The organism is Lysobacter sp. 1R34A (genome assembly GCF_051217035.1).
GTDB lineage: Bacteria > Pseudomonadota > Gammaproteobacteria > Xanthomonadales > Xanthomonadaceae > Lysobacter.
In genome coordinates, this window is record NZ_JBPKJP010000003.1 from 1 (window position 1) to 57,671 (window position 57,671).

42 protein-coding genes are annotated in these 57,671 nt (G+C 65.9%); 20 read left to right on the forward strand and 22 right to left on the reverse strand.

The genetic code is table 11. The features are described 5' to 3' along the window. On the forward strand, positions 1-2,648 hold a 2,648-nt coding region (locus tag ACSAMQ_RS01900), incomplete at its 5' end, for a S8 family serine peptidase (protein ID WP_435394019.1). A 134-nt stretch (positions 2,649-2,782) separates the two neighbouring features. Here the strand turns inward: ACSAMQ_RS01900 and ACSAMQ_RS01905 are convergent. The 3 genes from ACSAMQ_RS01905 to ACSAMQ_RS01915 form a co-directional block, all read right to left on the reverse strand. Further along, the gene (locus ACSAMQ_RS01905; RefSeq protein WP_435394020.1) at positions 2,783-3,940 is read right to left on the reverse strand and encodes an isovaleryl-CoA dehydrogenase; all 1,158 of its coding nucleotides are present in this window, start codon (positions 3,938-3,940) and stop codon (positions 2,783-2,785) included. A 1-nt stretch (position 3,941) separates the two neighbouring features. Then, positions 3,942-4,718 carry a carbonic anhydrase gene (locus ACSAMQ_RS01910; RefSeq protein ID WP_435394021.1) on the reverse strand — a complete coding sequence of 259 codons (777 nt, stop codon included), beginning with the start codon at positions 4,716-4,718 and terminating at the stop codon, positions 3,942-3,944. Between the two features lie 154 nt (positions 4,719-4,872). Continuing rightward, positions 4,873-5,976: a Glu/Leu/Phe/Val dehydrogenase dimerization domain-containing protein gene (locus ACSAMQ_RS01915; protein ID WP_031373366.1), complete on the reverse strand. Its 1,104-nt coding sequence runs from the start codon at positions 5,974-5,976 to the stop codon at positions 4,873-4,875. 758 nt (positions 5,977-6,734) lie between these two features. On the opposite strand from ACSAMQ_RS01915, the gene ACSAMQ_RS01920 reads away from it, so the two are divergent. The 10 genes from ACSAMQ_RS01920 to ACSAMQ_RS01965 all read left to right on the forward strand — a co-directional run bounded on the left by ACSAMQ_RS01920 (position 6,735) and on the right by ACSAMQ_RS01965 (position 20,286). Beyond that, on the forward strand, positions 6,735-10,247 hold the full coding sequence (locus ACSAMQ_RS01920) for a methylmalonyl-CoA mutase family protein (protein ID WP_435394022.1): 3,513 nt from the start codon (positions 6,735-6,737) through the stop codon (positions 10,245-10,247). A 453-nt stretch (positions 10,248-10,700) separates the two neighbouring features. Further along, the gene (locus ACSAMQ_RS01925; RefSeq protein WP_435394023.1) at positions 10,701-12,473 is read left to right on the forward strand and encodes a proprotein convertase P-domain-containing protein; all 1,773 of its coding nucleotides are present in this window, start codon (positions 10,701-10,703) and stop codon (positions 12,471-12,473) included. A 167-nt stretch (positions 12,474-12,640) separates the two neighbouring features. Beyond that, positions 12,641-13,198: a DUF3228 family protein gene (locus tag ACSAMQ_RS01930; protein ID WP_435394024.1), complete on the forward strand. Its 558-nt coding sequence runs from the start codon at positions 12,641-12,643 to the stop codon at positions 13,196-13,198. 81 nt (positions 13,199-13,279) lie between these two features. Further along, positions 13,280-13,672, forward strand: a complete 393-nt coding sequence (locus ACSAMQ_RS01935; RefSeq protein ID WP_435394025.1) for a GFA family protein — start codon at positions 13,280-13,282, stop codon at positions 13,670-13,672. Positions 13,673-13,884: 212 nt separating this feature from the next. Beyond that, on the forward strand, positions 13,885-14,241 hold the full coding sequence (locus tag ACSAMQ_RS01940) for a hypothetical protein (protein WP_435394026.1): 357 nt from the start codon (positions 13,885-13,887) through the stop codon (positions 14,239-14,241). Next, entirely contained in the window at positions 14,238-15,050 is an 813-nt protein-coding gene (locus ACSAMQ_RS01945) for a zeta toxin family protein (RefSeq protein ID WP_435394027.1), read from the forward strand. The genes ACSAMQ_RS01940 and ACSAMQ_RS01945 overlap by 4 nt, the downstream gene beginning before the upstream one ends. Positions 15,051-15,071: 21 nt before the next feature. Then, the gene (locus ACSAMQ_RS01950; RefSeq protein ID WP_435394028.1) at positions 15,072-15,422 is read left to right on the forward strand and encodes an XVIPCD domain-containing protein; all 351 of its coding nucleotides are present in this window, start codon (positions 15,072-15,074) and stop codon (positions 15,420-15,422) included. A gap of 509 nt (positions 15,423-15,931) precedes the next feature. Further along, positions 15,932-18,979, forward strand: a complete 3,048-nt coding sequence (locus ACSAMQ_RS01955) for a metallophosphoesterase family protein (RefSeq protein ID WP_435394029.1) — start codon at positions 15,932-15,934, stop codon at positions 18,977-18,979. A 246-nt stretch (positions 18,980-19,225) separates the two neighbouring features. Further along, complete coding sequence (locus tag ACSAMQ_RS01960) at positions 19,226-19,870, forward strand: NAD(P)H-binding protein (protein ID WP_435394030.1); 645 nt, start codon at positions 19,226-19,228, stop codon at positions 19,868-19,870. Positions 19,871-20,043: 173 nt separating this feature from the next. After that, positions 20,044-20,286, forward strand: a complete 243-nt coding sequence (locus tag ACSAMQ_RS01965) for an XAC0095 family protein (protein WP_435394143.1) — start codon at positions 20,044-20,046, stop codon at positions 20,284-20,286. 129 nt (positions 20,287-20,415) lie between these two features. On the opposite strand, the gene ACSAMQ_RS01970 is transcribed toward ACSAMQ_RS01965, so the two are convergent. The 4 genes from ACSAMQ_RS01970 to ACSAMQ_RS01985 form a co-directional block, all read right to left on the reverse strand. After that, on the reverse strand, positions 20,416-21,789 hold the full coding sequence (locus ACSAMQ_RS01970; protein ID WP_435394031.1) for an XVIPCD domain-containing protein: 1,374 nt from the start codon (positions 21,787-21,789) through the stop codon (positions 20,416-20,418). An 8-nt stretch (positions 21,790-21,797) separates the two neighbouring features. After that, a complete protein-coding gene (locus ACSAMQ_RS01975; protein ID WP_435394032.1) occupies positions 21,798-22,475 on the reverse strand; it encodes a hypothetical protein in 678 nt (225 codons plus the stop codon). A gap of 113 nt (positions 22,476-22,588) precedes the next feature. Continuing rightward, positions 22,589-23,272 carry a hypothetical protein gene (locus ACSAMQ_RS01980; RefSeq protein WP_435394033.1) on the reverse strand — a complete coding sequence of 228 codons (684 nt, stop codon included), beginning with the start codon at positions 23,270-23,272 and terminating at the stop codon, positions 22,589-22,591. A gap of 233 nt (positions 23,273-23,505) precedes the next feature. Further along, a complete protein-coding gene (locus ACSAMQ_RS01985; RefSeq protein ID WP_435394034.1) occupies positions 23,506-23,925 on the reverse strand; it encodes a nuclear transport factor 2 family protein in 420 nt (139 codons plus the stop codon). Positions 23,926-24,590: 665 nt separating this feature from the next. On the opposite strand from ACSAMQ_RS01985, the gene ACSAMQ_RS01990 reads away from it, so the two are divergent. Next, a complete protein-coding gene (locus ACSAMQ_RS01990; protein WP_435394035.1) occupies positions 24,591-27,173 on the forward strand; it encodes a reprolysin-like metallopeptidase in 2,583 nt (860 codons plus the stop codon). A gap of 150 nt (positions 27,174-27,323) precedes the next feature. On the opposite strand, the gene ACSAMQ_RS01995 is transcribed toward ACSAMQ_RS01990, so the two are convergent. From ACSAMQ_RS01995 to ACSAMQ_RS02025, 7 genes are all read right to left on the reverse strand, one after another. Continuing rightward, the gene (locus tag ACSAMQ_RS01995; protein WP_435394036.1) at positions 27,324-27,935 is read right to left on the reverse strand and encodes a hypothetical protein; all 612 of its coding nucleotides are present in this window, start codon (positions 27,933-27,935) and stop codon (positions 27,324-27,326) included. Positions 27,936-28,194: 259 nt separating this feature from the next. Further along, complete coding sequence (locus ACSAMQ_RS02000) at positions 28,195-29,409, reverse strand: S1 family peptidase (RefSeq protein ID WP_435394037.1); 1,215 nt, start codon at positions 29,407-29,409, stop codon at positions 28,195-28,197. Positions 29,410-30,240: 831 nt separating this feature from the next. Next, positions 30,241-31,767 (reverse strand): S8 family serine peptidase, encoded by a 1,527-nt coding sequence (locus tag ACSAMQ_RS02005; RefSeq protein WP_435394038.1) that lies wholly within the window; start codon positions 31,765-31,767, stop codon positions 30,241-30,243. Positions 31,768-32,937: 1,170 nt separating this feature from the next. Next, positions 32,938-33,330, reverse strand: coding sequence for an STAS domain-containing protein (locus ACSAMQ_RS02010; RefSeq protein ID WP_435394039.1), 393 nt, complete (start codon positions 33,328-33,330; stop codon positions 32,938-32,940). Positions 33,331-33,358: 28 nt separating this feature from the next. Continuing rightward, entirely contained in the window at positions 33,359-35,791 is a 2,433-nt protein-coding gene (locus ACSAMQ_RS02015; RefSeq protein WP_435394040.1) for a SpoIIE family protein phosphatase, read from the reverse strand. 134 nt (positions 35,792-35,925) lie between these two features. Next, the gene (locus ACSAMQ_RS02020) at positions 35,926-37,662 is read right to left on the reverse strand and encodes a hypothetical protein (RefSeq protein ID WP_435394041.1); all 1,737 of its coding nucleotides are present in this window, start codon (positions 37,660-37,662) and stop codon (positions 35,926-35,928) included. Between the two features lie 269 nt (positions 37,663-37,931). Next, the gene (locus ACSAMQ_RS02025; protein ID WP_435394042.1) at positions 37,932-38,204 is read right to left on the reverse strand and encodes a hypothetical protein; all 273 of its coding nucleotides are present in this window, start codon (positions 38,202-38,204) and stop codon (positions 37,932-37,934) included. A gap of 137 nt (positions 38,205-38,341) precedes the next feature. On the opposite strand from ACSAMQ_RS02025, the gene ACSAMQ_RS02030 reads away from it, so the two are divergent. Continuing rightward, entirely contained in the window at positions 38,342-38,593 is a 252-nt protein-coding gene (locus ACSAMQ_RS02030) for a hypothetical protein (protein WP_435394043.1), read from the forward strand. A gap of 33 nt (positions 38,594-38,626) precedes the next feature. Here the strand turns inward: ACSAMQ_RS02030 and ACSAMQ_RS02035 are convergent, their stop codons facing one another. Continuing rightward, positions 38,627-39,523, reverse strand: coding sequence for a class I SAM-dependent methyltransferase (locus ACSAMQ_RS02035; protein ID WP_435394044.1), 897 nt, complete (start codon positions 39,521-39,523; stop codon positions 38,627-38,629). Positions 39,524-39,766: 243 nt separating this feature from the next. Here ACSAMQ_RS02035 and ACSAMQ_RS02040 point away from each other — a divergent pair, with 243 nt between their 5' ends. Continuing rightward, entirely contained in the window at positions 39,767-41,839 is a 2,073-nt protein-coding gene (locus ACSAMQ_RS02040) for a M13 family metallopeptidase (RefSeq protein WP_435394045.1), read from the forward strand. Between the two features lie 248 nt (positions 41,840-42,087). Next, positions 42,088-42,510: a YqaA family protein gene (locus tag ACSAMQ_RS02045; protein ID WP_435394046.1), complete on the forward strand. Its 423-nt coding sequence runs from the start codon at positions 42,088-42,090 to the stop codon at positions 42,508-42,510. A gap of 64 nt (positions 42,511-42,574) precedes the next feature. On the opposite strand, the gene ACSAMQ_RS02050 is transcribed toward ACSAMQ_RS02045, so the two are convergent. After that, the gene (locus tag ACSAMQ_RS02050) at positions 42,575-42,805 is read right to left on the reverse strand and encodes a DUF4287 domain-containing protein (protein WP_435394047.1); all 231 of its coding nucleotides are present in this window, start codon (positions 42,803-42,805) and stop codon (positions 42,575-42,577) included. Positions 42,806-43,004: 199 nt separating this feature from the next. Between ACSAMQ_RS02050 and ACSAMQ_RS02055 the strand changes: the two genes are divergently transcribed. From ACSAMQ_RS02055 to ACSAMQ_RS02065, 3 genes are all read left to right on the forward strand, one after another. Beyond that, positions 43,005-43,925, forward strand: a complete 921-nt coding sequence (locus ACSAMQ_RS02055; protein ID WP_435394048.1) for a M14 family metallopeptidase — start codon at positions 43,005-43,007, stop codon at positions 43,923-43,925. Positions 43,926-44,154: 229 nt separating this feature from the next. After that, on the forward strand, positions 44,155-44,541 hold the full coding sequence (locus ACSAMQ_RS02060) for a YciI family protein (protein ID WP_435394049.1): 387 nt from the start codon (positions 44,155-44,157) through the stop codon (positions 44,539-44,541). Positions 44,542-44,943: 402 nt separating this feature from the next. Further along, positions 44,944-45,627 carry a class I SAM-dependent methyltransferase gene (locus ACSAMQ_RS02065; RefSeq protein WP_435394050.1) on the forward strand — a complete coding sequence of 228 codons (684 nt, stop codon included), beginning with the start codon at positions 44,944-44,946 and terminating at the stop codon, positions 45,625-45,627. Between the two features lie 41 nt (positions 45,628-45,668). Here the strand turns inward: ACSAMQ_RS02065 and phaZ7 are convergent, their stop codons facing one another. The 5 genes from phaZ7 to ACSAMQ_RS02090 all read right to left on the reverse strand — a co-directional run bounded on the left by phaZ7 (position 45,669) and on the right by ACSAMQ_RS02090 (position 52,450). Continuing rightward, positions 45,669-46,844, reverse strand: a complete 1,176-nt coding sequence (gene phaZ7 / locus ACSAMQ_RS02070; protein WP_435394051.1) for an extracellular native short-chain-length polyhydroxyalkanoate depolymerase PhaZ7 — start codon at positions 46,842-46,844, stop codon at positions 45,669-45,671. A 402-nt stretch (positions 46,845-47,246) separates the two neighbouring features. Beyond that, positions 47,247-48,875: a proprotein convertase P-domain-containing protein gene (locus ACSAMQ_RS02075; RefSeq protein WP_435394052.1), complete on the reverse strand. Its 1,629-nt coding sequence runs from the start codon at positions 48,873-48,875 to the stop codon at positions 47,247-47,249. Between the two features lie 394 nt (positions 48,876-49,269). After that, the gene (locus ACSAMQ_RS02080; RefSeq protein WP_435394053.1) at positions 49,270-49,683 is read right to left on the reverse strand and encodes a hypothetical protein; all 414 of its coding nucleotides are present in this window, start codon (positions 49,681-49,683) and stop codon (positions 49,270-49,272) included. A gap of 52 nt (positions 49,684-49,735) precedes the next feature. Continuing rightward, entirely contained in the window at positions 49,736-51,187 is a 1,452-nt protein-coding gene (locus ACSAMQ_RS02085; protein ID WP_435394054.1) for a DUF2235 domain-containing protein, read from the reverse strand. A gap of 153 nt (positions 51,188-51,340) precedes the next feature. Continuing rightward, a complete protein-coding gene (locus tag ACSAMQ_RS02090; RefSeq protein WP_435394055.1) occupies positions 51,341-52,450 on the reverse strand; it encodes an alpha/beta fold hydrolase in 1,110 nt (369 codons plus the stop codon). A gap of 353 nt (positions 52,451-52,803) precedes the next feature. On the opposite strand from ACSAMQ_RS02090, the gene ACSAMQ_RS02095 reads away from it, so the two are divergent. Both ACSAMQ_RS02095 and ACSAMQ_RS02100 read left to right on the forward strand, forming a co-directional pair. Further along, entirely contained in the window at positions 52,804-53,232 is a 429-nt protein-coding gene (locus tag ACSAMQ_RS02095) for a VOC family protein (protein WP_435394056.1), read from the forward strand. Positions 53,233-53,800: 568 nt separating this feature from the next. Next, positions 53,801-54,964, forward strand: a complete 1,164-nt coding sequence (locus tag ACSAMQ_RS02100) for a M23 family metallopeptidase (protein ID WP_435394057.1) — start codon at positions 53,801-53,803, stop codon at positions 54,962-54,964. A 101-nt stretch (positions 54,965-55,065) separates the two neighbouring features. On the opposite strand, the gene ACSAMQ_RS02105 is transcribed toward ACSAMQ_RS02100, so the two are convergent. Continuing rightward, positions 55,066-57,495, reverse strand: a complete 2,430-nt coding sequence (locus ACSAMQ_RS02105) for a S8 family peptidase (protein ID WP_435394058.1) — start codon at positions 57,493-57,495, stop codon at positions 55,066-55,068. Positions 57,496-57,671: the final 176 nt, after the last annotated feature.

Here is a 57,671-nt window from a genome sequence, read left to right on the forward strand (position 1 = left end):
CGAACCCGGCCCAGCCCGCGATCGACGCGCATCTGGCGCTGACCAACGCCCGCGCGGCGCATGCGCTCGGCTTGAGCGGGCAGGGCGTGCGCATCGGCGTGGTGGACAGCGGCGTGCGCCGCACCCATCCCGCGCTGGCCGGTCGGGTCGGCCCGCACTTGATCTATACCGACCCGCGCACCAACAACCACGCCATCGACGATGTGCTCGGGCACGGCACCTATGTCGCCCAACTCGCCGCCGGCACCGCGGTGGGCAGTTGGCCCGGCGGCATCGCCCCGGGCGCGAGCATCGTCTCGGCGCGCATCCTCTCGGACGTGCGTCCGAACGACGACGGCTCCGGCCAGGGCAACGAAGCGCGCGACGCCGGCGGCCTCGACATCGTCTCGCGCGACCTCATGAACGCCGGCGTGCGCATCATGAACAACTCCTGGGGCGGCCTGTACTGGACCGGCGACAACGTCACCGTCAGTTTCATCAACGCCTACAAGCCCTTCATCGACAACGGCGGCCTGGTCGTGTTCGCGACCGGCAACGAAGCCAAGCCGCAGCCGTCCGACAACGCCTCGCTGCCGAGCCAGGGCGCCGGCGCCAACGTGCTCGAACGCGGCTGGATCGCCGCGGCCGCGCTCGACAGCAACAACCCGACCCAGCTGGCGAGTTATTCCAACGCCTGCGGCATCGCCATGAACTACTGCCTGGTCGCGCCGGGCAACGTCATCGCGACCGGCGTCAACGACCCGGTCGGCAGCCCGACCTACTGGTTCGTCCAGGGCACTTCGTTCGCCGCGCCGCAGGTATCCGGCGCCGCGGCGCTGGTGTGGCAGGCGTTCCCTTACTTCAACAACGACCTGGTGCGGCAGACCCTGCTCGGCAATGCCAGGGACCTCGGCGCGCCCGGCGTCGATGCGGTGTTCGGCCAGGGCCTGCTCGATGTCGGCGCCTCGGTGCGCGGCCCGCGCCGGCTCGACTGGGGCGACGTGCGGGTGTCGTTCGACGGCACCTCGACTTGGTCCAATCCGCTCAGCGGCAGCGGCGGACTGATCAAGGAAGGCAGCGGCACCTTGCGCCTGGACAGCGCCGCCGCGCACAGCTACACCGGCACCACCGACGTCGCCGGCGGCGTGCTGCGGCTCGCGGACAACGCCTCGACCGTGTCGCCGACGACGGTGCGCTCGGGCGCCAGCTTGATCGGCGGCAACGGCGCGCGCATCGGCAACCGGGTCGACAACCAGGGCGCTTTGCGCGTGGAAGGCGCCAGCCTGCGCGTCGACAGCTACCAGCAGTCCGCGGCCGGGCAGTTGCAGTTCTTCATCGGCTCCAGGCTCGAAGTCGCCGGTAACGCGAACCTGGCCGGCAACGCGCACGTGCTCGGGCAGTTGCCGGGTTACACGCGCTCCAGCCGCGAGGTCTTCGTCAACGCCGGCAGCCTCAGCGGCGCCTTCGCCTCGTTGACGACCGCGTCCAACGTGTTCCTGGTCGCGGTGCCCGGCTACAGCAGCACCCAGGCCTGGCTCGACATCGTCTCGCTGAACATCACCGCCGCCGCGCAAGCGATGGGCGTGCAGGGCGCCGCGGCCGCGGCGGCCGAACGGGTCGACGGCGCCTTCGGCGAACTCGACCGCAACACCGTCGTCGAAGGCGGCCCCGGCGCGCAGGGCGCCTTCAGCGCCGCGGCCGGCGCCTTGCAGCAGTCGGCCACGCCGGAGATCGCCAAGCGCTCGCTCGCCAGCCTGTCCGGCGAGCTGCACAGCGCCGACGCCGCCTTCGCGATGATGGCGATCGAAGGCAACCGCCGCGCGCTGGAGTCGCGCCTGGACGCGCAGTACCTGGACCCGCGCGACGGCGCCTGGGCCGACCGCATCGACGCCCAGCGCGCCACCGCCGGCCGCTTCGACCTCGACGCGAACGGCTGGATCGTCGGCCACGACCGCCGCCAAGGGGAGCTGCGCTACGGCGCCGCGCTCAGCGAGACCGACGGTTATGCGCGCCACGAGCTGCGTCGCGACCGCGAGCGCAACCGCCAGATCGAGGGCCAGTTCTATGCGGCCTGGAACCGCGGCGGGCACTACCTGCTCGGGCGCGCCGCGCTCGGGCGCATGGACCGCCATCTCGAACGCGAGGTCATGCTCGGTGCCGCCGACTTCGGCGTCGGTACGAGTTACGCCAATCGCTATTTGCAGCTCGACGCGCAACTCGGGCACCGCTTCGAGAGTGCGAACGGCATGATCACGCCGTATGTGGGCGTGCAATCGGTGCGCCTGGACCGCAGCGGCTTCGACGAACCCGGCGCCGCCGGCTTCGGCCTCAGCGCCGGCGGCTCGACCTTGAGCGCAACGCAGGCGCTGGTGGGCGCGCGGATGCAGCGCGAATGGCGGATCGGTTCGGCCCTGCTGACCCTGGACGGCCGCGCCGAATGGCAGCGCACTTTGGCGCAGTCGGGCGATTTCATCGACGCCCGCTTCACCGCAATGGACGTGTGGTCGCCGATCGCCAGCGATCCCCTGGCCCGCGACGTCGGCGTGTTCGGCCTGGGCCTGAGCACCCGCTTCGGCCGCGGCAGCGTCCTGCGCTTCGACTTCGACCAACGCCGCGAGCGCGGCGAGGATTATCTGCGCGCGTTCGCGACTTGGTCGGTGCCGTTCTGAGGGATGAGCCGCCCGGGCCATCGTGAGCAGCAGCAACTAACGCCATCGATGGTGGTGGCTCCAGCCACAGGCCTCCCAAACAAAAACGCCGTCGCAAGCGCGACGGCGTTTTGTTTCATCGATCCGGCGAAAGCTCAGCTCTTGCCGTCGAACAACTCGCGGCCGATCAGCATGCGGCGGATCTCGTTGGTGCCGGCGCCGATCGCGTACAGCTTGGCGTCGCGCAGGATACGGCCGGTCGGGTACTCGTTGATGTAGCCGTTGCCGCCGAGGGTCTGGATCGCTTCCAGCGCCACCTGCACCGCGGCGTCGGAAGCGTGCAGCAGGCACGAGGCGGCGTCGACGCGGCTCTTGTAGCCGGCATCGAAGTCGCGGCCCACCTGATAGGCGAAGGCGCGGCTCGACTGCAGCGCGGTGTACATGTCGGCGATCTTGCCCTGCATCAGGCCGAAGGTGCCGATCGCCACGTCGAACTGCTTGCGCTCGCGCACGTAGGGCAGGGCGATGTCGAGCGCGGCCTGCATCAGGCCCAGCGGGCCGCCGGTCAGGACCAGGCGCTCGGTGTTGAGGCCGCTCATCAGCACCTTCACGCCGTGATGCACTTCGCCGAGCACGTTCTCGACCGGAATCTCGCAGTCCTCGAACACCAGCTCGCAGGTGTTGGAGCCGCGCATGCCCAGCTTGTCGAGCTTCTGCGCGGTGCTGAACCCCTTCATGCCCTTCTCGACGATGAAGGCGGTCATGCACTTGCTGCCGGCGTCCTTGCCCGCGGTGCGCATGTACACCACCAGCACGTCGGCCTCGGGGCCGTTGGTGATCCACATCTTGTTGCCGTTGGCGACCCAGACGTCGCCCTTCAACTCGGCGCGGCAGCTCATCGAGCCGACCACGTCCGAGCCGGCGCCGGGCTCGCTCATCGCCAGCGCGCCCTTCCACTCGCCGCTGCACAGCTTGGGCAGGTACTTGGAACGCTGCGCCTCGTTGCCGTTGGCGTAGAGGTTGGACACGCACAGGTTGGAGTGCGCGCCGTAGGACAGGCCCACCGAGCCGGAGGCGCGGGAGATTTCCTCCATCGCCACCAGATGCGCCAGATAGCCCATCTCGCTGCCGCCGTATTCGCCCGGCACGGTCATGCCCAGGAGGCCCATCTCGCCTAGTTTCGGCCACAGGTCCTGCGGGAAGGCGTTGTCATGATCGATCTGCTCCGCGCGCGGCGCGATCTCGGCTTCGGCGAAACGGCGCACGGCATCGCGCAGCGCGTCGATCTCTTCACCCAGGGGAAAACTGCGCATATCAGCCCTCGTAACGAATCAGCGGCCGCCCGTTGAGCGGTTGGATGTTGCGGTTGTTGCGGCGGTAGTGGGACAGGAACGCCTGGATCTGCGCCTTGGACATCGTCACCGGCGCGGGCAGCACGTACCACTCCACATTTTCCGACAACGGCGGGGTCGTTAGCGAGCCCAGATAGTGATAGTAGGCATGCGATTTCGGTAACAGCGCCTCGATATCGATCTCGCGCTGCGCTTTCGCGCCGTCGCGGCGGCCCGGTTCGAGATCGTCGAGCACCTGCTGGGCGACCGGATTGGCCGCGCCTTCGACGTACATCACGCCGATCACGGCCAGGCGCCCGTCCTGGGCCTTGAATACGAAATGGCCTTCGAGCGGGAAGTGCTTGCCGTCGAGGGTGTGTTCGCTTTCGGCGTGGAAATGGAATTGGCTCAGGGCGAAGTGGCGGCCGCGGATGGTCGCCTCGGTGCGGTGGGTGTCCACCTGGACCGCGTGGCCGTTGTCGGCGACGGCGTCGATCGGACCGCGGGTATGGACGAATTCCAGCGCGCGCGGCTCGTTGTCGGCGGCGGCGACCGCCGAGGCGGTGACGATGTCGATCGGCGACTGCGCCTTGTCGTGCGCGGCCTGCCAGCGCTCCTGGTGTTCGTAATCCAGGGTTTCGCGGTGGGCGTGGCCGGGCGGGGCCGGGGCAGCGGCTTGCGCCGCCGCCTGCACGCCGGCGTGCATGGCGATGGCGGCGAAGCCCAGTGCGACCGCGGCGGCGAGTACCTGTTTACGCATGGCGTGCATCCCGTGGGTGGCAAGACAGTGGAGGAGACCGCGTTCGTAGCGTGACCCGGCGACGCGCTTGCGCGCATTCAGAAAAACGCAAGCGGGTGCGAAAACCGTGCGCCGGATACGACGACGGGGCCGATGGGCCCCGTCGTCGTGTGGCTCAGTGGCCGCTGCGGATGCGTCCGCGGAAGCTCGGCGTCGACCGGCCCATCGGCAGCTTGAGCTTGCCGATCGCGCTGATGCGCTCTTCGGCCAGGCGGTCGGCGGCGGTGTAGGTCGGGATGCTGTCGCGCTCGGCGATTTCGAAGATGCGGCCGAGGTTGTGGTAGATCGTGCGCATCATGCGCATGGCGCGCTCGCGGTTGTAGCCGTCGAGTTCCAGCGCCACGTTCATCACGCCGCCGGCGTTCACTGCGTAATCCGGCGCGTACAGGATGCCGCGCTTGGACACTTCGTCGCCGATGGCGTTGTTGGCCAGCTGGTTGTTGGCCGCGCCGCAGATGATCTTGGCCTTCAGGCGCGGCAAGGTCTGCTCGTTGACGGTGCCGCCCAGCGCGCACGGCGAGTATACGTCGGCCGGCACGTCGTAGATCTCGTCCAGGCCGACCGCTTCGGCGCCGTACTCGGACACGGCCTTGTCGACCAGGCCCTTGTTGATGTCGGTGACGAAGATCTTCGCGCCGCGCTCCTTGAGCAGCTTCACGAATTCCATGCCGACGTGGCCCAGGCCCTGTACGGCGTAGCTGTACTTGCCGACTTCCTCGTCGCCGAAGCGCTTGTTCAGCGCCGCCATCAGGCCCTGCAGGGTGCCGTAGGCGGTGAACGGCGAGGGATCGCCCGAACCGCCGTGGACCTGGTGCACGCCGGTGACGTACTCGGTTTCGCGGTACACGTATTCCATGTCGTTGACGTCGATGCCGACGTCTTCGGCGGTGATGTAGCGGCCGCCCAGCGAGTCGACGAACTTGCCGAACGCGCGGAACAGCGCCTCGGACTTGTCGGCGGCCGGGTCGCCGATGATCACGGCCTTGCCGCCGCCGATGTTGAGGCCGGCGACCGCGTTCTTGTAGGTCATGCCGCGGCTCAGGCGCAGCACGTCGTTCAGCGCGTCCTGCTCGGTCTTGTACGGCCACATACGCAGGCCACCCAGCGCCGGGCCGAGCACGGTGTTGTGGATCGCGATGATGGCCTTCAGGCCGGCGTCCTTGTTATGGCAGAACACGACCTGCTCATGGCCGAAGGTGTCGAGGGTTTCGAAAATCATCGGGTGCTCCGGACCGGCGCGGCATTGCGCGAAGCGCTAAGGACGCCTGGTGGTGGTAAGTCGTTGAATGGAAATGGATTCGCCTGTACGCCGCAGCCGCAGGGGCCCGCCGTAGGGGCCGTAGTCTAAAGCAATCGGGCAATACGGCTAGGTATTGCAGGGGTCGGGCAAATCGTGGCTGGAACGCCCCTGTGAAGGCTTATGAAGCCCCGTGAAAGCCTGCGCAGGCTGCGCGCGGCCCGGTCCGGGCCGCGGCTGAGCGCATGCTGCGCGCTTTGCCGCAGTTGCCGATTCGCCGCCGGCCGCTCGAACGCTGCGCTTTGCGAGGCATCGCGCCCAGCGCGCATGCCGCAGCGAAGCTCAAAAGTAGGAGCGAGCGGGGTAGGAGCGGCGCAAGCCGCGACCGCGCACCCGCACGATCGCCTCGCCGGCTTCCTGCAATCGAATCGCTTCGCGTCGTGACCAGCCATTGCCGGAGCGACAAAAGCCGCGACCGCACGAACACGCATCTGCAACCGCATTCCGCTTCGATCGGCCGCAACGACCGTGCCAGTCGTCGCGCTTGCGTCGCCGTCGGGCGCCGACGCGGTCGCGGCTTGCGCCGCTCCTACCCTAAAGCCTCGCCGGCAGGCGACGCGCAGGCCATGCCATGGCCCGGCGCGCCCGCAGCACCGTTCGCCCCCGCACGGCCGGCCGCCGGACCGGACCTGCCGCCCGGAGCTACAATACGCACAGCCCGTATGCGTATCGAGATGCCCATGAGCACGACCGCCGCCAACATTCCTGCCGCACAGCCCGACGCCACGCCGCTGCGTTTCGTCACCGCTGCCAGCCTGTTCGACGGCCACGACGCCGCGATCAACATCATGCGTCGCCTGATCCAGGGGCAGGGCGCCGAAGTCGTCCACCTCGGCCACAACCGCTCGGTCGAGGACGTGGTCCGCGCCGCGCTGCAGGAAGATGCCGACGGCATCGCCCTGTCCAGCTACCAGGGCGGTCATGTCGAGTACTTCAAGTACATGGTCGACATGCTCAGGGAACGCGGGGCCGGCCACATCCGCGTGTTCGGCGGCGGCGGCGGCACCATCACCCCGGAAGAGATCCGCGAACTGCAGGCCTACGGCGTCGAGCGCATCTACCACCCCAACGACGGCATGCACATGGGCCTGGTGGCGATGATCGAAGACGTCATCCGCCGCGCCAGCGAAGGCCGCATCGCCGACACCACGCCGGACAAGCCGGCCGCCATCGACGACGAGATCACCATCGGCAAGATGCTCTCGGCGATCGAAGAGGGCCTGCTCGACGAAGCCCAGCTCGCCCACCTGCGCAAGCAGTGGCAGCTCGCCGGCGGCAAGACCCCGGTGGTCGGCATCACCGGCACTGGCGGCGCCGGCAAGTCCTCGGTCACCGACGAACTGCTCAACCGCTTCCTGGCCAATTTCCCCGACATGCGCATGGCGGTGATCTCGGTCGACCCGACCCGCCGCCGCACCGGCGGCGCGCTGCTCGGCGACCGCATCCGCATGAACTCGCTGCGCAGCCCGCGCGTCTACATGCGCTCGATGGCCACCCGCCGCCAGCACTCGGCCACCAACACCGTGCTGAAGGACTGCATCGGTTTCCTGCGCGGCCTGGGCTACGACCTGGTGATCGTGGAGACCGCCGGCATCGGCCAGTCCGACTCGGAGATCGTCGACCTGGTCGACTTCCCGATGTACGTCATGACCAGCGACTTCGGCGCGCCGAGCCAGTTGGAGAAGATCGACATGCTCGACTTCGCCGAACTGGTGGTGCTGAACAAGTTCGACAAGCGCGGCGCCGAAGATGCGCTGCGCGACGTGCGCAAGCAGTGGAAGCGCAACCGCGTCGCCTTCCAGACCAAGGACGAAGACGTTCCGGTGTATCCGACCATCGCCAGCCAGTTCAACGACCCCGGCATCAGCTGGATGTTCGTCAACCTGTGCCGCCTGCTGCGCGAGAAGCTGTCGCTGCCGGCCGAGAAGTGGACGCCGGACGTCGACACCTCGCTCAAGGAGCCGCGCGCCACCGTGCTGATCCCCGGCAGCCGCGTGCGTTACCTGGCCGAGATCGCCGAGCAGGGCCGCAGCATCAACCGCCAAATCGAGACCCAGGCCGACGTCGCCGACCGCGCGCAGTCGTACTGGCAGTCCCTGCACGACCTCGACGACCCCGAGTTGCCGAAACAGCTCGACCTGTATGCCGCCGAAGCCTTGCTGTCGGCTCCCGGGGCAGGAGCGGCGCAAACCGCGGCCCGAGACGCGACCCAAGACGCGACGTCGCCGGCAAAGACCGTCGACCGCACCCTCATCACCCTGCGCCAGCGTTACAACGACGCCGTCCAGTCGCTGAGCTCCGAAGCCCTCAAGCTGCTGCGCGACTGGCCCGCGCGCCTGAAGTCGATCACCGACGAGGTCAACGAGTACAAGGTCCGCGACAAGGTCATCCGGGTCGAGAACTACCGCGACTCGCTGAGCCATCAAAAAATCCCGAAGATCGCCGCGCCGACCTACAAGAGCTGGGGCGAGCTGCTGACCTTCCTGCAGAAGGAAAACCTGCCGGGCTATTACCCCTACACCGGCGGCGTGTATCCCTACCGCCGCACCGGCGAAGACCCGATCCGCATGTTCGCCGGCGAAGGCACGCCCGAGCGCACCAACCGCCGCTTCCACTACCTCAGCGTCGGCCAGCCGGCCGCGCGCCTGTCGACCGCGTTCGACAGCGTCACCCTGTACGGCGAAGACCCGGCGGTGCGTCCGGACATTTTCGGCAAGATCGGCAACTCCGGCGTCAACATCGCGTCCCTGGACGATATGAAGAAGCTGTACTCCGGCTTCGACCTGTGCGCGCCGACCACCTCGGTGTCGATGACCATCAACGGCCCGGCGCCGATGTTGCTGGCGATGTTCATGAACACCGCCATCGACCAGCAGGTCGAGAAATACCTGCGCGAGGACGGCGCCCGCTGGGACGCCGCCCACGACAAGATCGAGGCCATGTTCGCCGATCGCAAGCGCCCGCAATACAGCGGCCTGCTGCCCGAGACCAACGACGGCCTCGGCCTGGGCCTGCTCGGCGTCACCGGCGACCAGGTCGTCGACGCCGAAACCTACGAAGCTATCAAGACCCGCACCCTCGCCACCGTGCGCGGCACCGTGCAGGCCGACATCCTCAAGGAAGACCAGGCCCAGAACACCTGCATCTTCAGCACCGAGTTCGCCCTGCGCATGATGGGCGACATCCAGCAGTACTTCGTCGACAAGAACGTCCGCAACTTCTACTCGGTGTCGATCAGCGGCTACCACATCGCCGAAGCCGGCGCGAACCCGATCAGCCAGCTCGCCTTCACCCTGAGCAACGGCTTCACCATCGTCGAGTACTACCTTGCGCGCGGAATGAAGATCGACGACTTCGCGCCCAACCTGTCGTTCTTCTTCAGCAACGGCATGGACCCGGAGTACACCGTCATCGGCCGCGTCGCCCGCCGCATCTGGGCGCGCGCCATGCGCGAGCGCTACGGCGCCGACCCGCGCAGCCAGATGATGAAGTACCACATTCAGACCAGCGGCCGTTCCCTGCACGCGCAGGAAATCCAGTTCAACGACATCCGCACCACCTTGCAGGCCCTGTACGCGCTGTTCGACAACTGCAACAGCCTGCACACCAACGCTTACGACGAAGCTATCACCACCCCGACCGAAGAAAGCGTGCGCCGCGCGGTCGCGATCCAGATGATCATCAACAAGGAACTGGGCCTCAATTTCAACGAAAACCCCTGGCAGGGCAGCTTCGCCGTCGACTACCTCACCGACATCGTCGAAGAGGCCGTGTACAAGGAGTTCGAGGCCATCAGCGAGCGCGGCGGCGTGCTCGGCGCCATGGACACCATGTACCAGCGCGGCAAGATCCAGGAAGAGAGCCTGTACTACGAGCACAAGAAGCACGACGGCAGCCTGCCGCTGGTCGGCGTCAACACCTTCCTGCCGAAGGTTCACGGCGGCGACATCGTCACCGAGATCGAACTGATCCGTTCGACCGAAAGCGAGAAGGGCCAGCAGATCGACAACGTGCTGTCGTACCAGCAGGGCCGCAACGCCTATGCCAGCGATGGCCTGCGCAGCCTGCAGGCCGCCGCGCGCGACCGCAAGAACGTGTTCGCCAGCCTGATGGAAGCGGTGAAGACCCACAGCCTGGGCCAGATCAGCCATGCCCTGTACGACGTGGGCGGCGAGTACCGTCGCAACATGTAAGCGCCATCGCGGCACCCGACCCAGAAGAAAGGCCCGCACCCGCGGGCCTTTCTGCTTTTCGGCTGCGCGCTCAGGGTAGGGCGGCGTCCTACTGGATTTCCTTCGGTCATAAGCCGCGACCGCGCCACGACGGCGACCCGCGCCGCCACGTGCGAACCCAGGAAACCCGACGTCCATCGCAGCGTCATCCGGCACCGCATTCCTGTTCGCGATCCCGAATAAACCAGCCCCGTCACAGTACTTGCCCGCAGCCTGCACAAACGCCCGAAGCAGCGTGTGCCGCCGCGCCGCGTGCCAGTATCCAGGACCGTGCCGTAGGCCCGTTTTCACATCCAAAAGCATGAGCGCCTGCTCATTAGGCCGATAGGCGTCCTGCCAAGATCGCCGCGCGTTACGGCACCGGCCCGCAACACGGGCGCGGTCACCTTCACCTTCATTCTCAGGAGTGGCCTCATGGCTGTCCCCCTGCGGCGGCTGCGCGCGATCGCCCAGCATGCCTGCGTTCTTGCTTTGCTCGCGTTGGCCGCGGCGACCGGCGCTCATGCGCAAACCAACGCCGCGCCCGCCGCCACCGGCATCGGCGATTTCAGCCTCGGCATCGACCCCGGCAACGTCGCCACCAGCCGCGAAAGCTCGGTCTTCGCCTACGTGGTCGTGACCAGCATCGACCGCTTCAGCCGGCCCGCCGCGCTGAGCGCCTCGGGCTTGCCGGCGGGCGTCACCGCCAGCTTCTCGCCCGCCACGATCAGCCCGCCGCCGAGCGGCCATGCGCGCTCCCGGCTGACCCTGGCGATCGGCGCCGGCGTGCCGGCCGGCACCTATCCCATCACCGTCACCGGCAAGTACGACACGCTCGTGCGCAGCACCACCGCGAACCTCACCGTCACCGCCGATGCCGGCTTCAAGCTCAGCATCGCCGGCACCCAGCACATCACCTATCTCGGCCGCAGCAGCCAGCTGCCGGTGACCGTCGCCGGCAACGCCTTCAACGAACCGGTGACCCTGGGCGTAAGCGGTTTGCCCGCCGGCGTCACCGCGACCTTCGGCATCAACCCGGTCAACCCGGGCGCCAAGGCGGCGGTGAACTCGACCCTGACCCTCAAGGCCTCCGCGCAAGCGGCGCAGGGCAAGTACCCGCTGACCATCACCGGCACCTCGGGCGCCATCACCCGCAGCCTGCCGCTGGACCTCTACGTCAACCCGGTGCCCGACTTCACCATGTGGACGGTCGGCCGCAGCCGCGCCCTGGTGGCGGTGACCCAGCAGGCCGGCATCAGCGGCTGGCTGGAGATCAACGCGCGGCCGCTGCACGGCTGGAACCAGCCCATCGCGTTCTCGATGGAAGGCCTGCCGCCCGGCGTCGTCGCGCGCTTCAGCCCCGAAGTCGTGAACCCCTACGGCCCCACCAGCATCGCCTTCACCGCATCCGCCGATGCGCCGGTGGGCACGTACGAGGCCAACATCGTCGGCACCGCCGCCTCGGCGACCCACCGTTTGCCGGTGCAGCTGACGGTGTTGCCGTATATCGACCCCAACCGCCTGGCCAACGACCTCACCCGGGTCGGCATGAACCTGAAGGCAGGCGAGTCGCTGGTGTTCAACCTCATGAAGCCCGAGGGCGCCGCGCCCGGCTTCTACCTCAACACCCAGTTCGGCCCCGGCACCGGCGCCGGCACCTTGTACGTGCGCGAAGGCGCGCCGCCGACCGATACCGAATATCACTGCCGCACCAGCGGCGTGTGGAGCACCTTCTGCCGGGTCGACCGCGACCCGCAGGCCGACTTCCCGGTCACTTACTTCCTGCGCCTGAAGGCGCGCACCGACATGACCGGCGCCAGCGTCATGGCGACCTATGGCGACCACTACGACGCCCGCCCGCATGCGGTGTTCGCCAACCCGGCCGATTACCTCATCAACGACAACAGCGTCGTCGAAAGCCCGCTGACCGTCGCCGGCGTGAACGGCAACGGCGGCACCGCGCGCCTGGTCTACCGTCTTAACCACCCGTACCGCACCGACCTCAAGCTGGAACTGATCGCGCCCGACGGCAAGGCCTACCTGTTGCGCGACCACAGCAACGGCCCGATCAACCCGAGCGTCGAACAGACCCTGGACCTCACCGACAAAGTCGCCAACGGCGTGTGGAAACTGCGCGTCACCGACGACGTCCCCGGCGGCTCGGGCACCTTGCTGCACTGGACCCTGGATTTCTTCCGCAGGGATTGAAGTCGCCAACTCGCCGATCCCACGCTCAGATCCCCTCTCCCGCCTGCGGGAGAGGGGCAGAGGGGAGAGCGCAGCAGATCGCCGCGCCAGCATGTCGAACGGCACGGCCGCACCACGCGGCCCGCCATCGCCATGCGCCGCGGCCCCGGGCGTTCGATAATGCGCCCATGACCATCATCCTCACCGACTTCGCCCGCGCCCGCCTGTTCCCGCGCGAGCCGCGCCGCAACACCATCCAGGACATCACCCCGGAGCAGTTCGAGCGCCACCTCGACGACACCCCGCCGCTGCAGGTGCTCGACGGCTACGCCCCGTTCTGCAAACTGCACGTGCACCGCAACTGGACCAGCACCCGTTGCCTCGCGGTGCCGATCACCGAGGCCAACCGCCACTTGCTGCGTTCGGACTACGACGCCCGCACCAAGGACGAACTGCCCGTGCTGGTGCGCTGGTTCGAGGGGCTCGACCCGCCGGTGGCCGAATACCTCATCGTCATCCTCTACAGCCGCGAACAACTGGCCAAGGAAGGCACCGTCACCGATGCCGACTGGGGCGTGGTCGGCTGCATGTACACCGCCGAACCGGTCGAAACCCCGATGGCCCCGATCACCATGATGCGCAACGCCCTGGGCGTGGAAGAGGGCGGTTCCGGCGTATCGCTCGACCGCGAGGCCTACCGCCGCAGCGTCGCGTTCTGGAGCACGCACGCCAACTGGCGCGGCTAAGGCGCTTCCCGCGGCCAGCGGTTGCAGCGCCGCAGCGTTCGTCGTAAACAAGGAGTCGGTCGACTTCGAACGAGGTGCACCATGGATCGATACACCGGCGGCTGCTGGTGCGGCAACGTCCGCATCGTGGCCACGGGCCGCCCCTACCGGGTCGGCCTGTGCCACTGCCTCGATTGCCGCAAACACCACGGCGCCCTGTTCCACGCCTCGGCGATCTTTCCCGAAGAAGCGGTGATCGTCGAAGGCGAAACCCGCGACTACAGAGGCCGCCATTTCTGCCCGAATTGCGGCTCGCCCGTGTTCGGCCGCAGCGGCGACGAGGTCGAACTGAACCTCGGCGCATTGGATGCCCCCGACCAGTTCCAGCCGACGTATGAGCTGTGGACCGTGCGCCGCGAATCCTGGTTGCCGCCGTTCCCGCTCGCGCGGCATTACGAACGCAATCGCGAGGGCCTGACCCGCTTCGAGGAATAAGTACGGAAGGCCGGTTGGCACATTAGTCGCGCACGACGAACGTCGCACACAGACTCGAATCGGCATAACCGCAACTCGTGGTTGCGCATAACCTGCATTTGACAAAAATAATCGAGAAATCTGCGGCGATCACCGCACGCGGGGCTTGCAACCCAACCCCGGAATAGGGGACTTTTATCCGGCCCAATGCCCACTCAGGAAGAGGACGCCGCATGTGGATCTTCAAGGCCAAGCTGACGCCCCCGGAAGTCCCGCTCAGGTTGCGCGAACTGCTCAAGGACTACCCGGGGCATGTCGAAAGCTTACAAACAGTTTTGAATGAATTCGCAAAGCCGACGCCCCGAGTGCAGCCGTTGGACGAGGCCATCTGGGCACTTCAGAACCGGCTCGACTGTTTCCTTCAAGAGGCCGTTCGACAGCTTGAAGCCGCGCGGGCCGACGGAAACCCCGTGCTGTTCGAGGCGGCCGAACGCACAAGATCGACGATGGGCCGCGCGCTATTGAGCTTCGACAGCGATCCTGACGGGCTTGGGCGTTACTTCAAGCTGCACAAGAAGGCATTCGAATGACGTCCCAAGAGCGCGTGTTGGACATAAGGGTCGGCGAGATGATTTTCTGGGATCGGATCGTTCCCGATAGCGGCATGGAGCAGGCCGCATCCCACTCCCAACCCAAGGCGATCTTCTTGGTGGGCCAGCCGGGCGCCGGGAAAAGCGCCCTGATAGGCATGGCGAAAGCAGACCTGGGTCATGATCCGATCGTGATCGACCCGGACAGGCTCCGCAGCTATTGGCCGGATGTGCGTGAACTGCGCAACGCGAGCCCATACAGCTGGCCTCTCGACACCGACCAGGATGTCGGTCTATGGGCCGCCGCCTTGCAAGAGGTGGCGGTCCGAGGCCGCAAAAACATCATCATCGATACCACGTTGAGCGACGCGGAAAGCCTGCTCGACCAGATACGGTTACTGCAGGTCGAGCGCTATGAAGTTCAAGTCCGAGTGGTGGCCGTGCATAGATTGGAGAGCGAACTCGCCGTCGATGCGCGCTTCCTGAGTGGCTTCCTCAGGGACGGTCGCGGTCTTTATCACCCAGAAGCCTTTCGTAGGCAGTGCTACGAGAACATGCCAAGCAACTTGGACCGTGTGCGCGGTCAAGCAGAAATCCCGATCCGCATCTTCAATTGCGATGGCCTGGAGATCTATGACGGCCGCATCAACCCAGCGCCGCCCGGAGCGGTGCTTGAGCAAGCCCGCGAGGCCCGGCTTGCCGATCCAAAAGTCACCAAGGCAGTGCATAGGGGGTTGAAAAAGCAATCGGCCCTGCATCGCGACCTTCCCGGGATACTCGCTCGCATGACCGAGCCGCCGATGCCATGAGGCGGGAGTTTTGATGTCGGATTGATTCCTTCCGAGGTTCTGTTCAAGTGGCTTGAAATGCTCAAGGGCTATCCCGAACACCTTGCGCGGCTGCAAGAGGCCGGGCGGACCCACCCCGACCACGCCCTGTACGAAAAAGTCCGCGGCGCCGTCGAGCAACTCGACCGCCACGTCGGCATGCCCTGGGACCAACAAAGCGAGCGCATGACCGCCAGCGCCCTGGCCCTGGCGGTGGAGAAAAAGTTCGACCCCAAGGAGGACATCCGCCTGGTCTTCAACCAACCCACCGCGAACCTGGCCCCGAGCGAGATGGTGCACGTCTACCGCGTCGGCCACGCCGTCCCGACCCGGCCGCGCACCTCGCCAGCATGAAGACCGCCGACGCCCTGTCGACGCCGGTCGAAGACCGCTACCGCCAAGTGGAAACGACGCGGTTGGCTCAGAGCGAGCAGAGCCAGTGAGAGCAGCAGGAGCAGGCGCGGAGTCAGGGGATTACAGGGCAGGCTGGGTCTAGGATGATGGCGTGAGGCGGTAGTACCTGCTCCGGTATGCGAAAGATGGAGATGCCCCGTGCAGTGCTCGAACCGCAGGATTCGTATCACGACGAATGACGTGTTCGTGCGCTGGCTCGAGGACGCTGAGCTTCATCTAATTAGCTCGGAAAGAACGACCAATTATTTGGGGCTCAACCGTCTGAAGCGCAGGACTGTACGTTTCGATGTGAGTTCGCCAGCACTATTTATGCTGCCCAGGAGTTAGGGGTGGCACGCGAAGGGGTGTGACCGGTAAAGCATGTTTTTTACGTAAAGCATGCCGTAGAGATCTATCGTTTTAGGTTTGATGAGTGGTAGGTTTTAATAAAATCAAAAAAGGAGCAGGGGATGTCGCTACTCGTAATTCATTTGACTGATGTGCATCTGGATGAAAAATCAAGCGCCTTCTGTGACCGAGCAGAATTAATAATAGATGCTGCTCTTTCGCCGATGACTGCTGTGTCAGCTCTGCACATAGTACTTTCCGGTGATATCGCTAATAAGACTGCACCGAAAGATTTCGATGTGGCACGTGATTTGTTCTCAAGACTTAAGGGTCGCGTTGTCGCTCGCCTCGGATTTGATCCGAAATTTCTTATTTCGGCAGGAAATCACGATTGTGATTTCGCAGAAGATCAGAGCGTTCGCGACGCATTGCTTTCTGTTGCGAGGGCGAAGCCGCAGTCGATATCTGATCAAATTGTGAATCAGTTGGCATCGGTGTTGAATGGCTTCTATCAGTTTCAAATCGAGGTAAGCCCTCCTCTGAATTATATAAATAAATGGTGCGCCATTGTCGAATTTTCAGAGTTAAATGTTAGATATGTCCTGCTAAATTCCTCCGTTATGTCTACTATTAAAGAGGATCCCGGCAGGCTTTTTATTCCGGTTCCGGATGTTGATGTAAAAGAGAATGTGAAAACTATATTTGTAATGCATCATCCATACGGCTGGTTGATGCCGGATAACGCTCGTGAGCTCGCTCAGTATGCAGCTATGACTGGCGACTTATTCTTAATGGGGCACGAGCATGAGCTGTGGGCGCAGCAAGTAAGTGATCTCTATGATGATTCCGCTATAACATATCTGCGGGGGCATGTATTGTATGAGGGGGGTGAAAATAGCGCGTTTCAAACGATTCTCATAGATAACGAGAAAGGGTTTTGCCCGCGATCATATGTATGGCGAGGTGGCTCATACGAATCGTGGGTGGAGAAGTCTCGTGATGATTTTATTCAATGGCCTGTTGCTAATGGCAATCGAAAGTTATCAATATCCGCTGATGGCTTTAGATTTCTTAATATGGCTGGGGCCAATTTTTCCCATAGGCGTAAGGATGTTGTAACGCTACAAGATATATTTGTTTGGCCACTCCTTAAGCGTGGGAATCTAGAGAAAGACACAGGAAATCTGATCGGGGATGGGCTTTCTATTGGGGCTGATGAGTTAATTTTTGAATCAAGATTTACTTCAGTCTGCGTTCTAAAAGGGGGCGATCAAGCTGGTAAGACGAGTCTCCTCAAGATGCTGGCAATGCAGCTTGGAAAGAAAGGATGTCATCCGCTTCTGTTGAGCGCATCCTCAATTTCGTCGTGGCGATCCGGGGCTTTGGAAGATCGAATTAATGATGCTATTGATCAGCTCTATGGGAAGAGGTGGCGAGCTGACTACAAGAAATTGGACATGAAAGAAAAGGTCCTTTTAATTGATGATTTCGATCTGACTAAGATAGAAACTGGATGCCTGCAAGGGCTTCGTGCCTTGCGACAACACTTCGGGAAAGTCTATATAGCTATCGGTTCGCATCCTGGAATTGAGGTTGCATTAAGCGAATTCCTGCGCGATGAGAATTTCATCGATTCGGAAGTCTTCGAGATAATTCCTTGTACGCAGCATCATCGGCTGGAAATAATTGAGCGGTGGCTTATGATCGGCCACGACGGTGTAGGAGATATCGATGACCTAAAGATGACTGCTGCTAAGTTATTAAAGGTTGTTGACGAAACGCTGGGAAGAAATCTGATTCCAGCCGTCCCGATTTTTGTGCTTATCATTCTTCAGCGGGCTGAGCTTGTTCAGGATCTAAATACTGTAGTTAAAAGCGGGTCTCATGGTTTTCTGTATGAGTCTTTGATTGCTCAGGCTTTAAGTAATAAGGTTACTGATTGCAATTTGGTTACGTCAATGACTTACTTGACCGCGCTTGCAAAGCTGTTGGATCAAAGGAAAAGTGACGATCTTGAGCAGGCCGAGTTTGATACGTTCCATGTGGAGCATTGTCAGCGCTTTAAGTTGAAGTTGCCCCTAAACTCTTTACAAGGGCAGTTGGTTGGCGCTGAAATTTTAGAAGACAAAGGTGGGCGGGTATGTTTTCGATATCCCTACCACCATTACTATTTTCTAGCTAGAAGTCTTTCTCAGATGGATTGGCACGATCTCGAGTCGAGAATTGATGCTCTTGTTGGCATGGTACATACTGAGAAAAATGCCAATGTGCTTCTTTTCCTTGCACATTTAGGGCGCAATCCAAAAATTGCTCATAAGATATTGCTTAGTGCATCTCGAATGTTTGATTCTTATGTTGAGGCGGATCTTTTCTCGAGGAGCAGTGTCCTCGATAGATATAAGCCAATGGAGATCAGGCAGATACTATTCGAAGGCAATAAAGCCTCTCAGTTGGAGCAGCGACAGCTCGATGAGTACGATGATGAGAAGGCGACCGAGGAACTTGCAAAGGTCGCCGAAGATCGTCTAAAGGCACGTATTGATGATGCGCTCTTGATGAATGCTGCGTTCAAGACTCTGCAGGTTCTTGGTCAGGTACTTAGAAATCATGCAGGTGAAATTGAAAGCGAGGAAAAGCAGCAGATGGCCGAGGCCTGTGTTGGCTTAGGTCTAAGAGTTATGGATTTTATTAATAGCATGATCGCTGCGCATGGCGATGAAATGGTTTTTTTTAGAGGGTTGCAAATCAAATCTGAAAATCCCGCCATGACGGACTCGGAGGTTGCAAATGAGCTCGAAAATTATTTGCCGGCGATGATGTCTAGCTTGACTACCGGTACATTAATTAAAATTGCAAATGCGATAGGGTCCGAGGACTTGGCATTGACAATTGATGATGTATTGGATGGTTCTAATACTAGGAAGTTAATTAAGTTGATTGTTCATTTGGAGCATTTTTCTGATTTTCCAAAAAAGGAAATATTGGATTTTGAAGCTGATGCACTGCAAAAGGGGGCTGTTTTGCCTAACTCTGTGCTTAGGCGTTTTATTATACGGCGTTTCTATTTGTTTCCTGTTCGAGATGAACTTAAGCGCGCAGTGCTGGATCGCTTCAAGATTAACGCGCGACCATTTCAGTTTTTGGAGCAGCGAAAACTGCCTAGGCATTGAGAGCGTCGGCCGTGCCGGATATGTTTTATCCCATCCAATGGGGCACTTCTGCTCTAGAGCCGTATGACGGGGCCAACCCGAGGGACGAAGCCGGGCTGGTACGCTAAGTATCAGGGAAAAAAGCCGAGTCATTTCCACGGGAGGCACGGACGATGTGGCCTATCGCGGGTTATCGCGGTAGTTCTACGATTTATGTGGCCTAGCCGCAACCTGAGCAGAATCTCAGCTCGCTGTCTGGAGTTCGCAATGCCAAGCCGCACCGTCATCGTCGCAGGCGCAACCGGCCTGGTGGGGAGGGAGATTCTCGCCGGGCTGTTGGCGGACCCGAGCGTAGCCGCGGTGCACAGCCTCGGCCGCAGAATGCCGGTAGAGACGCACCCCAAATTGACGGCGCACGTCGTCGACTTCACCGTACTGCCTGATCTGCCGCACGCGGACGAGGTGTATCTGGCCCTGGGTACGACGATCAAGGTCGCGGGCAGCCAGACGGCGTTTCGCGCCGTCGACTACGACGCCAATCTAGCGGTGGCGATGGCGGCTTTCGCCGCGGGCGCCAAGCGGGTCGGGCTGGTCAGCGCGATGGGCGCCGATTCCAAGTCGAAGGTGTTCTACAGTCGTGTAAAGGGCGAGCTGGAGGACGCATTGGCGGCGATGCCGTTCGAGGGCATGGCCTTTGCCCGCCCATCGTTGCTGGTTGGGGACCGCGAGGTCCTCGGGCAACCGACCCGGCAGGGCGAGGTGCTGGGCTCCGCGCTCGGCAAGGTGGTGGGGTTCCTGATCCCGGCGAACTACAAACCCATCGACGCGTCGGCGGTCGCCTCGGCTCTGCTCTCCGCGGTGCCGTCGGCCCAAAGCCGGACCATCCTGCTGTCCGGTTCAATGTGGCGCTAAGCTTCCGCGATCCTGAGCTCGGGAGCCTGCGTCGGGAAACGGTGCAGGCTCGTTGAGCGGGAAATCAATCTAACTCTCTTCCGCATCTCATTTCGTTTGCGTCGAATATTCTAGTTTTGAATATCGTCGATGCACTTGTAGTGTTCGCCTACCGAAAGAAAGGTGCGCACAAAATGCAAAGTGCAAACTCCGTAGCCCACCCAACGTCGTGCTGTCACTCGTTGCCAACGACTGCCCTGCATGCACTTATCCAAACCCGCGACCAGTTGCGGCTACTCGCCCAGCTCACCGAGCCGCAGGGAGAGTGTGGCCCCGACGTGGTCTATCTCTCAGCGCAGGCGCTAGCCCACTGCTTCGATCGCTTAGCCGATGACCTGGACCGGATTGCCGAGACGATCAGCCGGTCCGAGCCATAACCGGTGGGCCACTTTGCATAGGCGCCGTCTTTGGGGGGTAGATAAGGATGTCGGATTCATTCGGTAAAACGGCCAAGCGGCTGCCTGAGCGACGATTCCACGGCGTCCGCGGTCCTGAGTTCGTTGCGATCAACGCGAAAATCCAGTGCGAGCCGGCTCCGTGGCTAACGCGGCTGTGAGCTGTTGAGCCTCGGATTGCTGCTCGCTCTGGCGCTGATTCACCGTTTCCACTTGCTGGAACGATGCCTCGACGGGCTTCGCCGTAGCTTGGTCCGTCTTCATGTGCGCGCGCAGGTGGGCTGGGTCGTTCAGTTCTCCCTGTACGACGAAGACGTTTTCGCCCGGACGCGCACCCGGTGCAGCTTGGCTCAGGACGACATGGTCGATGCGCTGCAGGCCATTTTCCTTGGCCAGCACCAATAGGCTCGCGGCCAGTCGCTCGCTGCCCGCATCCGAAGTTTTTCCTATGGCACGGTCCAAGGCCGCCACACCGTCGATGGCTTGCCGGTACAACTGGTGATCCAGGTGGGTCGGGTCTTGTGCTGTAGTGGGCCCTCGCAGGTGTTTCGACTCTTCCTGCCTTTTCGCGGAATGCTGGATCTCGATGATCTGCTTTTGCGGACCGCTGATGTCGGTCAGATAGAACGGGCCATCGCGCATCGGCCCTAGGTCGAACGTGTGGGCTTGCAGCTTTTGCGGGTCGATGCCCAGCGATTTCAAATCCAGTTCCGCGCCGGTCGGCGATCGGTCCGGATCGAGTCTGCGTGCCTCGAACTCTTTCTGTGCAATTATCGAGATTGCGTAGGCCGCTGAGTCGTACCGGTACTCGCCCTTTGTGCGAACGATATCGTAGAAACAGCTGGCCACGGCTTCGATATTCCGAGCATCAACTGGGATTGTTCCGGTGCTGGTATCGAAATGTATGCGCGGATCCAATCTCGTAGGTGTCTTCGTCACGCATGAGACAAGGTCTTGCGCGCGGTCTGCAAAAGATTCGCGCGTGAGCGGCAGCCCCGCGTTACGCATCCGATCGGCTAATGTATTCAAGCCGTTCAGTTCGGCCAAGGCTTCTTGCTTGCGATCGTTCTGGATGTGGCTTGCGACGATAGCGGTGTAGTCGCGCTTTGCGGCGTTGGTTTGAGCCAGTTCTTGGATCTGTTCGGTAAAGCGGGCCCCGGCGGAGAAGGCATCTTCTCGTTGCGTCGCATGAGAAACTTCGTGGCCCATCACAGCCGCGAGGCGATCCATGGTGGCGCGTGTAGGCGGGCGCTCCAATACACGGGAACTGAGATTAAGCGTCCGGTGGGTGGAGTCGTAACTTCCATCCGCCGAAGCGCCTTCATCGAGTTTTCGCAGGCGCAGTACATCGCCTGAGTCAATGACTTGGGTGAGTTCCCGGTTCAACTTGGGGGAACTAGCGATAGTCTTGGCGATTAGCTCAAGTTGCTGCTGCGTGGCGCCGTTTCTGCCGAATTCGTGGAACGGTGAGTCGTGCCGGTCCATGGCTGTCTTCAATCCTTAATAATCATCTCTATCGTGATGGCATGGATGCACCTACCTTCCTCGGATGTCGAGTGGTAGGTGTAATCCACTAGCAGCGATTGTTGATCCTTCCAGTACTGCCATGCTTGCGGCTTGTTGTCCGGACCAGGGAACTCACTGTCCTGATAGCCCGCCGCCTTCAGTTTGTCGTGCAGGCCAGTCAAAGCGAATATGCATGAGTGGCGCCGATGCGGGTCGTATTGCTTTTCATCTGGCAGGCGAATCACTACTCGTTTGTCGTCGGGGGCGTACTGATTGAAGCCGAAGGAGTAGGGTGAGCCAGATTCAAGATATCCCTGTGCGTCCCAGGTGCCGTCGACTTCGGTAGCAACTAAGGGAAGTTGCGTCAGCGCTTCGACTCGCGCCTTGCTCAGGTCGTCTGGGGCTTGAATGCCCTGGATGAGGGCGAACAACTTTTCTTCGAACTCTTTCTTGCTCAGCTTTGGCGCTGAGGCCGGTGCATTGGGTGTGTCTTTCACAGGCTGAGCCTTGGGGCTGGAAAGCGATGCCGGTTGATCGGGTCGATCGGGCAGCGGTGCGGTGGCCGAGACCTCCGCTGGGGAGCCGCAGGCGACGAGGGCCAAGCACAAGATCGCGCAACCGAATGTGCGTGTGTCGAAATGGATCTGGGCGATGAGTCGGGCCATGAACCGGTTCCGGCAAGATGCCGCTAGGGTCATGGAACTGGCGTCGGGTTGCAAGAGCAACTGGGAGTTGCGCAATCGCTGCCGCCTATCGGATCAGTTCACGGCTCAGTCGATCACGACCGAGATGTGATCGATGCACTCGATGCCGCCGCGATCGAGCGGCTCGGTTGGTAAAGGTCCACGTGGACCACTTGCTCGTTCTTGGAGAAACGCCAGTTCGGCGCTTTCCCGTGCAGTCCGGTCGAGCTGTCGCTGCGGAAATTGGCGGCATCCAGTTTATTTCGGAACTTGTCGAAGGGCAGCGTGCAGGTAAGAGGGCCGCTACTGTCGCCTTGCTTCTTGGGCAGCGTCGCAATTTCGAGCCTGGCGTCGTCGACAGCGAATCGCTCGATGCCGATGGCGAATCGCCATCCTTCGCTGGTCGTACCTTTGGCGTAGGCCGCGTTACGGCTGTCCAAGCGATGCAGACGTAGCCCGGTCAACGCTTCGATGCGCACTTCGGTCAAGTCGGCCTTGCTGCGGATATTGCCGATCAAGTCGAAGACGATCGACTCGACTTGCTGAGCACTTAGGTGGGGTGAAACCCGGTAAATCCCTAGTGTCGATATGCGGGTAGGGCGCTGGCGTTCTGAAGCCGAATGGGACGCTACCGCGGGCGGGGCTTCGCCGGTATAAGAGGCAGAAGACGGCGCGGCCGAGATATCCGAAGCGGGACTGCAGGCGACGAGGAACACGCTCAGGGTCGCGCAACCGACTGTGCGTGTGTCGAGCCGGATCTGGGAGTTGAGCAGGGCCATGGCCGGTTCCGCGGAGAGGCAGCTAGCGTTCTCGAAGCCGGGCCGGGTTGCAAGCGCAACAGAGAGTTGCGCAAGCGTTTGGATTGGTCGGAAGTTTGGACGAGGCCCTGATAGTGACGGCGCACGTTGACGCCGCGCGGTCGCGGCTTGCGCCGCTCCTACCCTCTGAGCTGCTCCATGGTTGGCGATGCGGCGAGCACGGCGCGGCCAAGGTCTATTCGTGCGATCACAGGTCACTCAGGGACGCGGGTGACCTGGCCATAGGTAGCACGCCAGCGGCCGTTGCGTTTGGCCCAGACATACGACACCCGCAACTTGCGGGTCTGATGCCGGCCATCCTGGGTCCAGCTCAGATGCAGCAGGCCGCCGATTACGGCGCCGTCGCCCCAGACCTTCTGTACCCGCTCCTGCCATACGTAAGGTTCGATCTTGAATCCCGGCAGATGGAAGTCGGCGAGGAACTGCTGTTTGTTCTCGACGGAGGCGTTGGAGTTGACCAGCACGTAGTCGTCTTCGACCAGTTGAGTGAGGGCGTCGGTGTCGTTGCGGATCTGAGCGCGGTCGTAGGCGGCGACCGCTTCGGCGAGGTCGGGCGGAAGGTCCGTCGCAAACGCCGGTGCGGTCAACAGGGCAAGCAGAACGGCAAGCTTCATGGCGGCTCCGGGTAGGCTGGAAGCGAATACGGAAGGGGCGTGATCGGCGGGCCGTCCGTCGCGCACGGTGCGCGATGCCGCGTGGCCGCTCGGCCGATGGGCGCCGCGGCGACGCGGGATAGGCGGCCGATCGGCGCCACCTTGTCGCCCCTACGGCCACGACGCAACGGCCATTCAGGCGGTTCTTCCGGTGCCACTCGCCTCGGCCGTCGAGGCAGAGGCCTCGATGCGATCGGCATGGCCCAGTGGATCGGTTGTGAGCGACGGCCATGAATAGCTGCCTTTCATCGCCTGAACAGGCGGCGCGGATCGACTGCGCCCCAGAAGCTGTCCGGCACCGCGTTGCGCCCGCGTTGTCCCCCATGCCGGTGTAGCGCTTGGACTGCCCCTGGGGGCTATGCGGGCATCCCCTAATGACCAGGACCTGTGTCATGACTACCCATTCGACGTTCCGGCGCGGCCCCAAGCGGTGGGCCGCGGTTTCTCTGATCGCGTTGGGTTTGGCTGCGCTCGCGTTCGCGAGCCGGATCTCGGCGCCTTCGTTCGTGGACACGCATCAGGACGCCGCTGCGAGCGGCTCGCCAGGCGCAGCGGGTGCGGCCTTCGCGCCGAATCCGCTGGCCGCGGCGGCCATGTTGGTAAACGGCGGGGCTTCGCCCGACGGCATGTGGCAAACCCTGCCGGCGGTGCAGTTGCCCGAGCGCTTTCCGGCGCCGACCGGCTATGTGCCGCTGACGCTGGACGCGATGATGCTCGAAGCGCGCCTGCGCGGCACGCCGCGCGAGACCTTCGGGCCGATTCCGCCGCAGACGCAGATCTATCTGCCGCGTGCCAGCGGCGGGTTCGTGCAGATCGCGCTGGCGCAAAGCCAGTTGCTGGGGCCGAACCTGGCGGGGCAGTTCCCGCAGATCAAGACCTACGTGTTCGAGGATGAGCGCGAAGGCTTCACCGGCCATATCACGGTCGGCACGCGCGGTGTGTTCATCTCGGGCCAGACCGACGACGGCATCCTGCGCGTCGAGCCGGTCGAAACCGCCAACGGCCGCGTCTACCTGAGTTATCGCGACCAGGACCGCACCGACGGCGCCAACGATTTCCACCAGGGCGACGACGATCACCATCACGAGCCGGTGCCGCCGCGCTTCTCGGCCGCGCTGGTGTCGCAGATCAAGCAGAACGCCAAGGTCTCGGCGGGCACGCAGTTGCGGATCTATCGGCTGGCGGCGTCGACCACCGGCGAGTTCTACCAGGCCCGCGATGCGGGCGGTGGCCTGGCCGATGTGTGGTCGTCCATCGTCGCCGACCTGGCCGGCGCCAATGCGGTGTTGGAGCCCGAGGTCAGCGTGCGCCTGGTGATCGCCGATGCCAGCGACGATGTGATCTACAGCGACCCGGACACCGACCCGTTCGACAACACCCAAAGCCCCTGCACCTTGCGCGACGCCAATCGCGACAACAACAAGGTGGTGTTGGACGATGCGGACTACGACCTCGGCTTCCTGTTCGCCACGCGCGCGGGCAACGGGGCCAGCGGTTGCGCTTGGTACGTCGTCTGCCAGACCGCCAACGACACCCTGCACAAGGCGCGCGGGGCAGGGCAGATGGGCAACAACGGCGCCAACAGCGCCAGCGGCCTGCTCGCGCACGAAGTCGGCCACCAGCTCGGCGCGCGCCACACCTTCACCGGTGCGGACGGCAGTTGCACCCTCAACGAGTTCCTGGCCGGCGACAGCGAAAGCGGCTACGAGCCGGGCAGCGGCACCACCCGCATGTCGTACAACGGCAATTGCGGTACGGACGATGTCGACACCTCGGTGATCGGCGCCGGCTCGTACTTCCACTCGCGCAGTTTCGACGAGATCGTCACCAACGTGTTCACCGGCGACGGCGCCACCTGCGGCACCTTGGTCAACACGAGCAACCTGCCGCCGAACGTGAATGCCGGCGGGGACTACACGATCCCGCGGCGGACCCCGTTCGAGCTGAGCGGCTCGGCGAGCGATGCCGATGCGTTGACCTACAACTGGGAGCAGTACGACCGCGCGGTGACCCAGCGGCCGATCAACACCGACCCCGGCGACGGCCCGCTGGTGCGTTCGCTGCCCCCGGGCGCGTCCAGCTCGCGCATCATCCCGAACCTGCAGGACCTGCTCGACGGCGTGACCCGCGCCGGCGAAATCCTGCCGCAGGTCGATCGCGAAATGAACTTCCGCCTGATCGCGCGCGACAACCGCATGGGCGGCGGTGGCGTGGCCTACGACGGCATGCACATCCAGGTGGTGGGAGATCCGTTCTTCATCACTTCGCCGAACAGCGGCAGCCTGAGCGCCGGCTGCACGGTGCCGTTGACCTGGCAGGTCGGCGGCGGCTCGATCGCACCGCAGGTCAGCGCCTTGTTCTCCAGCGACGGCGGGCAGAGCTTCGCTACCACCTTGATCGGTTCCACCGGCAACGACGGTGCCAGCTCGTTCGTGGTGCCCTGCGCCTCGGGTTCGGACAACCGGATCAAGCTGCAGTCGGTCGGCAACATCTTCTTCGACATCAACGACCAGGACCTGAGCGTCAGCAACACCGCACCGGCGGTTTCCGTCGCCACGGCCGGCGGCGCGGTCGACGACCAATGCCGGTTCACCGTGCAGTTCACCGCCCAGGCCACCGACACCTGCGGCGTGTTGGCCAGCGATGTCGATGTGGACCTGATCAAGGGCGCGAATAACTTCACCTTGGGCACGCCGAGCATCAACATCCAGCAGGTCTCCTCGACCGAAGTCGGCGTGAGCGGCAGCGTGGTGGTGTCGGATGTGACCGGCTCGCCGGCGCAACTCACCGTCAGCGTGACCGCGCAGGACGCCTGCGGCCTGTCCACCAACGACACCGCGCTGGCGCAGATCGTCGACGACACCCCGCCGACCATCGACGTCAGCCTCGATCCCAGCCAGCTGTGGCCGCCGAACCACAAGATGGTGCCGATCTGGGCCAGCGTGGTCGCCAGCGACAACTGCCCGGGCGTCGGTTACGTCCTGACCAGCGTGACCAGCAACGAGCCCGACAACGGCGATGCCGACGGCGACACCGTCAACGACATCCAGAACGCCGCCATCGGCACGCCCGACCTGCAGTTCGACCTGCGCGGCGAGCGCGCCGGCAACGGCAACGGCCGCATCTATACCGCGACCTACACCGCCCAGGACGGTTCGGGCAACGACGTGAGCGACTCGGATACGGTGCTGGTGCCGAAGAACAAGTAACCCGGCTCGCGTAACGAAGAACGCCGCCCTCGAGGCGGCGTTCTTCTGTCCGGCATTCAAGAATCCCGACCCGCAATGCCTGCCCTGGACTCCGCGCGACGGCTCCCGGCTTCGACGGGGCGTTGGTCCGTCTCGTACGATGAATCGACTCTATCGCGTTGGCAGCACCTCTTCCGGCGGTAGCGGCGGTAGCGGCGTCAACGGTGTAGGCGACGGGTTGGCGCGCGGCGGAATCCGGTCGATCACGAGTGCAGTGATGCGTTCTTCGGTGTAGAGGAGGCCGACGCTGATGCGATCGCGTCCTTGCTGGACGCTCCAGTAGCTCCTCGATCCGGACCCATGGGGACTGGCGAGAGTGAACTCGCTCGTCGGCCAGAAGGTCTCGACGAATACCTCGGGCATTGGGCCCGGCCGGGCAAGTTCTATGCTGAGAAGGCAGTCTCCAGGGGCCCCGTTGCGGCAGCGCAGTTCGACCTCGCTGATGGGCAGGTTGGCGAATTCACCCTTGTGAGCGGTGTAAGAGGTGAACGAGCCGTTATCCAATTCCTTGCTCAATCGAGTGAACAGGGCTTGGTCGACCGATCCGACGGTCAACACGTCGATGGCTGTCAGGGCCTGGATGGCCTCATGGAAGGCATAGGTGTCTTCGTCCGGCGCGTAGGCGCCGCAAGTGGAAGCGCAAAATGCGATGGCCATGCCGATAGCAAGGCGGGATCGCATGGAGGTTCTTGCGGCTGTGATCGGCGACGGTGCGGAAATCATGACGGTCCTTTGTCGGTTTTCGGTGATGAGCTCCACCGAATCTATCTTCGGCTCGATCCACTGGCAAGGCACGGGCGCACTGCCCATCGGTGGCGCGGCGCTTGCGACTCGGCCCGACTCGATCCATAAAGAACGCCGCGGAAAACCCGGGGCGTTCGACCTCAGTCCTTACTCCCCCGAGCGCCTCCCGCAACCGCGATGGGCAAAAAAAAGCGCCCCGGAAACCCGGGGCGCTCGGACATGACGCAATCGGGATGGATTACGGCGTGGTCTTCAAGGTCAAGGCATAGGTGCTGAGGATCGAGTTGATCGGGGTGAAGTAGCTGTTGCCGCCGCCGGTGCGGCCCTGGCGGCCCTTGCAGCTGCCGCTGCCGCCCGACAGCACGCCCTGCGCCTGGCCGGCGCCGGTGATGTACGAGCCGCCCGAGTCGCCGCCTTCGGCGCAGGCGGTGGTCTGGGTCAGGCCGGTCACGGTGCCGTCCGGGTTGCCGGCGTCGTCGACATAGGACACGGTCATGTTCTTGCTGCGGATGGCGCCGCAACGCCAGCCGCTGGTGCGGCCGGAACGGCACAGCGCGGCGCCGACGGCGGCTTCGGTGCTGCCGGCCACGTTGACGTCGCCGCTGCCGTAGCCGTACACGCTGGCCGACAGGGTGTGGGTGTTGTCGACCTGGACCCAGCCGCGGTCCGGGCCGGTCTGGTTGCCGTCGGGCATGGACGAGGCGGCGAACGAACCCAGGCGCACGCCCGGCGTCCACTGCGAGACTTCGTGGTACACGACTTCGCCGGTGTCGCCGCAATGGCCGGCGGTGGCGAAGCCCAGGGTGGTGCCCTTGGTCACCGGGAAACCGACCGAGCAGGCGTAGACGTAACCGTCGCCCGGGTCGCGCAGGTAACCGCGGCCGCCCTGGATGGCGATGCGGCGCTGCGGGGCTTCGCTCAGGGTTTCGAAACGCACGGTGCTCGCATCCAGGCCGCTGCGCGCGACGAAGTCGACGCCGGCCTCTTCCGCGCCCGGGGCCACGCCCACGGTCACGCTGTTGCTCGGCAGGTCCACCGCCCAGCTGTACACGCCCTTGGGCGCCTTGCCGCTGCGCGCGAGCTGGCTGTCGAGTTGCCCCTTGGCGGCGTTGAGCGCGGCCAGGCTATGGCGCGCCTGGCGGGTTTCCACGCCGGGTGCGGCCTTGGCGGCCTTGATCGAGGTGCTGGCGGCGACCACGCCGAACGAACCGTCGGCCTTGCGCTCGAGCCAGGCGCCCGCGAAGTGGCGGCCGAGTTGCTTTTCCAGGGTCTTTTCCTGTTGTGCGGCGAGGCGTTCGGTCTTCAGGTACTGGGCCAACTGCGTGCCCGACAATCCCAGGTCCCGCTGCATGGCCGACTTCAACGCGGGGGCGAGGTCGTCGGCGGCGAAGGCCGCACCCGACACCGTCATGGCTACGGTGGCAGCGAGAACCGACATACTGAACTTGCGCATATCCAAAAACTCCTAAGACAGAGAGGGATGCGGACAAACAGTGCGGCGGGGCCGGGGCAGGTCGCTGGGGTGGCAGGCTTGAAGCGCTCGGCCGGGCCGCACTGATTAGAACGGGCTCCCGGCACGGCACCCCTACCTCGAATTTGAGACGAATTGCTTGGTTTCGGTCCGGTCAAGGCCGTTTCCGAATATGAAAATCGTGAACGGAGGAGCAGGGCCCTGACTGTCTAGTGCCAAGCGCCGATGGGGAACCGGCTGTTGCGGGTCGAGGCAGGGGCGCTGGTGCGGTCATCGCATGGGGATGCTTCCGCAGTGATTGGAAGCCGCGCGGTCGCGGCTTGCGCCGCTCCTACCCCTTAAAGCCGGGCTTCCTGTAGGAGCGACGTGAGTCGCGACCGAGCAGCCGAAAGATCCGTCGTAGTTCCGGTTTCGCGGTCGCGGCTTACGCCGCTCCTACAAAGGCCGGCGATCCAAGGGGTAGGAGCGACGCGAGTCGCGACCGCGCAGGCGAAATATCCGTCGTAGTTTCGGTTTCGCGGTCGCGGCTTGCGCCGCTCCTACAAAGGCCGACGATCCAAGGGGTAGGAGCGACGTGAGTCGCGACCGCGCAGGGGAAAGATCCGTCGTAGTACCGGTTTCGCGGTCGCGGCTTGCGCCGCTCCTACAAAGGCCGGCGATCCAAGGGGTAGGAGCGACGCGAGTCGCGACCGCGCAGGGGAAAGATCCGTCGTAGTACCGGTTTCGCGGTCGCGGCTTGCGCCGCTCCTGCCCTTGGAGTCGTCGCTTCTGTGGAACGCGAGCGAAGGGCGCGCGGCCCTTCGCTCGCGAGGCTCAGCGCATCGTGCCGAGGCGCGCGATCGCTGCGCGCAGGTCGGGCAGCGGGCCGATCTGGCCGCCGGTGCCGGTCTGCGGGGTGCCGGTGGTCATCAGCAGGTCGCGCATCTGCCGCGGGGTGAGGGTGATGCCGCGTTGCTTGGCGATGCCCGACAGCGCGACCACCGCCGCGGCGACGATCGGCGAAGCGCTGGAAGTGCCGGAGAAGGTCTTGGTGTAGCGCGCGTTGACGCCGCCGTTATACAGGCCGCCGTAGCCGGTGCTGGTGACGCAGCGGCCCCAGGCCTGCACGTTGACGCGGCGGCCGTAGGTCGAGAACGGTTGCTTCGCGCGCTCGGCGACGGTGTCGCTGCACCAGGCGGTCGAGCGCGGGCCGCCGGCGCCGACGATGATCGAACCCGAGTCCGGGCGGCTGCGCGGGAACGGCGAACCGAAGCAGGCGGTGTTGTCGAGATTCATGTTGCCGTTGCCGCCGGCCTGGACCACGTGCACGCCCTTGTTGGTGGCCACGACGATGGCGTCGTACACCGACGGCGTCCATTCCACCGGCACGTAGTTGCTGCAGCCGCTCGGCCCGGCCGCCTGTTGTTCGAGCAGCATCACGTCGCCGGCGCGCAGGGCGTTGGCGGCGGTCAGGATGGCGTTGGCCAGGTCGTAGCCGCGCTGGGTGTTCATGGCGTTGGTGTAGTGCGCGCTGGCGCCGCTGACCAGGCCGGTGACGCCGATGCCGTTGTTGTCGGCGACCAGTTCGCCCATCACCGCGGTGCCGTGATTGTTGTCGTTGAACGGATCGCTCGGCGTGCCGTTGGCGACCAGCGCACCGGCGAGGCGCAGCTTGGACAGGTCTTCGTGGTTGGTGTTCCAGCTGTACTCGATGTCGAGCACGCGCACGCCGGTGCCGTCGCCGCCGGCGAGGGTGCGGGCGTACTGGCTGTCGATGCCGTTCTGCGCCGCGGGCAGTTTGTAGTACTGATAATCGTGATACGCCGGCGAGGCCGGCAGCGGCACCGGCAGCGCCGCCGGGTAGGCGATCTCGACGATGCTCATGGCGTTAAGCTCGTCGATCACCCGCTGGATGTCCTGGCCCGGCCGCACTTTCAGGCGGAACCACTGGCTCAGGTCGGGCTGCTCGTTCTGTGCCTGCGGCTGCGCGCTCTTGGCCAGCGCGGCGAGCGTGGCCTCGTCGGCGCGGAACAGCGGCTCCATGTTCGCGACCGGGCCGGCGCCGCTGGCCAGGCTTTCCAGCGCCGCGAGGCGCCCGTACTTCGCCGAGACTGGGCGTCCGCCCTGCAGGCGCACCTGGCTGTCGCGGACGAATTTGACTTCGATGTACTCGCGAGAGTCGTAGCGGCCCAACTGGGTCTTGGCCGGCTTGGATAGCGCCGGTTGCGGGGCGGGAGCGTTCGACGGCGGCGCGGCCAGCGGCGCGACGGCGGGCATCGCCGCGATCGCCAGGCACGGCAGCAACAAACGCAGCAAAGGCGCGGCGGACTTCGAGGGCAGGGACGGAGACTTGGAGCGCATGAGTGGGAATCCTGGAGGGATGGAAGGAATCGTCATGCGAAGCGACACGCTGACCGGGCTTCGCGGCCGGTGCGGAGCGGACCGTCGGGCGATCCGGCGGCGAGCATAGTCAGGGGGTATGTGCCTCGACTTGAGTCGGATCACGCTTTAGGCGACGCGGCCCACGGCGATTTTTGACGTGCGTAAACCGGGATCGCGCACACGGCTTGAGCGCGTCGCAAGGCGGCATTGCGGGTTCGTGCACCTTGCGGACGTGGCAGTGTGGTGGGTTGGCTTCGCCGTGCGTGCTGGAACCGGACGAAACGTGGTGCGGCGCATCGAGACGGTGTCGGATGGAGGCGCTGGCCGGGGCGGAGCGGTGGATCCTTCCCTGTAGGAGCGGCGTGAGCCGCGACGCGGGACGCGCGGAGGTCGCAATGCCTGCGTGATTTTTCGAAGGCGGAATCTTTCGCCGGGGTAGGAGCGGCGCGAGCCGCGACATCGCTGTGACGGTCTCGCGGCGCTTCTCTCGTTCAATAGATCAAGATCAAGATCAAGTGCAAAGCTTCCGCCACTAAAGCGGCGGGAGCTTTTGGTTTGATCTGACCTATTAGATGAGAGAGGCGCCGCAAGACCGCCGCAGCGATGTCGCGGCTCACGCCGCTCCTACAGGGAGGGATTCGCCGTATTGCGGCGCAGGTTTTGCTTATGTAGAGCGACGTGAGTCGCGATCGCGTGGCCGCCGGATTGTTGCGCCGTCATCGCCGTGACGCGGTCGCGGCTTGCGCCGCTCCTACCCTTGTGAAGCCACGCCGCGTCGATGAGCGGCATCGGCGTTGCCGCTTGCGAATCCGCACCCACACCCACACCCACATCCATACCCACACCTACACCACACCCACACCCACACCTACACCTACACCTACACCTACACCACACCCACGCCCACGCCCACGCCGACGCCCACGCCGACGCCCACGCCCACGCCTGCACCCACACCCACACCCACACCCACATCCATACCGATACCCATACCCACACCCACACCCACACCCACACCCACATCCATACCCACACCCACACCCACACCCACATCCATACCCACACCCACACCCACACCCACACCTACACCTACACCCACATCCATGCCCACACCGATCTCCACCTCCACGACACCTGCCTCGCACCACCTCAGTCGTCGTCGGCGTCCTCGCCTCTGGACAACACTTTGCGTTGCATCGCGTCGAGGTAGGCGTCGGCTTCGGCGACGCTGCTGAAGATTTCGTTCATCGGCACGGCCTTGACCAGGTCGAACACTTTCTGGATCTGCGGCTGCGGGTTGACCACCACGACCTTGCCGCCGCGCGCCGACAGCGCTTTGCGCGCGCGGAAGATCGAGCGGATGCCGGCCGAGCTGATGTATTCGAGGTCGGCGAGATCGAGCACCAGCGAAGGTACGCTGGCGGCGAGCACCGGCCCCAGCTGGCGGTCGAGTTCGGCATAACTGGAGGTGTCCAGGCGGCCGGCGAGGTAGACGCGCTGGCTGTGGGCGGTGGCTGGGTCGATCCGGATCGTCAGGTCCATGCGGGGCTCCAGGTTCGGGATGCCGGCGTCAGCGGCCGGCAGCGGGGCGTTGCAGCACGATGTGCAGCACGTTGTAGCGGCCCTCGCGTGCGTAGCTGGCCTGGTCGGCGAGGGTGCGGATGAGGTGCAGGCCGAGGCCGCCGAGCGGGCGCTCGTCGATGTCGGCGTCGAGGTCGGGACCGGCTTGCGACAGCGGGTCGAAAGGCGCGCCGTCGTCGCGGAAACGCAGGTCGATGCGCTCGGGCCCGATCGCGAGTTCGACGCTGATGTCGTGCTCGACGCCCGGCTCGGCGCCGTGGTCGATGGCATTGCTGATCGCTTCCTCGGTGATCAGGCGCACGTCGCCGATCGAGGCGGGGTCGAGGCCCGCCTCGACCAGGACGGCGTCGACCGCGGCGAATAGCTCCGGCAGCCGGGCGCGGTCTTGCGGTGCGCGCAACAGCCGCGGTGCGACTGACTTGGGCCGGGCGCCGCCGGCGTCGTCGTTGCCGGTCCAATGCAGCGACAGCACGGTGATGTCGTCCGACTGCGGCGCGTCGGCGGCGAAGCGATGCACCTCGGCGACCAGGGCGCTGCACAGCGTGCCCGCGTCGGTGCCGCCTCGCAGCGCCGCGAGCAAGCGCTCGCCACCGAAAGGCTGTTGCTGGGCGTCGAAGGCTTCGGTGATGCCGTCGGTATAGGCGACGAGGGCTTCGCCGTCGTGCAGGCGCCCGCGCCAGATCGGATAGTGTTCGTCGGCCACGACCCCGAGCGGCGGGCCCGAAGCCAGCTCGACGAAGGCGGCGCTGCCGTCGGCGCGCAGCAGCACCGGCGGTTCGTGGCCGGCGCTGGCCAGGGCCAGCTCGCCGCTGCGCGCGTCGATCAAGCCGCACAGCACCGTGGCGAACATGCAGGTGTCGTTGCCTTCGAGCAGGCGCTGCGCGGCCTCCTGCAGGGCGAGCCCGGGCGAACCGCCGCGGCCGGCGGCGATCTCCAGCACGGTCATGGTGCGGGCCATGAACAAGGCCGCCGGCACGCCTTTGTCGGAGACGTCGCCGATCGCGAACCACAGGGTGTGGCTGTCGCGCTCGAAGAAACTGTAGAAGTCGCCGCCGACCGCCTTGGCCGGCTCCAGCCGCGCATTCGCCTGCAGGCGCCACTCGTCCGCGCCGAGGACGCGCGCGCCCGGCAGCATCGCCAGCTGGATTTCGCGGGCGATGTCGAGTTCGCTTTCGATTTTCTGCCGCGCCGTGCTCATGTCCTGGATCTCGACGAGCTGGCGCTTGATCGAGCCGCGTGCGTTGTCGAACGCGCGCGCCATCACCCCGACTTCGTCGCGGCGTTCGGTCTGATGCAGGGGATAGTCGAATTCGCCGGCGGCGAAGTGGCTGGCCGAACCGGTCAGGTCGCTCAACGGGGTGGTGATCCGCGCCGCCATTCGCCGCACCAGCAAGGTGATCAGCAGTAAGGCGATCGACACGATCGCCGCCAGCTGGACGATGGTGCGCTTGAGCGCGGCCAGCAGCGGCTTGTGCGACATCGACACCTGCAGGGTCCAACCGGTCTTGCCGATGGGTTCCAAGACCGAAAACCGGGTTTCGCGCACGATCGGCAGCACATGGGTGAACTCGAAGCGGCGCCCGTGTCGCTGCGCGGTGGCCATCTCGGCCAGATCGCTGCGGCCGGCGGCGGCGATGTAGCGTTCGAGCGTGGTCTTCAGGGCGACGTTCGGGTCGGCATGCAGGGTGATGCTGCCTTGGGGGGCGAACAGCGCGGGGCGCTGGCCGTGGATGTGGTGCAGCGGTTCGACCAATTCGGCCCAGCGCGCGATCGGCACGTCCAGGCTGACCATGCCCAGGCGCCGGCCGTCGTGTCCGCGCAGCGGCACGTTCAAAGTGCTCATCCAGTGACCGCCGGCGGTTTCGTTGAAGTAGGGCTCGGACCACCACGGCGCGTCGGCCGCCAGGGTGCGCCGGTACCAGGGCTGCTGATGGGCGTCGTAGCCGATCGCGACCAGGTCGCGGTTGGCCACGCCGCGGCGGTCGACGCCGACGTAGTAGGCCATCGGCAAGCCATCGGGCAGCGCGCCGGGTTCGAGCGCGATCAGGCCGCCGACCGCGCTGGCATCGGCGTCGAGCAGGGCTTCCATCGCCTTGACCGTGGCCTCGCGGTCCAGCGCGAGGCTGTTGAACAGGCCGATCACGGCCGCACCGGTGATGCGCACCGATTCCATCGAGGCGAGCAGGCGGTCGGCGGTCTGGGCGGCTTCGTAACGCGTCCGCTCCTGGGCGCCGGCGATGATCTGCTGGCGCGCGATCGCGAAGGCGACGACGAAGCCGATCAGCAGCAGCACCCCGACCAGCACGCCGAACCACAGCATCAGCTTGGTGCGCAGGCTGTCGCGCCAGGACACCGGCGGATGAGCGTCGCGCGCGATCGCGCGCGGCGGGGGCGGAGCGGCAATCGACTCGGTCCGGTCCATCGGCGACTCCCCACAGGACCGGCCGAGCATAGCCCCGGCGGCGGCCGAAAAAGCGGGCGGCGCGCACCTTCTGCAACCGGCCTCGCCGGCGGTGCGTGCCGGTGCGGCGCCCGCATCCCTCTGTCCGCGCCCCTCTACATGCGCGATGCCGTCAGCCGTACGTCTGCGTTGCGCCAGGCCTCGGCGAACTCGCGCCGGGTGTCGGTGGCCTCGGCGTTCTTGTTCTGCGCGCGCAGGCTTTCGGCCAGCCCGTACAGCGACCAGCCGTTGCCGGGATTGCGCAGCAGTTCTTCGCGATAGACGCGCTCGGCCTCGGCCGGGCGCCGCGCATCGAGCAGCACCGCGCCGAGGGTCTGCCGCACTGGCGCGTGCCATCCCGGCGGTTCGTCGTAGGGGATGCGGTCCTCGATCGCGACCGCTTCGCGCAAGGCGGCCACCGCGACCTCGTGCTTGCCGCGCGCGGCGGAGATCTCCGCGGTGACCACGCGCTCGGCGATGCGCGCCGCGTGCGACAGCGGGTAGCGGTCCCACGCGGTGAGCTTTTCCATCGCCGGATCGGCCGCGAGCGGACGCAGTAATTCGAGATGGCGCTGCGCGTCGGCCAGGCGGCGCTGGCGCACCGCGGCCATAGCCTGGGCGTAGTGCCAGATCGTGGTGACGTAGGGCAGGTCCGGCGCCGGGTTGGGGGCCTTGGCGATCTCGTTCCAACGACCGAAGCGCACGCGTTCGAACCACGGTGTCATCCAGTAGTGCTGCAACACCGCGAAGCCGTCCTGGCGCATCAGCTCGTGCAGATCGGTGCGCTCGGCGGTAGTCTTCGCCGCCGCATGCGCGACCGCGCTGCTGCCTTCCATGCTCGCGGCGAACCACAGGAAGTGGTGGTTATGCGGCACGTAGCCCAGCGGATACACGCCCCGGGTGTTGCCGCGGCACAGTTCCAGGTAGGCGTCGTCGGCTTCGATCGCGCGCTGGTTGGCGATCACCGCGTCGTGCCAGCGCCCGACCCGCGAGTAGATATGCGCGGGCATGTGCACCAGATGGCCGGAGCCGGGAACCAGGTCGCGCAGGCGATCGGCCGCGGCCGCGCCGCGGCCCGGCGCGGACGAGGCCTCGACCGCATGCACGTACAGGTGCAGGGCGCCGGCGTGATCGGGATTGCGCGCCATCACCGATTCCAGGGTCGACACGACTTCGGCCGTGCCGCCCTTGGGCCGCTGCTTTTCGTCGTAGTAATCCCAGGGCTGCAGGTCCATCAAGGCTTCGGCATGAAAGGTCGCTGCGTCGAGGTCGTCCGGGCGCTGCTGCACCAGCTTGCGCGTGGCCTCGGCATAGGCCAGGTCCAAGGGCTTTCGATCCGCCGGCGGGTTCTGCGCATAGCGCGCCGCCAAGGCCTGGATGAAGGCGCGTTCGCGTTCGCTGGCCTTCGGCGCCAGCGCCTGCGCGCGCTGCAGCCGGGTCCAGGCGTCGCCGTTGTCCTTCGGGTCCATCGCTGCGTTGACGTGCGGCCCCAGCACCAGCGCGGCGCCCCACCAGCACATGGCGCAATCCGGATCCAGCTCGGTGGCCTTGAGGAAGGAGCGTTCGGCAGCGTCGTGGTTGAAGCCGTAGGTCAGCATCAGGCCCTGGTCGAACCAGCGTTGCACCTCGGGGTGCCGGCTGGTGACCGGGAAGCGGTAGTCGCCCAGGCCGTCGAGCAGGTGCGCGCCGACCATCGCCAACTGCGGCGGCGATACCGCCGGCTCTGCGGGCGGAGGGTCGTCGGCGGTCGGGCCGGTGTTGCGGCAAGAGGACACGGTCAGCAACGCGAGCGCCAGCCAGGCGAGCGCGCAGGACAGGACGAGGGGGCGGAGGATGGGCAGCGACAGGTGCATGTAGCCTCCCGGACTATGCGCGGCAGCGCGACAGCCGTGGTGGACTGCGGCCAGGCGGGCACGGCGGCCAGCGTCGCGGCGCCTGGGTGGATACGGCGGGCCCCTCGCGTGCTTCCCGCGGCGCGGCGACAGACCAGTCGGAAAACCTGGCCGATTAAAGCAGGTCGCGCATCAAAAACGGGTCCGGCGGGGGCGGTCGGACCGGGCAGGCGACGGACGGCGGCTCCGGCCGTCATGCCGCCGTCTGCACCAACTCCGCCGGTGCCGTTTCAGCGACCGGCGGACCTGCGGCGCCGGTGGTCGCGGCAGCCGACGAACCAGGGCAGCTTGCCCCGCCATGGCTGCGGGTGACCATCGAAGCCGGACAAGGACGGCATCAGATGGATCGGCGCGCGCTCGCGGCGGAAATCGGGGATCTCGACCTGGGAGTGATCGACGTGGCGCCGGTAGTGATGGCCGAAGTCGTCGCTGAGTTTGCGCACCTGAGCGGCCATGGCGTCGAAATCCGGCAGCCACTTCGAGCCGCTCGACGAATCGCCCATCGAAGCATGCGATTGAGTACCCGGCGCAGGCTTGGCGGCTCCGTCGAAGCTTTACATTCCGCTTACCCGATCTTCACGGACGCCTGCGGGCGGCCCGGGTCGAATGCCAGGGTCCTATCCGTATCGGGAGCATGAGCATGAAGCGAGCCTCCGTCCTCGTCGCATCGGCGCTGTGGCTGACCCTGTCCGGCGCGGCTTTCGCCGGCATCGTCACCGTCAGCGGGCACGGCCAGAGCTACGACCCCGGCATCGCGCTGGAAGACGCGCGCGCCGATGCCGTCGCCCAATGCACGGCGCAGGGCGGCACGCCGTTGGAAGAGATCTATAACCACATCACCCGCGCCAACCTGTGGCTCGCCGATTCGATCTGGCGTTGCGAGGTGCCGTGATCGCCGGTTTCGCCTGTTCGATCCTGGGCCGCCTCAGCGCCGGGTGCCCAGCACGCCATCCAGCGCCAGCTCGGCCTTGAACCCGGCCTTGTCGAGGCGCTTGGCCACTTCGCGCGGGACATCGCGGCCGCTGGTGAGTTTGTTCGGGCTGCCGGTGTAGTGGAACAAGCGCCCGCCGCGGCGCAGCACGCGTGCGAGATGGTCGTAGAAGGTCTGCGAATACAACTCGCCGGCGATGCCGAATCGCGGCGGGTCGTGGAGCAGGGCATCGACCGAGGCATCGGCGATCCCGGCGATGGCCTGCGAAACGTCGGCATGAGCCAGCTGCAGGCGGCCGCCGCTCGTGGCGGCCTCGGGATCGGGCGACCAGGGATTGAGGGTGCGCAGCCACAGCACGTTTTCGTTTTTCTCGAAGGACTGGATCCGGGCGGCGCCGGCTTCGAGGCAGCAGGCAGCGAAATAGCCCAGGCCGCCGCAGGTGTCCAGCACGACCTTGCCGCGCGGCTCGACCAGGGCGACCTTGCGCTGCGCGTCGTCGATCGGCGAGGCCTTGGAGGTGGGCAGCATCTTGATGCCGTCGATCTCGAAGGTCGGCGCGCCCCATTCGGTCGGCACCAGCTTGATCAGCGAGCCGGAGAAGCGCGAGACCGGCGCGAACTCGTCGCCGTCCCAGTGATAGATCGTGCGGTCCTTGAGCTTGGACGGATACGGATAGCGCCGATCGCGCCAGCGCCAGGTGTCTGCGTCCAGTCCTGCCTCGCCGCTCGAACGCCCCAGGTCCAGCGAACCGGTCCAGGTGCCGGCGCCGCCGGCGCGTGCGGCCAGTAATGCGTCGGCGTCGGGGCGGGTGAGCAGGGGACCTGAGTAATGCGGCACGGCGGGGTATTTCCTTGGGGGCTCGACCAGAGCGAGCGCCGAACGGGCGGGCATGCCCGTTCGTGGGACGGAACGATAGCGCGGCCGGTCGATCGCAGCCAGGACGGCTGCCGGGGCCGCGCGGCTCGGTTTTAGGAATGCGCGGCTCCGGCGCTGGCGCGCGAGGGCTTGCAGCGCCGAGGTTCGGCAGGATGGTCTGCGGCCCGCTGGTGCCGTTAATGGAGCGGCCCAAACCAACGGCCTACGACAGACCGGCCCGGCTGCGCTAGGCTGCGGCCTTTCCAGCGGGGACCGCATATGAAGCCTTCACGTTTGAGCCTGGGCCTGGCGCTTGCCGCCGCGCTGGCTGTTCCGTCCGTCCACGCTGCCGACTCCGCGGCCGGCGCCGCAGGCAAGGGGCAGCCCCGGCTCGGCAGCTTCGGCGTCGACCTGTCGTCGCGCGACACCAGGGTCAAGCCCGGCGACGACTTCAACCGCTACGTCAGCGGCCACTGGCTCGACACCTATCAGCTGAAGGACTACGAGACCTCGTACGGCTCGTTCAACATGCTGCGCGACCAGTCCGAGGCGCAGGTGCACGCGATCATCGAGTCGCTGCGCCAGCGCAAGGACCTGGCGCCGGGCAGCGACGCGCTGAAGCTGCGCGACTACTACGCCAGCTACATGGACCGCGCCGCCCGCGATGCCGCCGGCATCCGCCCGCTGCAGCCGGTGCTCGAGCGCATCGCCGCGATCGACTCGAAGGACGCGCTGATCGCCGCCTTCGGCAACACCGACCTCGACGGCACTACCGCGCCGCTGCGTTTCGGCGTCGACCTGGACCGCAAGAACCCGGACCAGTACCTGGTCGGCCTGCGCGTCGGCGGCCTGGGCTTGCCGGACCGCGACTACTACCTCAACCAGGATGCGCGCTTCGTCGGCATCCGCACCGCCTACCTCGCCCACATCGAGCGCATGCTCGGCTTCGCCGGCGTGAGCGATGCGAAGGCGCGCGCACAGGCGGTGCTGGCGCTGGAGACCGAGCTGGCCAAGCCGCAGTGGGAGCGCGCCAAGCTGCGCGACCGCGACAAGACCTACAACGTCGCCAGCTTCGCCGACCTGGCCAAGCAATACCCGGGCTACGACTGGGCCGCGCAGGTCAAGGCGCAGGGCATGCCGGCGCTGGACCGCGTCAACGTCATCACCCCGAGCGCGGTGCAGCCGGTGCTCGACACGATCGCGGCCACGCCCTTGCCGGTGTGGCGCGATTACCTGAGCTTCCACGCCGTGCGCAACAACGCACCGCTGCTGAGCCGCGAGATCGACGATGCCTCGTTCGCCTTCACCGGCACGGTGCTCAGCGGCCAGAAGGCCCAGCGCGACGACTGGAAGCGCGCAGTGGCCACGGTGGCCGGCAGCGACGGTCTCGGCGATGCGATGGGCAAGCTCTACGTGGAGCGCCATTTCTCGCCGCAGGCCAAGGCGGCGATGCAGGCCTTGGTGGAAAATCTGCGCAAGGCGCTGCGCAGCAACATCGAGAAGATCGACTGGATGGGCGAGGGCACCAAGGCCGAGGCCTACCGCAAGCTCGCCAGCTTCCGTCCCAAGGTCGGTTATCCGGACAAGTGGCGCGACTACAGCAGCGTCGCCATCGTCCCGGGCGACCTGATGGCCAACGTCATGCAACTGCGCCGTTACGGCCGCAACGACCAAGTCCGCCGCATCGGCACCCGTCCGGACCGCGACGAATGGTTCATGACGCCGCAGACGGTCAACGCCTACTACAACTCGACCTTCAACGAGATCGTGTTCCCGGCCGGCATCCTGCAGGCGCCGTTCTTCGATCTCAACGCCGACCCTGCGGTGAACTACGGCGGCATCGGCGCGGTGATCGGCCACGAAATGGGCCACGGCTTCGACGATCAGGGCAGCAAGTCGGACTACGCCGGCATCCAGCGCAACTGGTGGACCGACGCCGACCGCGCCGGCTTCGAGCAGCGCACCCAGGCGCTCGGCGCCCAGTACGACGCGTTCTGCCCGTTGCCGGGCCAGTGCGTCAACGGCGCGCTGACCATGGGCGAGAACATCGGCGACGTCGGCGGCATTTCGATGGCCTACACCGCCTACCAGCTCAGCCTCGGCGGCAAACCGGCGCCGGTCATCGACGGCCTGAGCGGCGACCAGCGCTTCTTCCTGTCGTGGGGCCAGATCTGGAAGGGCAAGTACCGCGACGAAGCGCTGCTCAACCAGATCAAGACCAACCCGCATTCGCCCTCGCAGTACCGCGCCAACGGCCCGTTGCGCAATTTCGACCCGTGGTACCGCGCGTTCGACGTGAAGCCGGGCGATGCCATGTATCTGCCGCCGGACAAGCGGGTGCGGATTTGGTGAGGGCAGGCTTGCCGAGATAGGAAGCAAGACGAAGCTCGCGCGAGCGGGCTTCGGTCCAAGGCGAATGCTCGTGGGATCAAGCCCGTTGGCAGGCGCTCGCGAGATCGATGCGCGAAGGATGGGGCAGCTTTCCGAGTCCGCTTGGGACGAAGGAGCGCTGCCCCGTTTCGTTTCCGCTCTTGAGACTCGGGCCCGCGAGCGGCGGCTTCGGCGCGGAGCGCTGCAGTCGGGACGCTAGAATGCCGGCGATGGCGTATCTGGGACTGTTCCTCACCGCGTTCGTCGCCGCCACCTTGCTGCCGGCGCAATCGGAAGCCCTGCTCGCGGGGATGGTCGTGGCCGGTTACCCGCCGTGGTGGCTGGTGCTCGTGGCCGGCCTCGGCAACGTGCTCGGCTCGACCGTCAACTGGTGGCTCGGGCGCGAAGCGGCGCGTTTCAGCCAGCACCGGTTTTTTCCGATCAAGTCGGCGGCGCTGGCGCGCGCCCGCGCTTGGTACGGACGCTACGGCAAGTGGACCTTGTTGCTGAGCTGGCTGCCGATCGTCGGCGACCCGCTGACCTTCGCCGCCGGGGTCATGCGCGAGCGACTGCGAGTGTTCCTGCCGATGGTGAGCATCGCCAAGACCGCGCGCTACGCGGTCCTGGCGCTGGTGGCTTCGCGTTACGCCTGAGCGTGTCGACGGCCATGTGCCTGCAGTGAACAAAGGCTGCGGCCCGAGACGCAATGCAGCGCCGCTACCGGTCGCCTTCCTTCTTGCTGCCCTTGAGCAGGGCGACGAGGGCCATGGCATGGCCGTGGCCGAGTTCGAAGTCCTGCTTGAGCCAGGCGATGATCTGGCCGGCCTTGACGCCGGGCCTGAGGCCTTTGGCGTCGGCGAAGCCTTTGCCGGCGGCGAGCGTGCGGAATTGGGCCGGGGTCTTGCCGGTCTTGGCCTGGATGTTGTCGAGATAGGCCTGGAAGGACATCGGTGGGGCTCCTGGGGCGGATGGCCGAGGGGTGGGCCGGTGCTGACTCCGGCCCTCTTGCCCGATCGACGAACGCAGGCCCGTCGGATCGACACGACCCGCGGTGCCCGCGCGCTTTCAATCGACGACCCGGCCGCCGGGCGCATCGGGGGCCAGTGCTAAAATGCCCGCCTTTCCCGATACCCGAGCGAGCGACGCGATGACTGCAGCAGCCTTCTACCCGATCGGCACGCCCGGGCAGCCCTGGGGCGCGGCGGAAGTGGCGCAGTGGCGCGCCAGCCAGGTCCGCCATCGCAGCTACCAGGCCGACGTGGTCGGCGCGATCGAGGGGCTGCGCTCGCGTTTCGAGGTGGTCGAGTACGGCCGTCTCGACTATGCCCCCGACAGCTACCCGCTGTTCGCGATCAAGAGCCGCGACTGGCAGGACGGCTTGCCCTGCATGCTCGTCACCGGCGGCGTGCACGGTTACGAGACCAGCGGCGTGCACGGCGCGCTGGCGTTCGTCGAGCGTCATGCCGCGGACTACGTCGGCCGGGTCAATCTGCTGGTCGCGCCCTGCGTCAGCCCCTGGGCCTACGAGCGCATCCATCGCTGGAACATCGATGCGATCGACCCGAACCGCTCGTTCCGCGCGGACAGCCCGGCCGAGGAATCGGCGGCGCTGATGCGCCTGGTCGCGCCGGTACGCGCCGAGGTGCTGATGCACATCGACCTGCACGAAACCACCGACAGCGACGAGACCGAGTTCCGCCCGGCGTTGGCCGCGCGCGACGGCAAGCCTTACGAGCCCGGCGAAATCCCCGATGGGTTCTATCTGGTCGGCGACAGCGAAGACCCGCAACCCGAGTTCCAGCAGGCGGTGATCGCCGCGGTCGAGAAAGTCACCCACATTGCCCCGGCCGACGCCCGCGGCGAAATCATCGGCGCGACCGTGGTCGCCCACGGCGTGATCAATTACCCGGTCAAGTCGCTCGGCCTGTGCGCCGGCATCACCGATGCCCGCTATCGCACCACCACCGAGGTCTATCCGGACAGCCCGCGCGCCACGCCCGAGCAGTGCAATGCCGCCCAGGCCGCGGCGGTGTGCGCGGCCATAGATTTCGCCCTGGCGCACCGCTGACAGCGCCGCGCGGCGCCAGCCGCGGTGGTGTCCTGTGTCCGGTCCGGCGGCATCGTGCCGGCCGGAGCCGGGCCTTGCACCGATCTCCAGCGGCTTGTCGGTGGAATCTCGATGGCATGTCGATGGGCGTGTCGATTCCTGCCGCCCTGGTTCGTCGTCGAGACAGGAGCGGGTTCCATGCGCCGGAGTTCCGGCCGCCGCGCTCCATCGCGACCACCAGGAGAGCTGCATGCGTTTTCTTTCGATGATCCGGATCGACGAGGCCACTTGCGAACCGCCCAGCGAGCGGTTGCTGGCGGATATGGGCAAGTTAATGGAAGAAATGACCCGGGCCGGGGTATTGATCGGCACCGCCGGTCTGGCCCCGAGTGCCGACGGCGTCCGCCTGCGCCTGCGCGGCGGCAAGATCACCGCGACCGACGGCCCCTTCACCGAAGCCAAGGAAGTGATCGGCGGCTATGCCTTGCTGGAGGCGGCCTCGAAGGAGGAAGCGATCGCGCATACGCGCCGTTTCCTGGAAGTGCATGGCGACGGCTGGGACATCGAGTGCGAGTTGCGCCAGTTGCAGGGCGACGGCGACGGCGGTTGCGGCGGGGAGCCGGTGCGGGCCGACTGAGCCTGCTAACTGACTCGATCGACTAGCGGACTGACACAGCTGGCGGTCGAGTCGGACCAATCGACTGGATCGTTCGGTTCGAACCGATCAGTGCTCGTTGAGTGGCCCGCCCGGTCGAAGAGGACGACGAGCGGGCGCTCAGCGGCCGGGGTCGTCGCTGAGGCCGCAAGCCCTGCACGGCTGTCGACCTGCTGCCTGGCCAGGACGATTCCGGTAAACCCCGGTCTATAACCGGGTCCGGCGTTCTACGGGGTTGGCCTCACGGCCCGCCTGACAGGTGTAGGATGCAACGGTAAGCCGTTCCAATCGCGCGTTTCGCCCGACCGATCCCTGATCGCTCGCTTCGCTCCCTTTCACGCGTCATCGCCCTGATCCAGGGGGACGCCCACTCGGGAGCGGCCGGTGCCGGGCTATACCACCCGTCGACTCTCGTTGACCGTAGGCGGCGACGCCTGGGGGCTGCGAGTGCTGAGCGACCTGCAGCAGTTCAGCGACCCCGACGGCCACGGCGAGCGCCTGGGCATCTCTGCCGCGCAATGGAGCCTGTTCGGCCAGGTCTGGCCGGCCGGGCAGTTGCTGGCGCAGGCCATGCACCGTTTCGCCATCCGCGGCCAGCGCATTCTCGAACTCGGTTGCGGGATCGGCCTGGCCAGCCTAGTGTTGCAGCGGCGCGGGGCGAATATCGTGGCCAGCGACGTGCACCCGCTGACCGAACCCTTCCTGTCTTACAACGCCGCCTTGAACGGATTGCCGGCGGTGCATTACCGGCATCTGCGCTGGGACACTGCGCTGCCCACGCTCGGCCGTTTCGACCTGATCATCGCCAGCGACGTGCTGTACGAACGCGACCAGGCCGAGGTGATCGGCGAAGTCATCGCCCGGCACGCCTTCGACGATGCGCAGGTGCTCATCACCGACCCCGGACGCGGCAACAGCGCGCGCTTCACTCGGCTGATGCTCGCCCAGGGTTACTCGGTCGAAGAACGGCGCTGCCCGATGAACGACACCGACGAGCCGCCGCATCGCGGCCGCTTGCTGCACTACAGCCGCGGCGGCGGCGCGGGGCGCGGCGGGTTCCAGATCTGAGACGAACGCGGCACCGGCGAGCCTGACGAACTGGCCCCGGGTCAGCGATTCACCGCCGGCCCGTTGACTCCGACATATCCGTTCGCGCAACCGGTCGTGCAGGTCGTCGCCAGCATGTTGTAGACGATCCGGCCGGCATTGGTCTTGGAGCGGAAGTGGCCGACCCCGTTGCTGGTGTCGCCGCCGCCGGCGTTGTAGGGGCTGCCGTCGCTCCAGTCCCAATCGTAGGCATAAGCGGTGCTGCCCACGCCGATGTCGACCTGCGCCTTGACGTTGCTTGCAGCATTGAACAGGGCGCCATTGCTGCAGCCGGCCGAATAGCTGGTGGTGAAGCATTGCACCTGGTCGTGCAGGCCGGCCGTGATGCTGTAGAAGGCGATCGAGCCGTACATCGCCGGCATCGCGCGCAGGCTGTTGCTGCCGCTGCCGGTCCAGCGGTTGTAGCCGTAGTAGGCGACGCCGCTGCTCGGGTACAGGCCGAAGGTGTAGTAGTCGTACGGAAACACGTAGGCCTCGGCGTTGCAGGTCGGCGCGTACGGCGACTGATAGCCGGTACTGAGACAGGTCTGCAGGCCGCGCAAGCCGCCGCCGATGTTGACGAAGCGGCGTACATTGGCTTGATAGCCGTAATAGCGCAGCATCGCCAGCGACATCGACGCGCCCAGCGAATGGGTGACGAGGTCGACCTGGCTGCGGCCGGTATAGGCCTTGACCTTGTCGATGAAGGTCTTGAGCACCTGATACTTCGCCGGCTGGTGATAGTTGTACTGCGGCGAGCTGCGCTCCTGCGCATCCAGGTAAGTCACTCCGAACAGTTCGCAGTCGTTGTAACCGCGCGCCTTGAGTTCGTCGTACATCGAATGGGCCGGTGCGGCGTAGCCGTTCACCGCGGCCGGCGGCATGTCGAAGCTGAGCGCGCTGTCGCCGTTGCCCGAGACGAAAACGACCGGCGTGCGCGTGGCGATGCAATCGCCGCCGCCGAATCCGCCGCTGCCCACGCCGGGGCTGAAACCGCCTGCGTACTGCGATGCCGTGCCCTGGCAGGTATAGCCGTTGTTGCTGCCGCAATCGAGCGCCCGGGCCGTCGACGGGGCAAGCAGGGCCAGGCTGCCGAGCATCGGCAGCACGGCCGCCATGGCGAGCGCCCTGGCGCGGTTGCGACCGTCGACGGAATCGGATGGACCGAGGCGAACCCACTTCAGCGCGATGCGGAACATGAGTGCTCCCTCCCCAGGATGTCGGTTCGACGGCGACGGGCGCCGGATCGGACCGATGCTGGACCCGCCCGATGGGCTTGGGTATTGCACTAAAGGGCGATGCCGGGCGTTCAAGCAGCCGGCCGCCGTTTGGCGGGCCGGGAGGCGCGATACCGATAGTCGCAACGATGTAGCCTGCCGACACCAACCGTGAAGTGCGCCGCCGTGCCGAGGAATCGCAGCGGATTATCGAACAATCGACCCCTGAGATGTAGCGGCCGGACAGACAGGCAGGCGCCACGGGCAGGATCTTGAAGGGCTCCGAATCAAAAAGGGCGCAGCGAATAACCTCCCTGCGCCCTTCCCAATGCGCCTGCCATCAAAGCCCAGAACGCATCTGTCGCGCCGGCGGCGCGGCATTCATCAGAACTGCAGGCTCCACCGGTCGATCTTGCCGACGTCGGCGCGGGCATTGTCGTTGACCAGCAGTTTCCAAGTGCCGTTGGCCGTTTCGCTGGAGGCGTTCACGGTGTAGGCCTTGATGAGGTTGTCGGCGCTGCCGCCGCTGCGGTTGTGCAGGGTGTAGCGGCTGCCGTCCGGCGCCACCAGGTCGACACGCAGGTCGCCGATGAAGGTGTGTTTGATGTCGACCGCCACCTTCAGCGTCGCCGGGGCATTGCCGGGCAGGCCGCTGACGACGATCGGGCTTTCGACGCTGCGCAGGTCGAGGATCGGATAATCGCCGGCATTCTCGAACACGGTCTGGCCGCCGACCGCGACCTGCTTGCTGACGCTGTGGCTGGCGCCGTCGTTGTCGGTCACGGTCAGGGCGACGGTGTAACTGCCGCTGCGCGCATAACTGTGTTCGGGATGGGCCTGGGTCGACTGGCTGCCGTCGCCGAAATCCCACAGGTGCGAGGCGATGACGCCGTCGCGATCGCTCGACGCGTCGGTGAAGCTCGCCTTGAGCGCGTCGGTGACGACCTGGAAGTCGGCGACCGGCGGGTACAGTACCTTGAGTTCGTCGGCGCCGATATCGACCATGACCGCGCCATCGCCGTTGCCGTCGATGAGGCGCTTTTCGCCGTCGATGTCGGTCGCGGGCAGGAAGTCGGCGTTGGCGCCGGCATCGACCGCGGGCGAGGCGGCGGCGAGGTGGTAGTTGCCGGTGGCGGGGCCGACGAACAGCGGGTCCGCCGACAGGTTGCCGTTGAGACCGTTCTGGTCGATCACGCCGAGGTAGTTGCTGGTGTTGTTGAAGACGAGGTTGTGCTTGAACAGCGGATGGTTCGCCGCAGTGCCGTTGACGATCTCGAAACCGACCGCGTTGCCGGCCAGGATGTTGTTCTGGTACAGGTGCAGGTTCGAGTTGACCTGGGCGCTGACCTTGATGCCGGTGCGATTGCCGACGATGGTGTTGTTGGACACCTGCGGGCTGTTGCCGGCCGGCAGAGTCATGGTGATCGCCCGGCAGGGGTTGTCGACGATCAGATTGTTGACGATGTCGGGCGAGGAGCCGTTGACGAAGGTGATCACGCCGGACAGGTGCTGGGAGTCGCAGCTGTTGTTGCGGAAGATGTTGCGCTCGATCAGCGCCGAGGAGCCGTTGCCGCCGATCGCCGCGCCGTAGCCGCCCGAGGTCTGGGTGTTGCTGTCGAAGATATTGCCGACGATGCTCGGCGAGGCGGCGAGGATGTCGATGCCGGCGCCGAAGCTGGCGCGCCCGTTCCTGATGGTGAAGCCTTCCAGCCGCGCGGCGGGACCTTCGCCGCTGTCGAACACCAGCACGTTGCCGGCACTGCCGCCGTCGATGATGGTCGTCGCCGGGCCGCCTTCGCTGATCACGGCGATGGCCTTGCCGTCGTAGTTGAGGCGTTCGGGGTAGTTGCCGGGCGAGACCAGCACGGTGTCGCCGGCGACGGCGGCGTTGATGGCGGCCTGGATGGTGGGGTAGTCCGCGGGGACCCGCAAGGTGGTCTGCGCGGCCGCGGGCAGGGCCAGCGACAGGGCCAGCGTGGCGAGGGCGGTTTTCTTCAGCTGCGTATGCTTCATACCTGGTCCTTGGTGTGATGGTCGGGAGGTGCGATCGGCGTCGTGCCGGCGCGCGACCGGGCACGCTCGAAGCCGCCGTCCGCGGAGGCGGGCGTGCGCGTTCGAGACGGTCGTCGGCCCCGGAGCGACGGGACATGAGGGCGGACCGAGGGGCGGTCCTGAGCATGTCCCCACGCACTGTAGGGCAGGGGCGTCGCAGGGGATGAGTCCCGGGATTGCGCGGTACCGGTCGCCTGCACCGTCGCTTGGATCGCTGCCGCGCAGCGATCGTCCCGGTTGCGCGGTCGCGGCTCGCGCCGCTCCTACTCCAGAGCGGCTTGGTTTGCTCTGACTCGAGCGACAAAAAAGCCGGGCTCATCGGAGCCCGGCCGGATCGGCTTGCAGCGGCGGCGGTTTACTTCGTAACGCGGCACTGGCTCAGCTTGAGGCCCTGCACGACGGTGCCTGCATTGCCTTCGTTCGTGCACTCGAACACCACGGTCGAGGACTTCTGGAACGGCTTGATTTCGTTGCCCTCGAACTTGGCCTTCAGCGCCTCCTGGTCGGCGACCTCGAAGGCGGTGTCGAACATCGCGCCGTCCTCGGCGATCGCGCCGAAGTAGGTGCCGCCGGGCTCCGAGCCCATGCGCATCAACTGTCCGGAGAAGGCCAGGCGGCGCCCGTCGTATTTCTTGCCCGCGGCCTCCGGGTTCGCGGCGTACTCGGCGGCGACTTCGTTGTAACTCAGCACGGCGGTCTGTGCGCGAGCGGAAAGGGCGCCGAGCCCCAGGATGATCATGGCCGCGAGGGCCGCCGGTCGAACATGCATATCGATCGCCTCCGTGTGTAGGCGGTTAGGCTCGATAAGAATGCCGAGGCTGTCAAGTTAGGTGCGGCGCCGGCGCGGGGCACGACACGGCATCGGCCGCCGCGTAATAGCGGGCCAGGCGCGCGTCCAGGGCCAAGGATTCCGGGCGGTAAGGGCGGACTTCGCCACAGTGGCGTACGGCGGCCAGCTCGAAACGTTCCAGCACGCTGCGGTGCAGCGGGGCGCCGCGGGCTTCGATCCGCGGTTTGGGCTTCCAGCCGATGCGCCACGCCTGCGGCACCCAGTCCGGATAGCGCTCGAGCAGGCGCTGGATCTCGCAATGCTGCATGCCGCCCGCGCAGGGGAACAGATGCAGGCGGCTGCGGTCGACCAGCACCGGATGCGGCAGTTCGGCGGTCTGTTCCAGCATCCACGACAGCGCGATGTCGGACAGCCGCGATTCGTCTTCGTCATAACTGCCGCCGATGTCGGAATGGCAGCCGGCGAACCAGACCTGGCGCAGCCACTCCGGCTCGCCCGCCGGGTGTTCGACGTGCTGGCCCTTGACGCCCCATTCGACGCGGGCGAAGTCGGCGCGGCGCTCGTCGATGGACAGCGCATGGCGCGCGTAACGCACGCGGCGGCCGAGCAGGCGATCGTAAAAACCCGAGCGCCAGCCGGCGATATGCCAGCGGAAGTCGCCCGGGTTGGGAAAATCGCGGATCGAGCGATAGTGCTGTCTGAACAACCGGTAGACGCCGGCCAGGACCAGCGCACCGAGGTAGGGGACGATATAGCGCCCAAGACCGAACCCGTACAAGGCCGCGCACGGTGCCAGGATGGTCAGCGCGACCAGCAGCGAGACCATGACGGCGCGCAACAAGCCCTTGGCGCCGAGCGCGGCGACGGTGTCGAACACACCGATGAAATAGGCCGGGACGTTCGATTCGCCGTCGATATCGGAGCCGTATTTGAGCCGGAAGCGCCGGGCCTGCTCTTCGCGTTCGGCGAGGTACTTGCCGCGGTCCTTGCCGGCGCCGTGTTCGTAGACCTGCAGCACGGCTTCGCGGGCGATCCGCATCAGCCCGCGGCCGTAGCGCGGGATCGGCTTGCCGTCCGCGCCGTGCGTGGGCACGCCGCACAGGTTGAGCACGCCGCCGACGCAGCGCGCGGTGTAGGCGCCGCGGCTGAAGCCGAACAGATAGATGCGGTCGCCGGGTTCGTAGTGTTTCAGGATCGCCGCATAGCATTCGACGATGTTGGTGCTGATGCCGGTGCCCATCGCCGAACTGAAGAACTTGCGCAGGCCGCGCAAAAAACGCAGGCGGACGTGGCCGGCATCGGCGTCGGTGCCCAGGCCGGCGTCGTAGAAGGCGACTTGTTCGGCCGGATCGATCGGGCTCTCGGGCCCGTTGCGGGTGGCCCGGTACAGCTTGTAGACGTTGCTCAGGCGCTGGTCCGGTCGCAGCCCGCCGGCCTGTCCGGTGCCGTCGGCGAAGATGAGGATGTTTTTCGATCGGTCCACGGCCGACATCGCGTTCTTCCCCGAAGCTCTCTGGCTATGGGTTGCAACGCGGATCGGGGCGGCGGTCGGCCATGGCCGTGCGACGGGACGGGGCCGGCGGCTGTCGCCAGCGCCGGCTTCGAAGCTGCAGCGGCGCCGGCTTCGCTGCGCCGCTTACTGCGGCGGCGCATCGTCCTTGGCCAGCGGGCGGACGTAGGCCAGCAGGCTCGCCAGGACCTTGCCGGGTTCTTCCCACTGGATCATGTGCGAGGAGTGTTCGAACCACACGCCCTGCTTGTACGGCGCCTTGACCCGGGCCAGCCAGTCGGCGGTCGGCTGCGACGGCGTGGTGTAGTCGTGGCGGCCCATGAACATCACCACCGGGATCGGGAATTCGCGCACCTGGCTGAAGTCGACGGTGACGAATTCCGGCAGCACCCGGCCGAGGGTGAATTCGTTGCCGCGGTCGACCGCGGCGCGGTCGCAGTCGTTGTACTCGGGCGACAACAGCGGTGCGCGGTAGAAGTACGCCGACTCGGTGCGGTACGCGCTCAGGCCGCCGTAGTGCTGCGACCATTTGCGCGCGGCGATGATGCGCTCGCGAGTGATCGGACGGTCGCCGGGGTAAGGCGCGATCGCCTCCATTTCCTTGACCGCCTCAGCGTTGCCGTGGAGCTTGGCCTGCTGCAGGCCATAGTCGAAGCTGATCCGCTCGTTCTCGCGGACGTTGATGGCCTGGCCGACGCCGAGATAGGCATGGAACAGGTCCGGCCGCTTCAGCGCCGCGGTCATCGCGACGATGGTGCCCCAGCTGTGGCCGGCCAGCACGACCTTGCGCTTGCCGTAACGCTTGCGCACGTACTCGGCGATTTCGATGGCGTCGTCGGCGTAGCGTTCCACCTGCAGGGTGTCGGCGTAGGCCTGCGGGTTGTGCGAGGCGAAGGTCTTGCCGGCGCCGCGCTGGTCCCAGTTGACCACGGTGAAGAACTCCTCGATCGGGCGCTGGAACTGCCACATGGTCGGGATCAGCGGCGAGGCCGGGCCGCCGTGGGCGAACAACAGGATGGGGTTGGCCTTGTCCTGGCCGCGCACGCTGATCCATTGGTCGATGCCGCCGATGCGCGCGGCATAGGCCTCCTGGACCCCGTTCGGGGCGACGATGCGGCTCAGGTCCTGGATCACCGCGCGGGCGCGCTCGTAGTCCGAGGTGTTCTTGCATTCCTCGGCCAGGGCGAAGCCGGGAACGGACAGCAGCAGGGCGAACAGAGCGGGCATCGTTTTCATGGGCGGTTTCCGGAGCGGTGATCGACAGGGCGCGCGGCGAGGGCGTTCGAGCTGCGGGCCGGCCAGGCCGATTCCCTGCTGCGTGGTGCAAGTGATGCGGCGATGGCGCCAGCGGTTGCACCGCGGGTCGAATCCGGCAGACCCGGCCCCGGTCCAGCGGATCCGGACAGGCGCAGGGCTACCGGCCTTGGCGAGGCCAAGCGAGGGGCTGCGTCCCACCGGGCGTGCCGTGCCGGCAACGCGGTCTTCACCCAGGTTTGTTGATGCGGGTCGTAAAACGCTCAAGGATTCTGGCCCGATCCGCCGTTCCCGGCGGGCGGGCACGACGACGACACGACGACGGGAGAAGCGCCATGGAAACCCAGGAACTGCACCGCGGCCGTTTGATCGACCACATCCAGTTGGTGGTGAGCGATATCGAGGCGAGCCGGAAGTTCTACACCGCGGTCTTCGCCGCCCTGAAGGTGCCGATCGCCGGCAGCGGCGACGATCATTTCTGGGCCGACGAGCTGTTCGTGTCCACCGCCGACAGCCCTGCGGCCCAGGGCCGCCTGACCGGACGCCACCACATCGCGTTTCAGGCGCAGGACTGGGCCATGGTCGATGCGTTTCATCGCGCCGCGATGACCAACGGCGGCAAGGACAACGGCGCGCCGGGCGGCCGGGATTATCACCCCGGCTATTACGCGGCGTTCGTGCTCGACCCGGACGGCAACAACATCGAGGCGGTGTATCACGGCGAGGCCGAGCGCAGCGCTGCGTCGGTGAAGATCACGTTCTGAGGCGGGCCGGCGGTTCGCGGCAACAACAAGTCCGCCTGGCGCCCCACGCCAACAGGGGATCGGCATGGGGATGGCCGGTGCGATGATGCGGAACGCGCACGCCCATCGTCACGTCCGAACGCAACTGGTTTCTCATCCGGAAAAACCGGGTCGAGTGCCGGCGATGAATACGCGCTCCTGCAGTGCGGTAAACACCGCCCACAGCGTTTTCAGGCAGCGCAGCGGCATATCGCGAAGACGAATTAATGTGCTTTGTGAGCAGCCTGTTCGCGGCCTGTCCGAGGCCTGTTCCCGGCGATGAAACTCGATACGCGAATGACATCGAATATCGCCACGGCGCCGCGCGTGTATATGACGATTCGAAATGAAGGAAGTGCAAGGCCAGTCTCACCGCAAGTGAGCAACCGCGCTCCGATCGCACGACATCGGCATAGACGGCCACTAGAGTCGGGGCATCGCATCACTCAGGGTGGCCGATGCGAGCGAGAAAGCGCACTGCACTCGATGCCGGATCCGTCGTTGCGGACAGGGGCATGCACGCCACCCCTCAATCGACGAGAACGATGCGATGAAGGCGATTTCGAAAGCACGACTGGGTTTGTTGGCCGGCTGTATCGCGGCGGTCATCGGCGGCGCGGCGACGGCCGGCGGGCGCGATGCGACCGTCGCGGCCGGCCTGAGCGGCCAGGACCTGGTGTATTCCTACGACGAGATGTTCGACTTCGACACCGCGGCCTACCTGGCCAAACACGCGCCGCACCTGGTGCGTCACAGCGAGTCGATTTCGCACTGGGCCGGTTACAGCAGCATCAGCCCGAAGGTGTTGATCGCGCTGATGGAGCAGCAGAGCGGCGTGGTCTCGCGCCAGCGCGCCAGCGCCGACGCGATGCGCCGCCCGTTCGGCAAGCTGTCGACGGCAAAGGATTTCAACGGCCAGACCCGCGAGGTCGCCACCGCCTTGCGCCAGGCCCTGTACGAACAGGAAGACGCTTCCCTGGCGCCGCAAGGGCGGGTGCCGCTGGCGCGCGCCAACCCGCTGCAGGCCTTGTACCTGCAGGCCGGCGAAAGCCAGGCCAGCGCCGCGCTGCGCGGCGACGGCGAGTTCCAGCAGGTCTACGGCCGCCTGTTCAACGAGCCGCGCAAGGCAGCCGCGCCGTCGGCGCGTTTCGCCGACACCAGCGACGTCAACGCCCTGGCCGGGCCGGCCAACGGCTTCCTGCAGTTCCCGTATCCGCGCGGCCAATCCTGGCACGTGGGCGGTGCGCATACCAATACCGGCTCGGGCAATTATCCGATGTCGTCGCTGGACATGTCGCGCGGCGGCGGCTGGGGCAGCAACCAGAGCTCGAACTGGGTGTCGGCCTCGGCCGGCGGCTCGTTCAAGCGCCATTCCTCGTGTTTCGCCGAAATCGTGCACAGCGGCGGCTGGTCGACCACCTACTACCACATGATGAACCTGCAGTACGGCACCGGCGCGAGCGTCGCCGCCAACAGCCGGGTCGGCAATCCGGCCAACACTCGGGCGCAGGCCTTGTGCAACGGCGGCGCCTCGACCGGGCCGCACGAGCATTGGTCGCTGAAGTACAACGGCAGTCACTATCACCTCAACGGGGTGTATCTGTCGGGCTTCCAGATCACCGCGCTGGGCAGCAGCTACGACACCAACTGCAGCCGTTTCTATCTGAGCAAGAACGGCTCGCGTTACTGCTCGGGTTATTTCACCAACCCCTGAGCCGGCGGGCTCGCTCCGGCGACGCGCCGGCGTTGTGCGCCCCCGCCCGAAGCTCCGTGGCTTCGGGCGGGATCTTCCTACATCGATCCGGCGATCGGTAACTAGCGCTTCTTCGCCGCGACCGGTTTGCCGCGTGGCGGCCTGGGCTGGCCGGCGTCGCCGCGTCGCCTGCATTGCCAGGTGATGCGGCCGACTTCCTCGCCTTCGAACCATTGGCGGATGGCGATGCTGGCGCCCTGCATCTGCTCGGGCCTGGCCCCGCGCAGCAGGAAACGCGCCGGCAAGCGCGCGCCGCGCGGCAGCGACAGGCCGCACAGGGGCAGGCGCGGCAGACTCGGCAAGACGACGGTGGCGCGATCGCCCTTGCGCGGCATCTCCACCTTCCATGGCACCCCGGCCCCGATGCGGCGGGCGAGGTCGCGCGGCAGTTCCAACTGCACGGTGACGCCCCTGGGCAGGCGCCGCACGATCTCGAAATCGAAAGCCCGGGCGCGATCCGGCGTGCCGGTGATCAAGAACGGCAGCGCCAGGATGGCCTGCGGGTCCGGCGGCGGATCGACCACGTTGAAGTTGCGCCAGGTGATGTTGTTGTGGGCGCGGATGTAGTCGCGGAAAGAGTCCCAGTCGAAGTTGGGCGGGCCCGGCGGCAGCGGCGGCGCCGCATCGCCGGGATGGTCGAGGCTGGCGACGAAGCAGTAGTGGCCGGGCGCGGGTATGTCGGCTTGCGGCCAGGTGATGGCGTCGGCGACCACCAGGGTGTCGCCCATCGGCACGTCGACCGGCGCCGAGGTGCCGATCAGGTTCCACAGGTCCGGGGTCAGCAAGGTCGCGACCGGGCTCCAGTACACCGTCGCGCGGACATCGTCGGCGTCGGCGGCGCCGCGATTGCGCATGCGCACGTAGAGGTAGTTGTCCTGCCCGGTCTCGGCTTCGTGGCCGAGGGTGTTGCTGTTCTCGGTGCCGCTGCCTTCGCCGAACGCGGCATCGGGGTTGGCCACCGGGTCTGGGCGCAGGATCACGTCGGGGCTGGAGCTGATCGCGCCGGTGGACGGCACCGCGCCGCTGTCGCCGACCGCATCGCGCAGATAGACGTCGGCCACCAGGCCCAGGGTGTCTTCGATGATCGCGCGCAGGTCCGGCATCACTCCGATCGCACCGGCCACGCCGCCGCCTTGCGGGGTGTTGATCGCCGGGTCGGACAACAGGCTGCGCATCTGGCCCGGCGACAGGCGCGTGCCGGTCGCCGCGGCGTACATGCCTTGGGTGATGAGGGCGGCACCGGTGACGATCGGCGAGGCCGAGCTGGTGCCGTTGAAACCGGCGGTGTAGGTGCGGTTGTCGTCGCCGCCGCCGTCGTCGAGGCCGCCGTAGCCGCAGGTGGTGACGTTCTCGCCCCAGGCATAGCAGTCCACGCGCGAGCCGAAGCTGGAGAAGCCGGCGCGGTTGTGCGGCAGCGGCGACAGCGCCGCGCCGACCACGATCGCGCCGGAGTCGCGGAAGTCGGCGCTGGCGCGGTTGAACACCTGGAAACCCCCGCCGTCGGTGTAGGCGTCCAGGTCGTTGCTGCCGTTGCCGGCGGCTTCGACCACGATCACGCCCAGGGCGCTGGCCAGGCGGATCGCATCGAAGTCGGCGTTGTCGACTTCGGTCAGGATCGCGCCGCCGCGCTGCACTTCCAGCAGCAGCACGTCGCCGGCCGCCATGGTCGGCAGCGCGGCGACGATCGCGTCGGCCACGTGCAGGGCGGTATCGGTGCCGGCGTCGTAATGCGAAGTCACCCGCACCGAGGCCACGTCGGGGGCGATGCCGACTACGCCGAGGGTGTTGTCGATGCCAGCGATCTCGCCGAGCACGGCGGTACCGTGGTTGCCCTTGTAAGTGCCCACGCCGTCGCGGTTGTCGCCGAAGATCAGGCTGGGCGCGTGCCCGGCCAGGTCTTCGTGGTCGAGGAACCAGCCCTGTTCGAGATCGACTACGCCGATGCCGGCGCCGGTGCCGTTGGCCTGGGTCCAGGCCCAGCGCGCGTCGATGCCGGTCGGTGCGGCGTCCAGGTAATCCTGGCCGGCGCAATAGGGATCGTCGGCGTCGTCGACCGGATCGGTGACGTCGAGTTCGCGGTAGGCGTCGGCGACTTCGGCGAGCCGGCGCAGGCGTGCGACCAGGGCTTCGGCGTCGTCGGGGCGGTGGCGCAGATCCAGGCGCCAGTAACCGGTCAGGCTGCGCAGCGGCGGGAACGGCGATTGCGCGGCGCGGCGCTCCATTTCGATCAGGCGCTTGGCATCGACGCTGCGGATCACCGGGCGGGTGAATTCGATCGCCGCTTCTTCGAGCAACTTGGCCAGCGCCACGAGCTTGTGCTTGCGTGCGAGGCTGCGCAGGTCCTTGTCGGCACCCGGCGCGATGCGTTCGGACAAGCGCAGGATGACGAAGCCGCTGTAGCGCGGTGTCGGCGATGCGGTAGGCGGATGTTGCGGCGGGCGCGTCGGACCGGCCGCGCAATGCAGCGCGGACGTGCAGTGTCTGGATTTCATCGTACCTCTCCTGGTGTCGGCCGCAGTCCTGCGCGCTGGCTGGCGATGACGCATGCGGACGTCCGTGTTTCTGCGGCCGTTGAAACAGGGCGAGCCGTGAGGACCAGTGGCCGGCCGTCCCCCCGCGGCCGCCGAAGAGACGCTGCGCGCGGCTCCTCACCGGAAGCGAACGCCAA

Bases quoted from the DNA above. Each gene is read 5' to 3' on its own strand.
- ACSAMQ_RS02010 (WP_435394039.1), bottom strand. From the start codon at position 33,330: ATGGACCTGACGATCCGGATCGACCCAGCCACCGCCCACAGCCAGCGC.
- ACSAMQ_RS01930 (WP_435394024.1), top strand. From the start codon at position 12,641: ATGACCATCATCCTCACCGACTTCGCCCGCGCCCGCCTGTTCCCGCGC.
- ACSAMQ_RS02095 (WP_435394056.1), top strand. From the start codon at position 52,804: ATGGAAACCCAGGAACTGCACCGCGGCCGTTTGATCGACCACATCCAG.
- ACSAMQ_RS02030 (WP_435394043.1), top strand. From the start codon at position 38,342: ATGAAGCGAGCCTCCGTCCTCGTCGCATCGGCGCTGTGGCTGACCCTG.
- ACSAMQ_RS02075 (WP_435394052.1), bottom strand. From the start codon at position 48,875: ATGAAGCATACGCAGCTGAAGAAAACCGCCCTCGCCACGCTGGCCCTG.
- ACSAMQ_RS01965 (WP_435394143.1), top strand. From the start codon at position 20,044: ATGCAAAGTGCAAACTCCGTAGCCCACCCAACGTCGTGCTGTCACTCG.
- ACSAMQ_RS02100 (WP_435394057.1), top strand. From the start codon at position 53,801: ATGAAGGCGATTTCGAAAGCACGACTGGGTTTGTTGGCCGGCTGTATC.
- ACSAMQ_RS01980 (WP_435394033.1), bottom strand. From the start codon at position 23,272: ATGGCCCTGCTCAACTCCCAGATCCGGCTCGACACACGCACAGTCGGT.
- ACSAMQ_RS01915 (WP_031373366.1), bottom strand. From the start codon at position 5,976: ATGATTTTCGAAACCCTCGACACCTTCGGCCATGAGCAGGTCGTGTTC.
- ACSAMQ_RS02060 (WP_435394049.1), top strand. From the start codon at position 44,155: ATGCGTTTTCTTTCGATGATCCGGATCGACGAGGCCACTTGCGAACCG.
- ACSAMQ_RS02050 (WP_435394047.1), bottom strand. From the start codon at position 42,805: ATGTCCTTCCAGGCCTATCTCGACAACATCCAGGCCAAGACCGGCAAG.
- ACSAMQ_RS01960 (WP_435394030.1), top strand. From the start codon at position 19,226: ATGCCAAGCCGCACCGTCATCGTCGCAGGCGCAACCGGCCTGGTGGGG.
- ACSAMQ_RS02020 (WP_435394041.1), bottom strand. From the start codon at position 37,662: ATGCACCTGTCGCTGCCCATCCTCCGCCCCCTCGTCCTGTCCTGCGCG.
- ACSAMQ_RS02105 (WP_435394058.1), bottom strand. From the start codon at position 57,495: ATGAAATCCAGACACTGCACGTCCGCGCTGCATTGCGCGGCCGGTCCG.
- ACSAMQ_RS02055 (WP_435394048.1), top strand. From the start codon at position 43,005: ATGACTGCAGCAGCCTTCTACCCGATCGGCACGCCCGGGCAGCCCTGG.
- ACSAMQ_RS02035 (WP_435394044.1), bottom strand. From the start codon at position 39,523: ATGCCCGCCCGTTCGGCGCTCGCTCTGGTCGAGCCCCCAAGGAAATAC.
- ACSAMQ_RS01995 (WP_435394036.1), bottom strand. From the start codon at position 27,935: ATGATTTCCGCACCGTCGCCGATCACAGCCGCAAGAACCTCCATGCGA.
- ACSAMQ_RS02090 (WP_435394055.1), bottom strand. From the start codon at position 52,450: ATGAAAACGATGCCCGCTCTGTTCGCCCTGCTGCTGTCCGTTCCCGGC.
- phaZ7 (WP_435394051.1), bottom strand. From the start codon at position 46,844: ATGTTCCGCATCGCGCTGAAGTGGGTTCGCCTCGGTCCATCCGATTCC.
- ACSAMQ_RS01905 (WP_435394020.1), bottom strand. From the start codon at position 3,940: ATGCGCAGTTTTCCCCTGGGTGAAGAGATCGACGCGCTGCGCGATGCC.
- ACSAMQ_RS01935 (WP_435394025.1), top strand. From the start codon at position 13,280: ATGGATCGATACACCGGCGGCTGCTGGTGCGGCAACGTCCGCATCGTG.
- ACSAMQ_RS02025 (WP_435394042.1), bottom strand. From the start codon at position 38,204: ATGGGCGATTCGTCGAGCGGCTCGAAGTGGCTGCCGGATTTCGACGCC.
- ACSAMQ_RS01970 (WP_435394031.1), bottom strand. From the start codon at position 21,789: ATGGACCGGCACGACTCACCGTTCCACGAATTCGGCAGAAACGGCGCC.
- ACSAMQ_RS02000 (WP_435394037.1), bottom strand. From the start codon at position 29,409: ATGCGCAAGTTCAGTATGTCGGTTCTCGCTGCCACCGTAGCCATGACG.
- ACSAMQ_RS01955 (WP_435394029.1), top strand. From the start codon at position 15,932: ATGTCGCTACTCGTAATTCATTTGACTGATGTGCATCTGGATGAAAAA.
- ACSAMQ_RS01945 (WP_435394027.1), top strand. From the start codon at position 14,238: ATGACGTCCCAAGAGCGCGTGTTGGACATAAGGGTCGGCGAGATGATT.
- ACSAMQ_RS01910 (WP_435394021.1), bottom strand. From the start codon at position 4,718: ATGCGTAAACAGGTACTCGCCGCCGCGGTCGCACTGGGCTTCGCCGCC.
- ACSAMQ_RS01975 (WP_435394032.1), bottom strand. From the start codon at position 22,475: ATGGCCCGACTCATCGCCCAGATCCATTTCGACACACGCACATTCGGT.
- ACSAMQ_RS01985 (WP_435394034.1), bottom strand. From the start codon at position 23,925: ATGAAGCTTGCCGTTCTGCTTGCCCTGTTGACCGCACCGGCGTTTGCG.
- ACSAMQ_RS01925 (WP_435394023.1), top strand. From the start codon at position 10,701: ATGGCTGTCCCCCTGCGGCGGCTGCGCGCGATCGCCCAGCATGCCTGC.
- ACSAMQ_RS01990 (WP_435394035.1), top strand. From the start codon at position 24,591: ATGTGGCAAACCCTGCCGGCGGTGCAGTTGCCCGAGCGCTTTCCGGCG.
- ACSAMQ_RS02005 (WP_435394038.1), bottom strand. From the start codon at position 31,767: ATGCGCTCCAAGTCTCCGTCCCTGCCCTCGAAGTCCGCCGCGCCTTTG.
- ACSAMQ_RS02080 (WP_435394053.1), bottom strand. From the start codon at position 49,683: ATGCATGTTCGACCGGCGGCCCTCGCGGCCATGATCATCCTGGGGCTC.
- ACSAMQ_RS02045 (WP_435394046.1), top strand. From the start codon at position 42,088: ATGGCGTATCTGGGACTGTTCCTCACCGCGTTCGTCGCCGCCACCTTG.
- ACSAMQ_RS01920 (WP_435394022.1), top strand. From the start codon at position 6,735: ATGAGCACGACCGCCGCCAACATTCCTGCCGCACAGCCCGACGCCACG.
- ACSAMQ_RS02040 (WP_435394045.1), top strand. From the start codon at position 39,767: ATGAAGCCTTCACGTTTGAGCCTGGGCCTGGCGCTTGCCGCCGCGCTG.
- ACSAMQ_RS02015 (WP_435394040.1), bottom strand. From the start codon at position 35,791: ATGGACCGGACCGAGTCGATTGCCGCTCCGCCCCCGCCGCGCGCGATC.
- ACSAMQ_RS01940 (WP_435394026.1), top strand. From the start codon at position 13,885: ATGTGGATCTTCAAGGCCAAGCTGACGCCCCCGGAAGTCCCGCTCAGG.